At 70.6% G+C, this 40,746-nt stretch carries 29 protein-coding genes (1 of these 29 only partly in view); 13 read left to right on the top strand and 16 right to left on the bottom strand.

Going from position 1 to position 40,746, the window contains the following annotated elements:
- Positions 1-90 precede the first annotated feature (90 nt).
- From ACFY4A_RS20670 to ACFY4A_RS20645, 6 genes are all read right to left on the bottom strand, one after another.
- On the bottom strand, positions 91-1,458 hold the full coding sequence (locus tag ACFY4A_RS20670) for an MFS transporter (protein WP_390830821.1): 1,368 nt from the start codon (positions 1,456-1,458) through the stop codon (positions 91-93).
- 57 nt (positions 1,459-1,515) lie between these two features.
- Positions 1,516-1,752 carry a hypothetical protein gene (locus ACFY4A_RS20665; RefSeq protein WP_390830820.1) on the bottom strand — a complete coding sequence of 79 codons (237 nt, stop codon included), beginning with the start codon at positions 1,750-1,752 and terminating at the stop codon, positions 1,516-1,518.
- A 256-nt stretch (positions 1,753-2,008) separates the two neighbouring features.
- Positions 2,009-3,154, bottom strand: a complete 1,146-nt coding sequence (locus tag ACFY4A_RS20660) for a M20 family metallopeptidase (protein WP_390830819.1) — start codon at positions 3,152-3,154, stop codon at positions 2,009-2,011.
- Positions 3,154-3,828, bottom strand: a complete 675-nt coding sequence (locus tag ACFY4A_RS20655) for a DUF1028 domain-containing protein (RefSeq protein ID WP_390830818.1) — start codon at positions 3,826-3,828, stop codon at positions 3,154-3,156. The genes ACFY4A_RS20660 and ACFY4A_RS20655 overlap by 1 nt, the downstream gene beginning before the upstream one ends.
- On the bottom strand, positions 3,825-4,295 hold the full coding sequence (locus tag ACFY4A_RS20650; protein WP_390830817.1) for a RidA family protein: 471 nt from the start codon (positions 4,293-4,295) through the stop codon (positions 3,825-3,827). Before ACFY4A_RS20650 ends, ACFY4A_RS20655 begins: the two co-directional genes overlap by 4 nt.
- Positions 4,296-4,305: 10 nt before the next feature.
- Positions 4,306-5,592 (bottom strand): flavin-containing monooxygenase, encoded by a 1,287-nt coding sequence (locus tag ACFY4A_RS20645; protein ID WP_390830816.1) that lies wholly within the window; start codon positions 5,590-5,592, stop codon positions 4,306-4,308.
- Between the two features lie 278 nt (positions 5,593-5,870).
- Between ACFY4A_RS20645 and ACFY4A_RS20640 the strand changes: the two genes are divergently transcribed.
- Together ACFY4A_RS20640 and ACFY4A_RS20635 are read left to right on the top strand one after the other, a co-directional pair.
- A complete protein-coding gene (locus ACFY4A_RS20640; protein WP_390830815.1) occupies positions 5,871-6,722 on the top strand; it encodes an NmrA/HSCARG family protein in 852 nt (283 codons plus the stop codon).
- Between the two features lie 121 nt (positions 6,723-6,843).
- Entirely contained in the window at positions 6,844-7,758 is a 915-nt protein-coding gene (locus ACFY4A_RS20635; RefSeq protein WP_390830814.1) for an RNA repair domain-containing protein, read from the top strand.
- 299 nt (positions 7,759-8,057) lie between these two features.
- Here the strand turns inward: ACFY4A_RS20635 and ACFY4A_RS20630 are convergent, their stop codons facing one another.
- Together ACFY4A_RS20630 and ACFY4A_RS20625 are read right to left on the bottom strand one after the other, a co-directional pair.
- Positions 8,058-9,386, bottom strand: a complete 1,329-nt coding sequence (locus ACFY4A_RS20630; RefSeq protein ID WP_390830813.1) for a peptidoglycan DD-metalloendopeptidase family protein — start codon at positions 9,384-9,386, stop codon at positions 8,058-8,060.
- Positions 9,387-9,626: 240 nt separating this feature from the next.
- A complete protein-coding gene (locus ACFY4A_RS20625) occupies positions 9,627-12,548 on the bottom strand; it encodes an AMP-binding protein (RefSeq protein WP_390830812.1) in 2,922 nt (973 codons plus the stop codon).
- 132 nt (positions 12,549-12,680) lie between these two features.
- Between ACFY4A_RS20625 and ACFY4A_RS20620 the strand changes: the two genes are divergently transcribed.
- Both ACFY4A_RS20620 and ACFY4A_RS20615 read left to right on the top strand, forming a co-directional pair.
- Positions 12,681-13,358 (top strand): GntR family transcriptional regulator, encoded by a 678-nt coding sequence (locus ACFY4A_RS20620; RefSeq protein ID WP_390830811.1) that lies wholly within the window; start codon positions 12,681-12,683, stop codon positions 13,356-13,358.
- A gap of 67 nt (positions 13,359-13,425) precedes the next feature.
- Positions 13,426-13,902, top strand: coding sequence for a hypothetical protein (locus ACFY4A_RS20615; RefSeq protein ID WP_390830810.1), 477 nt, complete (start codon positions 13,426-13,428; stop codon positions 13,900-13,902).
- Between the two features lie 161 nt (positions 13,903-14,063).
- Here ACFY4A_RS20615 and ACFY4A_RS20610 read toward each other — a convergent pair whose 3' ends face one another.
- Positions 14,064-14,333, bottom strand: a complete 270-nt coding sequence (locus tag ACFY4A_RS20610) for a hypothetical protein (protein WP_390830809.1) — start codon at positions 14,331-14,333, stop codon at positions 14,064-14,066.
- Between the two features lie 206 nt (positions 14,334-14,539).
- On the opposite strand from ACFY4A_RS20610, the gene ACFY4A_RS20605 reads away from it, so the two are divergent.
- The 4 genes from ACFY4A_RS20605 to ACFY4A_RS20590 all read left to right on the top strand — a co-directional run bounded on the left by ACFY4A_RS20605 (position 14,540) and on the right by ACFY4A_RS20590 (position 23,244).
- Positions 14,540-16,675 (top strand): N-6 DNA methylase, encoded by a 2,136-nt coding sequence (locus ACFY4A_RS20605; protein ID WP_390830808.1) that lies wholly within the window; start codon positions 14,540-14,542, stop codon positions 16,673-16,675.
- 94 nt (positions 16,676-16,769) lie between these two features.
- Positions 16,770-18,761, top strand: coding sequence for an N-6 DNA methylase (locus tag ACFY4A_RS20600; protein WP_390830807.1), 1,992 nt, complete (start codon positions 16,770-16,772; stop codon positions 18,759-18,761).
- Positions 18,758-20,065, top strand: a complete 1,308-nt coding sequence (locus ACFY4A_RS20595) for a restriction endonuclease subunit S (protein WP_390830806.1) — start codon at positions 18,758-18,760, stop codon at positions 20,063-20,065. Before ACFY4A_RS20600 ends, ACFY4A_RS20595 begins: the two co-directional genes overlap by 4 nt.
- Positions 20,062-23,244 carry a type I restriction endonuclease subunit R gene (locus tag ACFY4A_RS20590; protein WP_390830805.1) on the top strand — a complete coding sequence of 1,061 codons (3,183 nt, stop codon included), beginning with the start codon at positions 20,062-20,064 and terminating at the stop codon, positions 23,242-23,244. The genes ACFY4A_RS20595 and ACFY4A_RS20590 overlap by 4 nt, the downstream gene beginning before the upstream one ends.
- A 59-nt stretch (positions 23,245-23,303) precedes the next feature.
- Here ACFY4A_RS20590 and ACFY4A_RS20585 read toward each other — a convergent pair whose 3' ends face one another.
- Both ACFY4A_RS20585 and ACFY4A_RS20580 read right to left on the bottom strand, forming a co-directional pair.
- Entirely contained in the window at positions 23,304-23,510 is a 207-nt protein-coding gene (locus ACFY4A_RS20585) for a DUF397 domain-containing protein (RefSeq protein WP_390830804.1), read from the bottom strand.
- On the bottom strand, positions 23,507-24,334 hold the full coding sequence (locus ACFY4A_RS20580; protein ID WP_390830827.1) for a helix-turn-helix domain-containing protein: 828 nt from the start codon (positions 24,332-24,334) through the stop codon (positions 23,507-23,509). The genes ACFY4A_RS20585 and ACFY4A_RS20580 overlap by 4 nt, the downstream gene beginning before the upstream one ends.
- 162 nt (positions 24,335-24,496) lie before the next feature.
- On the opposite strand from ACFY4A_RS20580, the gene ACFY4A_RS20575 reads away from it, so the two are divergent.
- The 4 genes from ACFY4A_RS20575 to ACFY4A_RS20560 all read left to right on the top strand — a co-directional run bounded on the left by ACFY4A_RS20575 (position 24,497) and on the right by ACFY4A_RS20560 (position 32,587).
- On the top strand, positions 24,497-24,988 hold the full coding sequence (locus ACFY4A_RS20575; RefSeq protein WP_390830803.1) for an ATP-binding protein: 492 nt from the start codon (positions 24,497-24,499) through the stop codon (positions 24,986-24,988).
- A gap of 98 nt (positions 24,989-25,086) precedes the next feature.
- On the top strand, positions 25,087-26,679 hold the full coding sequence (locus tag ACFY4A_RS20570; protein ID WP_390830802.1) for a protein kinase: 1,593 nt from the start codon (positions 25,087-25,089) through the stop codon (positions 26,677-26,679).
- A gap of 80 nt (positions 26,680-26,759) precedes the next feature.
- Positions 26,760-28,901: a UvrD-helicase domain-containing protein gene (locus tag ACFY4A_RS20565; RefSeq protein WP_390830801.1), complete on the top strand. Its 2,142-nt coding sequence runs from the start codon at positions 26,760-26,762 to the stop codon at positions 28,899-28,901.
- A gap of 155 nt (positions 28,902-29,056) precedes the next feature.
- Positions 29,057-32,587 (top strand): ATP-dependent DNA helicase, encoded by a 3,531-nt coding sequence (locus tag ACFY4A_RS20560; protein WP_390830800.1) that lies wholly within the window; start codon positions 29,057-29,059, stop codon positions 32,585-32,587.
- Between the two features lie 113 nt (positions 32,588-32,700).
- On the opposite strand, the gene ACFY4A_RS20555 is transcribed toward ACFY4A_RS20560, so the two are convergent.
- From ACFY4A_RS20555 to ACFY4A_RS20535, 5 genes are read right to left on the bottom strand one after another with little or no spacing between them, the layout of a single operon-like run.
- Complete coding sequence (locus ACFY4A_RS20555; protein ID WP_390830799.1) at positions 32,701-34,956, bottom strand: trehalase family glycosidase; 2,256 nt, start codon at positions 34,954-34,956, stop codon at positions 32,701-32,703.
- Complete coding sequence (locus ACFY4A_RS20550; RefSeq protein ID WP_390830798.1) at positions 34,953-36,992, bottom strand: beta-galactosidase; 2,040 nt, start codon at positions 36,990-36,992, stop codon at positions 34,953-34,955. Before ACFY4A_RS20550 ends, ACFY4A_RS20555 begins: the two co-directional genes overlap by 4 nt.
- Positions 36,989-37,891: a carbohydrate ABC transporter permease gene (locus tag ACFY4A_RS20545; protein WP_390830797.1), complete on the bottom strand. Its 903-nt coding sequence runs from the start codon at positions 37,889-37,891 to the stop codon at positions 36,989-36,991. Before ACFY4A_RS20545 ends, ACFY4A_RS20550 begins: the two co-directional genes overlap by 4 nt.
- Positions 37,888-38,820: a carbohydrate ABC transporter permease gene (locus ACFY4A_RS20540; RefSeq protein ID WP_390830796.1), complete on the bottom strand. Its 933-nt coding sequence runs from the start codon at positions 38,818-38,820 to the stop codon at positions 37,888-37,890. The genes ACFY4A_RS20545 and ACFY4A_RS20540 overlap by 4 nt, the downstream gene beginning before the upstream one ends.
- A gap of 4 nt (positions 38,821-38,824) precedes the next feature.
- Positions 38,825-40,159: an ABC transporter substrate-binding protein gene (locus ACFY4A_RS20535; protein ID WP_390830795.1), complete on the bottom strand. Its 1,335-nt coding sequence runs from the start codon at positions 40,157-40,159 to the stop codon at positions 38,825-38,827.
- Positions 40,160-40,306: 147 nt separating this feature from the next.
- Here ACFY4A_RS20535 and gcvPA point away from each other — a divergent pair, with 147 nt between their 5' ends.
- Positions 40,307-40,746, top strand: the start of a protein-coding gene (gcvPA, locus tag ACFY4A_RS20530) for an aminomethyl-transferring glycine dehydrogenase subunit GcvPA (protein WP_390830794.1). It continues 940 nt past the right edge of the window; the window shows 440 of its 1,380 coding nt (coding positions 1-440); its start codon is at positions 40,307-40,309; its stop codon lies off the right edge, out of view.

The following is a 40,746-nucleotide window of genomic DNA, read 5'->3' as shown; positions in this document are numbered from 1 at the left end:
TACGCGGACGACCCTCCGCCTTGCGATGCACCGCACCAGACGCCGCGGGGCCCGCCCTCCGGGCGGACGGCGCTACTTTCGAAACACGCCCTAGCGGGCCTCGGCGGGCGCCGGTTCGGACACGTCCTCGGGCACGTCCTCGGGGCGCAGCAGGGCGGAACCGGCGGTCTCCCGCAGGGTCAGGGCGGCGACGAGACCGCCGACGGCGAACACCATCAGATACGGGCCGGGCACCAGGGTGCTGCCGGTCACGGAGATGAGCACGGTCATCAGGTACGGCACGGTGCCGGCGAACAGGGCGGCGGTGACGTTGTAGGCGATGGACAGACCGCTCTGACGGGTGCGGGTGGGGAAGGTCTCCGCCGACCACACCGCGTACGTGCCGAGGATGGCCGCCAGGATCACGCCGAGCAGCAGACCGGCGATCCAGGTCCCGGCGAGCCCGGTCCGCATCAGGAGGAAGGCCGGGGTGGAGACGACCAGCAGGGCCGCCGTCGCCCCGACGAACACCGGCTTGCGTCCCACCCGGTCGGACAGCAGGCCGAACAGCGGCACCAGCACCAGCCCCAGCAGCGAGATCACCGTGGACAGCAGTGCGGCGCCGTCGGCCGAGTGCCCCAGGTGGTCGGTCTCGTAGGTGACGAGGTAGGTCAGCACCGCGTAGAAGGGCACGTGCATGGCCGCCATCAGGCCCGCCGCCTGGAGCAGCTGCCGCTTGTGGGAGCGCAGCAGCTCCCGCGCGGGGCTGCGCGGGACGGAGTCGTTGGCCTCGAGCATCCGGTACTCCGGGGTGTCCTCGATCTTGTTGCGGATGACGAAGCCGATGACGCCCAGCGGCGCGGAGACGAGGAAGGGGATGCGCCAGCCCCAGGAGGTCAGCTGGTGGTCGTCGAGTCCCGTGGACAGCAGCAGGAAGACGAACGAGCCGGCGAGGAAGCCGAGCAGGGAGCCGACCTCCAGCCAGCTCACACCGAATCCGCGACGGCGCCGGGGGGCGCTCTCGGCGAGGAAGCTCGCCGCGCTGCCGAACTCGCCGCCCGCGGCGAAGCCCTGGATCAGGCGCAGGACCACCAGGAGCACCGGGGCGGCGATCCCGATCGACGCGTAACCGGGCAGCAGACCGATCGTCAGGGTCGCGCCGGACATCATGAAGATGACCAGCGACAGGGTGCGCTTGCGGCCGATCCGGTCGCCGAGCGGTCCGAACACCAGGGCACCGATCGGCCGAATGCCGAACGACACGGCGAACACACCGAACACGGCGAGCAGTCCGGTCGTGCTGTTCTCGGCCGGGAAGAACACGGTCGCGACGGTACTGGCCAGATAGGCGTAGGCCGCCCAGTCGAACCAGTGCACGAACACGCCGACGGCTCCCGCGGCGACGCTCCTGCGCAGTGCGGCCGCGTCGGTGGCCACCGCGACTTCGGTCGTCGTGGCGCCGCTGTTACAGGTGCGCATACGCGCCTCCTTGTGGGGATGGGTGGAGAAGCCGGAGCTGTGCCGGTGTCCGTGCCCTCAGAGCGCGGGCAGGCCGGTCAGGGAGGCGGGGCTGGTGAGCTCGTCGAGTTCCGCCTCGGTCAGCAGCTCGCGCTCGCGTATGAGGTCGAGCGCGGGCCTGCCGGTGTGGTGCGCCTCCAGCGCGAGGGCGCAGGCGGTCTCGTAGCCGAGTGCGGGGCTGAGCGCGGTGACCAGTCCGGTGGAGGCGGCGACGGTCTCCGCGAGCCGGTTCCGGTTGGCGGTGATGCCCCGCACGACACGCCGAGCGTCGCGGGAAGGCGGTCCGGGGCGAGCAGACCGAGCGGGTCGCGGGCGAAGGTCACCGCACCGGCCGCCACGCCGAGGGCATCGGCGCGGCGCCGGATGACCGCGGGCCGCCGCCGGTGGCCGCGGTGGACCCCGCCGGACCGGCCGATGGCGACCACTGCCGGACCGGATCCGGGCGGAACGTCTCCCAGGGGCTTCCGCAGCACGCGGCCGGTCCGCGCGGCCACGGTCGCGGCCGTCCCCGTCACGCCGCCGCTCCCCCGGTCGGCGCGCTGCGGTCCACGCCGGTCCAGGCCAGCGCGATCGCTCCGTCGAGCAGGGCCCGCTGCGCCGTTCCGCCCACGCAGTACGCGGCGAACTCGTGCTGGTGGTTGGTGGCGGGCAGGGATCCGATGCCGATGTAGGGGTGGATGGCCGGCACCACCTGCGAGACGTTGCCCATGTCGGTGGAGGCGCGGTTCATCCGCGCGGCCTGGCCGGGCGGCGCGAACTCCCGTCCCAGGGCGAGGGCGTTCGCACGGTAGTGCCCGAGGGCGGTCTCGTCCGTACGGAACTCCGCGTACGGCTTGCTCTCCGGCTCGATCTCCAGCTCGCAGCCGGTCGCGAGGGCACCGGCCTCGAAGGCCCGCATGACCCGTGGCTCCAGCTCCGCCAGTTCGGCGAGCGTCTCCGCCCGCACGTACCAACGGCCGGTCGACCGCTCCGGGATGGCGTTCGGGGCGTCCCCGGCGTGGGTCACCACACCGTGCACCCTGGCCGAGGCCGGCAGTTGCTGGCGCAGCAGGCCGATCGCGACCTGGGCCACGGTGAAGGCGTCGGCCGCGTTGACCCCGGCCTCCGGATAGGCCGCGGCGTGCGCGGACTTCCCGGTGTAGGAGATCCTGGAGTGGCTGACCGCGAACGGGCGGGCCTCGGCGACGTCGACCGGCGCCGGGTGCACCATCATCGCGAGGTCCACTCCGGCGAAGGCGCCCCGGTCGAGCATCTCGATCTTGCCGCCGCCGCCTTCCTCGGCCGGGGTTCCGTAGACCTCGACGGTGAGGCCGGCGTCGTCGGCGACGGCGGCCAGGCCGAGCGCGGCCCCCACCGAACCCGCCGCGATGAGGTTGTGCCCGCACGCGTGGCCGAGCCCCGGCAGCGCGTCGTACTCGGCGCACAGCGCGATCCGGACGGGCCCGCCCCCGAACCGGGCGAGGAACGCCGTCTCCAGGCCCAGGTAGGACGAGGTGACGTCGAATCCGGCGCGGTCCAGCAGTTCCGGTACGGCGGCGGCGGCCCGGTGTTCCTCCCAGGCGGTCTCCGGGTCGGCGTGCAGCCGCTCGGAGAGGCCGATCAGCTCCTCGGCCCGACGGTCGACCGCCTGGCGGGCCGCCTCTTTCAGCGCGCTCATCACAGGTCGCCCGGGACGCCGTACGAAGGAGCGGAGGCGGGGTCGAGTCCGCGCCGCACGTAGTCGTCCCGCTGCGGCAGCCAGACGTCGAGGAGTTCGCCGAGCCGGTCCACGGGGTCCTCGGCCCAGTCCACCCGCAGGTCGGTCACCCGCCAGTCCACGTCCGCGACGACCGCCAGGCCCGCGGAGTGCACCGGCCCCTCCTCGCCGCCGGCCGCGACGGCGGCCTTCAGGGCGGTGAGCAGACGCTCCTCGATCTCCCCGGTGGCCGTGGCGTAGGCGTCGAGGAGAACGCCGGGGATGTGCTCGCCGGACAGCATGTTGCCGGCCGCCACCGCGCCGTCCGCGGTGGCCGAGGCGTGCCTGCCGAGCGTCCGCGAGCCGCTGTGGGCGAACCCGGCGCCGGAGCGGCCCAGCACGGTCAACTGCCGGTACTCGATGGACTTCGCGTTCCGCGCCGCTCCGATGACGTCGGCCAGGGCGCGTTCCGCGTCGCCGTGGTCCGCCAGCCCGTCCAGCAGGCTCGTGCCGAGTGTGGGGTCGGTGACGTTCTGCGAAGCCGCCGCGCCGACCCCGGGCCGCAGATGGACGACCCGGGCGGCGACCGCCGGACTCGACGAGCTGGCCGCGATGCCGAACCGCTCACCGTCGCGCACCACCAGGGAGAAGGTCATGCCCGCTCCTCCCCGGGGATCACGGCGATCGCGTCGATCTCGCACAGCCACTCCGGGCGGGCGAGGGCGGAGACCACCAGTCCGGTGGAGATGGGGTGCACGCCCTTGGTCCAGCGGCCCACGGTGCGGTACACCGCCTCGCGGTAGCGCGGGTCGATCAGGTAGATGGTCAGCTTGACCAGGTGCTCCATCCGGCTGCCCGCTTCTTCGAGCAACGTCTTGATGTTGGCCATGGCTCGCTCGGCCTGGGCCTCGGCGTCGCCGATGCCCACGGACTCGCTGGTGCCGAGGTCCTGGCCGATCTGGCCCCGGACGTACACCGTGTTGCCTGCGACGACGGCCTGGCAGAGGTCGTTGTCGAGGTTCTGCTCGGGATAGGTGTCACGCGTGTTGAACGGGCGGATCCGGGTGTGCCCGCCGGCGACGATCGGGGCCTGCGCCTGGCGGCCCCCGCTCGGGGAGGTCATCGTCTACTCCTCAGTTCTTCAGGGTCGCCGGCGCTGCGCCGGGCCGGTCGGTGGTGCCGTACGCGAGGTAGCCCCGCTGGATCGTGATGTGATCGGCGACGTACCTGGCGTCGTGCCATACGCCCCAGATGAAGCTCGAGCCGCGGCGGGACAGCCAGGGCAGGCCCAGGAAGTAGACGCCGGGCTCGCAGGACACTCCTCGTCGCTGGTCCGGCCGACCGTTCTCGTCGAACGCGTCGACCTCGAGCCAGCCGTAGTCGGTGGCGAAGCCCGTCGCCCAGACGATCGAGGTGACGCCGGCCTCGGCCAGGTCGAGTTCCAGGAGCGGACTGGTCACGCAGTCCGGGTCCGGCCCGAGGACGTGGGCCTCCGGCTCCTCGGGGAGGTCGAGCCCATTGCGCTCGACGTACTCGTCGGCATCCCGGAGGAACGCGAGGTACTTGGCGTCGCCGAGCGCGATGCTCGCGGCGAGGTCCGGCGCGAAGCGCAGTACGCCGTCGTCGTAGGACGCGGTCAGGCCGACGAGCTCGATGCCGGCGCCGGCCAGGGCACGGAAGTCCACGGTGTGGCCGCCGTGAGCGCCGCTGACCGCGATGGTGACGTGTTCGGCACCTCGGGGAGGGGTCTCCGCGTCCCAGATCCCGAGCACACCGAGCCACCAGCAGAAGTCACGTCCGCGGTACTCGCGGGGAGGACGGTCGTGCGGACCGACGGAGAGGACGACCCGGCGACCGGACCGGCGCAGCTCGTCGGCGATCTGGACCCCCGAGGAGCCGGCCCCGACCACGAGGACCGCGCCCTCGGGCAGTTGCTCCGGGTTGCGGTACCCGCTGGAGTGGATCTGCACGGGGACGGCGCCGTCCGGGACGATGGGCGGGATCACGGGCCGCTGGAACGGTCCGGTCGCGGCCACGACGAAGCGCGCGTCGATGGAACCCTCCGACGTCTCGACCCGGAAGCCGGGCCGACCGGCGTGCTTCCGCACCGAGGTCACCTCGACACCGCACCGGATCGGGGCACCGATCTTCTCGGCGTAGGTGACGAAGTAGTCCGCGACCTGCTCCTTCGAGGCGAAGGCGTCGGGGCCGACGTCGGAGAACTCCAGCCCGGGGAACCGGTCGTGCCACGCGGGCCCGTTCGCGACCAGGGAGTCCCACCGCTCCGAGCGCCACCGCTCGGCGATCCGGTGCCGCTCCAGGACGATGTGCGGTACGCCGTGGGCGCCCAGGTGCTCGCTCATCGCGACGCCTGCCTGGCCCGCCCCGACGACGACTACTTCAGTCTCTTCACTCGGCATGTCAGCCTCCCCTCAGGCGGTAGTCCATCCCGGTGTCGCGTCGACTGTGCTACCGCTCGAGACATCCTGGGGCGCCTCTGGAGACCTGTCGAACAGATGTTTCCGCTTTAGGTGATCTGATTTTTGGATTCAGACGGGGCACAGGGCGACGGGGTTGTCGGCGCGCAGTCAGATCGAGGGACGCGACGCCGGGCGTGTCGTCAGCGGCGGACGGTTACCTTTGGGGTCGGCGCCGGCGATCCCCTGCCGCGCCCGCCCCCAAGGAAGGAAACTCTTCGATGGTCGATGAGCCGATCCTGGTGCTTGCGGCAACGGGAGGACAGGGCAGGGCGGTGACCGACGCGCTGCTGGACCGCCGGGCCCGGGTCCGCGCACTGGTGCGCGACCCCGCGCGGAAGGCGGCGCGGGAACTGGCCGACCAGGGTGTCGAAGTGACGGCGGGATCCCTGAGCGATCGCGGGTCGCTCGCCGCCGCGATGACCGGGGTGGCCGGGGTCTTCGCGTTCACCACCCCCTTCGAGGCCGGCCTGGAGGCGGAGGTGGAGCAGGGACGGGCGATCCTGACCGCTGCCCAGGAGACGGGTGTGCCGCATCTCGTGTTCAGCTCGGTCGCCGGTGCCGACCAGAGGAGCGGGGTACCGCATTTCGACAGCAAGGCACGCATCGAGGCCGAGCTGGCCTCCGGCGATGTGCCCCATACGATTCTGGGGCCGACGTATTTCTTCGACAACGCACTCGGCGGAGCGGAGCGCGTCCTCAGCGGCGTTCTCGACCTGCCGCTGCCACCCGATCGGCCGCTGCAACAGCTTGCCCGCCCCGACCTGGGCGCGTTCGCTGCGGAAGTGCTGCTGAACCCTGCCCCCTACGTCGGGCAGCGCATTGAACTGGCCGGCGATGCGCCCACTCCCGTTCAGATGGCGGCCGCGCTGGGCGCGGCGCTGGGACGGGAGGTCCGCCATGAGCAAGTGCCTTTGACGGCGGTCACCAACCCGGACATGCATGCGATGTGGACGTTTCTGAACGGACCCGGCTACCGCGTCGACATCCCCGCACTGCATGCCGCGCACCCGGAGATCCACTGGACCAGCTTCGCCGACTGGGCGCACCGCACGTTCGCGACGGCCCGCTGAAGCAGCCGCGCCGATACCGTCACCACCCGCGCCGATGTCTCACGAGAGCCGGACCCGCCAGGCCAGTACGCCGCCGGCACCCTGGAGGAAGACAAGGTGTGAAGGCGGGAGAGGAGGCGTGATGCGAACCAGCGACGAGATCTACAACCGGATCCGCTGGGACCCGCGGTTCGACCCGGCCCGGTTCGTGCTGGGGATCAGCCGGCGCGGGGACGGCCTCGAACGCATCCCGCTGCCCTCCTTCGTGCCCGGGGGCGACATCCCGTGGCACCGGGTGGTGCTCATCGAGGCGGACGGCGAGGTGGTCTGGGACCGGGCCACGGGCATGGACCGCATCGACGCCTCGGGCGCCGGCCGGGTGCGGGACCCGGAAGCGGGCCTGAGCCGCGACACGAGCTCCGGCAGGGGCGAGCCCGACGGCGTCCTCGACGTGTCGCCGACGGCCCGCACGGCGGTGGCCTGGATCCCGCCCGCGGAGCTGTGGCCGCCGATCCAGGACATCCGCCGGGATTACGATCCGCAGATCCACCGTTGGCCGCCGCACGTCAATGTGCTCTTCGGCTTCGTGCCGGAGTCCGACTTCGAGCGGGCCGCCCCGCTGCTCGCCGCGGCGACGGCCGGGACGCCGGTCTTCACCGCCCGGCTGGACGGGGTGCGCACCTTCCGGCACAGGGCGTACTTCACCGTGTGGCTCGACCCGACGGCAGCCGGCGAGGCGCCGTGGGCGGACCTGCACCGCGCACTGCAGGAGCGGTTCCCGCGCTGCAGTGGGCCCGCCAAGAACTTCACCCCACATCTGTCCCTGGGCCGCACCCGGGATCCGCGGCGAGTCACCGCCGACTGCGCCACCCGGCTCGACGCCATGACGGCGACAGTCTGGGAACTCGTCCTGCTCTCACGCAGGGGCGACGGTCCGATGCGGCCACGGGCCACGGTCGCCCTGCGAACGGGCGAGCTCCGCCGGCTGCCCGCGCCCGGCCCCGAAGCGCCGGGCCCGGAGGACACGGCATGGCTCTCCGCGATCACCGACAGGTGAGGCCATGGCGGGCTGGGGCAACGATCACGCAGGTCGCCGACCGGCTCAAGTTCACCGCCCGCGACCGGCACGGACGCGCCCTGCGCGGAGCCATCGTCGACCTGGTGGCCCGCCGGGAGATCAAGCCGAGGACGAAGGAGCCCGCCGATCACGGTCCTCCCAGGCGAGCTTCGGGGTGCCGCTGCCGGCCCAGATCACCTTGCGGGCGCTGTCCGTGGCCGGCTGCCCGGCGTCGAGCGTCCACATGAGGGGCCCGAGCAGCAGGACGGCGGGAGCCCCTCATGCCCGGGGCAGCGGTGTCAGCACCAGCCGTTGATCGGTCCGTTGACCCCGCTCCACATATAGGCGTCACTGATCCATGTGCCGTCGGACAGCTTGTTCCACAGGCTCGTGGTGCCGTAGCGGCCTGTGTGCGAGGTTCCGTTGGCGGAGCAGGACACGGTCACGGTCGCCCCGTCGGCCACCGATCCCGCTATGCCGTAACCGGTGCCTGGTCCCGAGCGCCTGTTGACCGAGCCCCCTCCGTTGGCGTCGACGATGCCCTGGTTGAAGCCGAGCACCCCGTAGTTGTAGAGGGTGCCGCCGGCACCGACCCAGTAGCTGCCGTGCAGGGCGCCGCCCTGGTACGCGGCACCGCCGTTGTAGAGGACCCACTTGCCGATGCCGTGGCCGGCGATCCCGATGTAGGCGCCGTCCTGCCGCAACGCGAAGTGCACGTGGCGGCCGTACGCGGCGCCTCCGCAGGTGACGTCCGTACCCGTGTACCCGAGGTAGTCACCGGTGTTGACCCAGCCGCCGTTGGTGTTGATGTTGCTCCACAGGTGGTAGTAGTCGGTGGCGTACCCGCGGTCGTGGATCACCCGGATCCAGCCCGTGCACATGGTGTAGGCGTTGCCCTGCCGGGCCGCGCGCACGACCTCGTCGCCACCGGCGAGGTCGATCGAGCTCCACGGCGACTCGTAGCCGCCCCAGCCATGAGGGCCGCTGGTCAGGACGGTGTTGGCACCTATGGTCGTGGGGAGCGCCATGCCCGTCCGGTAGTCGCCGCCCGCGGACAGGAGGCCGACCTCGCCTTCGGACTCGGTCTCACCGGACGGCTTGGAGAGGTTCCGGGTCTTGCGGACGTCCGCCGGGCCGCGGACGTCGCCCTTCTCGAGGGCGTCCCTCTGCTTGCCGTCCTGCTGGGCGAACAGGGCCTTCTCTCGCGCTCCGACGACCGGGGAGCGCCGGGAGATGTCGGCGAACCGCTCCTCGCCCTCGAGGGCCGCACGCCACTCGCCGTCCTGGCGCTCGGCGACGAACAGCCAGCCCTGCGGCATCCGTTCCGAGCCCTTCTCGGTGGCCATCACGGCGGTGCCGAACGCCCACCGGCCCGACTTCCGGACGACCCTGACGATGGGCCGGTCCTCGCGGGCCGCGGCGGCTCCCATGGCCTTCTCGGCACGCGCCCGCAGCCGCTCGGTGACCGCGGCCTTCGGATCCGCGGAGGCCACCGCTGCGGTCTCGGAACGGGTACCGGAGCCGTCGGCGGCGACGGCCGGGAAGGCGGGCGACAGTGCGGCGGCGGCCAGCAGCAGAACGCCCGCGACCCTGCTTCGACAAACGCGTGGATCACTTCGTCGGAACATCCATCTCCTTCGAGACCTGCGCTCCGGAAGCCACCGAAGCGCGCGTGGTTGAATGTACGCCGTCAAGCCTCTCGCGTTGCGATGCCGACTGTCAGCACCCCCGGCGAACCTCGCAGGTACTGCCCTCTCGCATGGCCCTGCCACTTTCCTGGGCACACGCGGACAGTTGGGAAACACCGGACTTGCAGGGTGGGACAGGGGTGGGCCGGCCGCCGCCGTTGTCCACGGCCGGCCGGTGGATCAGGCGTCCGCGCCGGTGAACAGGTCGGCGTAGCGCCGGCGCAGTTCGGCCTTCTGCACCTTCCCCATCACATTGCGGGGCAGGGCGTCGACGACGCGCACCGCGCGCGGGTGCTTGAACCGGGCGAGGTCCTTGGCGACGAAGTCCAGCAGTTCCGCCTCTTGGGGCTGCTGGTCCGGGGCGGGTACGACGACGGCCACCACCGTCTCGCCGAAGTCCGGATGGGGGACGCCGATCACGGCGGACTCCCGCACCGTGGGGTGGGCGTCGAGAAGTTCCTCGATCTCCTTGGGGTAGATGTTGTAGCCCCCGGAGATCACGAGGTCCTTGCCCCGGCCGACGATGCACAGATAGCCGTCCTCGTCGATCCGGCCCAGGTCGCCGGTGATGAAGAAGCCGTCCTCGCGGAACTCCGCGGCGGTCTTCTCGGGCAACTGCCAGTAGCCGGTGAAGACGTTCGGGCCGCGGACCTCGATGCTGCCGACCTCGCCGTCGGGCAGCGGCCGGCCGGTCTTGCCGTCCACCACCCGGATCTCGGTCCCGGCGAGCGGCATGCCGACAGTGCCGGGCTTGCGCGGTCCGCCCGTGTACGGGTTGGTGGTGTTCATGCCGGTCTCGGTCATCCCGTAGCGCTCCAGGATGGCGTGGCCCGTGCGGGCCTCGAAGGCCTGGTGGTCGCTCGCGAGCAGCGGAGCCGAGCCGGAGACGAAAAGCCGCATCGATGCGCAGGCCCCGGGAGTGAGCCGGCTGTTCTTCAGCAGCCGGGTGTAGAAGGTGGGGACGCCCATGAGTACCGTGGCCCGGGGCAGCAGGTCGACGATCGTCTCGGCGTCGAACTTCGGCAGGTAGTACATGGAGGCGCCCGCCGTCAGGGTCATGTTCGCGGCGACGAAGAGCCCGTGGATGTGGAAGATCGGCAGGGCGTGGATCAGCCGGTCCTCGGCGGTGTACTGCCAGGCGTCCAGCAGCGCCCGGCAGTTGGAGGCGAGGTTGCCGTGGGAGAGCACGGCGCCCTTGGAACGCCCGGTGGTGCCGGACGTGTAGAGGATCGCCGCCGGGTCGTCGGCCGATGCGTCGAAGACGTCCTCGTGCCGGCCGTCGCCGTCGAGGAGGGTGCCGTCGCCGGCGGTGCCGAGGGTCTCGACGACGAGCCCTTGCTCCGCGCGGTGCGCGTGGTCGGCCAGGCGGTCGGGGGAACAGACGAGGACGCGGGGCTGAGCGTCGCCGATGAAGTACTCCATCTCCGCGCCGGTGTAGGCGGTGTTGAGCGGCAGGAAGACGCCGCCGATCTGCAGGGTCGCCAGGTACAGTGCGACGGCCTCGGGGGATTTCTCCACCTGCATGGCGATCCGGTCACCGGGGGTGACGCCGTCGGCGACGAGTCGGGCGGCGATCCGCTGCACGGTCTGCGCGGTCTCGCGGTAGGTGATCCTCCGCCCGTCGGGCAGTTCGAAGAGCGCCTTGTCCGGCCGTCGTTCCGCCTGCTGGATGAAGGACCGGTGGATGGTCGTGAAGGGCGCCATCGAGGGTGTTCCTCTCTCGTCGTCCGCGGTGGTGGACGTGTCTCGGGTGCGGGGATCCGTCGGGGCGTCGCGCAGGATCTGCTGCAGCGGCCCGCCGGCGGCCACGGTGCGGTGGCGGACGAAGTTCTCGTGCCGGCGCTCCAGCTGCTCCGGCTCGTAGCGGTAGTTGATCATCGCGCCGTAGGACTGTCGCCAGGCCTCCGGTGAGTTGTTCGCCGGCCAGTTCAGCCGCCAGGCGGTGGCCCCGTTGCCCAGGTGGAAGCGGGCGACCGGGTCGAGGGGGCGCCCGTCGTCGCGCCGTTCGACCGCGATGTACCGGGCCAGGGCGGGAAAGAGCCGGGGACGGATCTGCTCGACGTCCTCCGCGCTGAGGTCCGCCGGCTCCTCCACGGCGTCCAACTGCCGGACGAGCGGCCGTAGATCGGCGTCCCGCTCGGCCTGCTCGCCGAGCCAGCGCCGGAATCCGGGGATGGGCGAGAGCGTGACGAAGTGTGTGAGGTGCGGCAGCTGCTCCCCCACCTGTTCGATGACCTGCTTGATGAGGAAGCTGCCGAAGGAGACGCCGGCCAGGCCGTCCAGGGCGTTGTTGATCGAGTAGAGCGCTGCCGTATCCGCTCTGGAGGGGCTCAGTGCCGGGCCGTTCTCCAGCAAGGGGGCGATGCTGTCCGGCATGCCGCGCACCAGCGCGACCTCCACGAAGATCAGCGGCACGTTCGCGGTGGCCGGGTGGAAGAAGGCGTAGACACAGCGGTCCTCGGGCTGCAGACGGCGGCGGAGCTCGGCCCTGCCCGCCATCGGGTGGACCTTCTCGTACCGCAGCAGATGGTCGTGCAGCTCCTTCGGTGATTCCCAGGTGATCTCCTCCATGCGCAGGAAGCCGCGGTTGAACCAGGAGGTGAGCAGATGGTGGAAGTCATGGTCGAGGGACAGCAGCTCGGGGTGACGGCGCATCAGCCGACGCAGGTCCGCGCGCATCCGGACCAGGGCGAGCGTGGCGTCCGGTGCGTGGTTCATCCGGCGGAGCAGCTGCTGGCGGGCCGGCTCGACCACGTCGAAGAGCCGCACCAGCTCCTCCTCGCCCTGGGATCCGGAGTTCCTGGCGTCCTCCCACCGGTGGAAGGCGGTGCGGACCCGCTCGGCGTCGACGTCGTAGGTCTTGGTGACGTGGGTGAAGAAGGCGAGCCTTCCGGTGTCGTCGAGTTCGTCGTAGGCGGTCAGGGCCCGAGCCGCGACCGCGCGCATCGAGGCTTCGCCCACGTCGCTCATCAGGACTTCGCAGGCGGCGAGCAGCTGGTCCAGCGGGGGGTCGTGCGGTTCTCCGGCCGCAGGGTCGCCGCCGCGCCGTCGCCCGAGCGCCTGGAACAGCTCGGTCAGCAGCCAGCCGTCATGGCGTCCCATCGCCACTCCTTCCCCGTGCCTCTGGTTTCTTGCGCATTTCATATACGTGAAGGCGCCTGATGTATATAACAGCTCGCATGTGAGATGCGCCATCCCTTGGACAGGCCGGATAATGTGGGCTCGGAGGTGTCCATGGCCCGAGTCCCGGAATCCCAGCGCGTACGGGACGCGCTCGAGACGGCCGTCATCGACGGCCGCTACCGACCCGGTGAACGCCTGGATCCAGCACAGCTCGAGCGCGAGTTCGGATGCTCCCGCACGCCGATCCGAGAAGCCCTCCAGGCCCTGGAGCGCTCCGGGCTGGTGCGGATCCGCCCCAAACGCGGCACCTACGTCACCGAGTTGAGCATCTCGGAGCTGGCCGAACGCTTCGAGGTCATGGCCGAACTCGAGGGAATGGCGGCACGGCTCTCCGCCCGCCGCATCGAGCGGGAGTCACTGGACGAGCTCGAACGCGCCCTGCGGGAATGCGAGAAGCACGCGACGACCGGCGACGCCGACAGCTACTACTACGCCAATGCCTGGTTCCACGGCATCATCTACGACTCCTGCGGCAACGAGTACCTGAGGCAGCAGGCCCATGCGCTCAAGCGAGCCCTGCAGCCGTACCGCCGACTGCAGCTGCGCGTGCCGGATCGCATGCGGCGCTCGCTGGCCGAGCACCGCGGGATCGCCGACGCCATCGCCGGCGGCGACACCGAGACCGCGGAGAACGCCGCCCGCGACCACGTGCTCGTCCAGGTCAAGGAGTTCAGCCAGCTGGTGCGTACTTGGAGGCAGGTGACGGAGCCGACACCCGATGCCGGGTGAACCGCGAGCGGAGCCCACAGGATCCGATGCGGCGCATGGTGCTCCTCGCAGTGACAGGATCGGTGCTGTGGGCACCGAGACGGACTGGGCATACCGGGTGTTCGAGCCGCACGGCTCGGAGGGATGGCGCCCCTACGGCAGCGACCCCGAACGGTGGCGGGGCACGATCACCGCCGACGATTCGAGCGAGGGCCCCCAGTACGCCCTCTCCCTCGTCATCGCCGACCTGATGACCGAGTGGAAGGCGTGCGGCCTCCACCGGGCGAAGCACGTGCGGGTCTACCTCTGGCGCGACGAGGAGGGCGACCGGGAGGACGCCGACGCCATCGTGGAGGTCCGGCCGAGCATCCACGCTGAGTTACCGGCGAGCGACCGGATCACGCACCGGCGGGGTACCGGCCCGGGAGCGAGCGACAGATGGATCAACCGGCATGCGTGCCACCACGGGCGGCGCTCCACAGCGATCCGCGGTCACTCACGGTCGATCGGCGGCCGAACGCCAACCGGACGTCAGCAGGCAATCATGCAAGGTGGCCCAGGCTGACAGCCCTCGAACACCAGCGACACGATCACCGGGACCGCGTCCCAGCCACCACCCGCAACCCAGAGACACCACTGCTCACCTGCAGCGATGACCTTACGAGCCCCACGGGTCGCGGAACCCTCTCCGGCGACGCAGCCACCTCGGGGCGGTCGGCGCGCCGGTCAGGTCTCCATCACGGCGTCGCAGTCGGGGCAGACCGCGGTTGCGTACTCCGCGGGGTACCACGGTGCCTCAGAGTGCTCGGAGGGCTTCCAGCAGGTCGTCTCCATGGCGAAGGTGTCCTTGCCGCAGAGGGTTCGTGGTCCAGTCGTGTCGGGGGACCCTGGCGCGGCAGGCGCCGCGTGCACCCGGCGGACGAGCCATTCCTCACCACGCGGTGGGCGTGTGGCCACCGCCCTGTCGACCTCGTACACGACGACGATCTCGCCCATGCCCCTACCATAGGCGGCCGCACGGCCCGACCCGCCCGCAGCGGCCGGCCGGGCGGCCACACGGAGCCGGGCACCGGTGGGAGACGCTCACCACCGGAAGCGATTACATGTAATAACTACCGTGAAAACATTGTCCAACGGCTTCCCGGAGGTGACTCGTGCTGTAGAGTGTAACCACGCCGCCCATCGGAGCCAGGACCACACCCATGTCGCAGCCATCCGCACCATCCGCCCAGGTGACAGCCGCCGAGATCTCCCGCATCGCGGGCGTCACGCGCGCCACCGTCAGCAACTGGCGACGCCGGCACGACGACTTCCCCGCGCCCTCGGGCGGCACGGACAGCAGCCCGCTGTACGACCTGGAGGAGGTCCGCGCCTGGCTCGCCTCACGCGGACAGCACACGGCGGCCACACCCAGCGGGGAGCTGCGCACCACCCTGCGCCTCCGCGAGCGGCCCGGCGCCGGTGCGTCCGACCTGCTCCTGCTGGTGCTAGCGGCGGCCCGCCGCCCCGCCCACGACCTCACTGGTCTGCACGCGCTGTCCGACGCCGATCTGGTGAAGCAAGCGAACGACGCGGCGGCCGAGGTCGCGGACGTGGTGCCGGACACGGAGCCCGTCCAGTTCACCGATGCCGACACCGCGGTCCTGCGCGCCCTGCTGCTCTGCGTCCGCGACGAAAGCGCGCAGACGGCGCTGGGCGTACTGGCGGAGAGGGAGCTGGAGGACAGCGCCGCCAGCGGCGCCTACCGGACGCCGGCCCCGCTCGCCGACCTGCTGGCCCGCCTGATTCCGGGCTCTGTGGCCCGGGTTCTCGACCCCGCGTGTGGCAGCGGCACCTTGCTGTCGGCCGTCGCAGCGCGCGGCGCTCGCGAGCTGTACGGGCAGGACAGCCTTCCCGTCCAGGCACGGCGCACCGCGGTCGGCCTGACCCTGATGGCTGAGGAGGGTGTGGACGTCACCGTGCGCACGGGCGACAGCCTGCGCGCCGACGCCTTCCCGGACCTCACCGTCGACGCCGTGCTGTGCAACCCGCCCTATGGCGGCCGGGACTGGGGCCACGACGAGCTCGCCTACGACCCACGCTGGGCGTACGGTTTCCCGCCCCGCGCCGAGTCCGAACTGGCCTGGGTCCAGCACGCGCTGGCCCACCTCGAACCGGGCGGCCACGCCGCGCTGCTTCTTCCGCCGGCCACGGCGTCCCGCTCCTCCGGCCGTCGCATCCGCGCCGAGCTGATCCGCAGCGGCGCACTGCGGGCGGTGGCGGCCCTGCCGCCGGGGGCGGCGATTCCGCTGCACATCGGCCTGCAGGTGTGGGTGCTGCAGCGTCCGGAGCCGACCCGGCCGGCGTACCAGACGGTGCTCTTCATCGACACCGCGGGGGAGCCCACGGCTCCGGGGCGCGGCGGGAGCCGTGCCGGTGCGGTGGACTGGGCGCGGGTGACCGAGCAGATCGTCTCCGCGTGGACGGCGTACGCCGAGGACCCGGACGGGTTCGAGGCGCAGGCCGGTGTGGCGCGGGCGGTGAGCGTGGTCGACCTGCTCGACGAGGTGGTCGACGTGACCCCGGCCCGGCAGGTACGTGCATCCCAGGCGGATATGGAGCCGCGGCAGCTGGCCGACCAGGCCGTCGTGGCACGGGATGCGTTGACGGGTGCGGCGCGGTCGGTCGCGCTGTTGGCCGCCACGGAACTGTGGGACGCTGCGGGCGACAAGGCCCGCCAGTGGCGTTCGGCCACGGTGTCCGACCTGACCCGGGGCGGCGCGCTGAAGGTCCTGCGGACAGCCCCCGCGTCGCCGAGGCAGGCGGACGGCGAGGGTCATCCAGAGACGGGTGTGGCTAGCCGGCCTACCCTCACCGGCGACGACATCGCTCGCGGAAGCGGGCCGACGGGGCGGATCGAGGACGCACAGGCCGCCGAGCAGGCGCCGGAGATCGCTGTCGGCGACGTGCTGGTGCGTGGCCTGATCGGCGGCGGGGGGCCCGTCGCGCGGGTCGCTGGAGAGGACGAGGCGGGTGTGCTGCTCGGCCCGGGCGTGCACCTCTTCCGGCCCGACCCGGCGCGGCTCGACTCCTGGTTCCTCCACGGCTTCCTCGGTTCAGAGGCCAACCTGGCCGGCGCCTCCACCGGGAGCTCCACACTGCACCTCAGCCCGGGCCGGCTGCGCGTCCCACTGCTGCCGCTGGAGGAACAGCGGCGGTACGGGGAGGCGTTCCGGCACGTTGCCGCACTGCGCGAACAGGCTCGCAGGACAGAGGAGTTGGCCGAGGAGACGGCGCGACTCGTGGCCGACGGCCTCACGGGCGGGCAGCTGGTTCCTCGCAAACCCGAGACTCTTTGAACTCCCCCACTCATGATGCGGACGGACGAGGACCCCACCCTCCCGCCGCGCTCCACGTCATCCGTACGGTCCTGGAAGGGAAGCGGAAGAAGTCTTGAACAGCAGCAAGCACACGGAGTTGGCGAACCACGCGTGGTCCGTCGCCGACCTCCTGCGGGGGGACTACAAGCAGTCCGACTACGGCAAGGTCATCCTGCCGTTCACGGTGCTGCGGCGACTGGAGTGCGTGCTGGAACCGACCCGCGAGAAGGTCGCGGAGACCGTGACGAAGTTCGAGGGCCAGGACATCATCGCGGACAAGTTCCTCCGCAAGGCTTCCGGCCACGCCTTCTACAACACGTCCACGCTCACCCTGAAGAAGATCGCGGCGGACCCGCAGAACGCGGCGAAGAACCTCGCGGTGTACGTCGGGGCGTTCTCCGACAACGCCCGCGGCGTGCTGGACCGCTTCGAGTTCGCCCAGCAGATCAAGCGGCTGGACGGCGCGGGGCTGCTCTACCAGGTCATCGGCAAGTTCACCGACCTGGACCTGCGTCCCGAGGTCGTGCCCAACCACAACATGGGCTACATCTTCGAGGAGCTGATCCGCCGCTTCGCCGAGCAGTCCAACGAGACGGCCGGTGAGCACTTCACGCCACGTGAGGTCATCCAGCTCATGGTGCGGCTGCTCGTCGCCCCGGACGGCGACGCGCTGCAGCTTCCGGGCGCGGTGCGCACGGTCCTCGACCCGGCGTGCGGCACGGGCGGCATGCTCTCCGCGATGGACGACCTGATCACGGAGCTGAACCCGGACGCCACGGTGGAGGTGTACGGGCAGGAGCTCAACCCGGAGTCGTGGGCGATCTGCCGGTCCGACCTGATGATCAAGGGCCAGGACCCGGAGAACATCGCCTTCGGCAACTCCTTCTCCGACGACGGCCACAAGCGCAAGACCTTCGACTACATGCTGGCCAACCCGCCGTTCGGCGTGGAGTGGAAGAAGGTCAAGGACGAGGTCGAGACCGAGCACAAAGAGCTCGGCGAGGCCGGCCGCTTCGGCGCGGGCCTGCCGCGCATCAACGACGGCTCGCTGCTCTTCCTCCAGCACATGATCGACAAGATGAAGCCGGTCGACGTGGACGGCGGGGGCGGCTCGCGCCTCGCGATCGTCTTCAACGGCTCGCCGCTCTTCACTGGCGGGGCCGGCTCGGGCGAGTCGGAGATCCGCCGCTGGATCCTGGAGAACGACTGGCTCGAGGGCATCGTCGCCCTGCCGGACCAGCTCTTCTACAACACCGGCATCTCGACCTACTTCTGGATCCTGACCAACCGCAAGAGCCCGGACCACAAGGGCAAGGTCGTCCTGCTGGACGCCCGCGACCAGTGGCAGAAGATGCGCAAGTCTCTGGGTGACAAGCGCAAGGAGCTGGGCAAGGAGCACATCGCCACGGTGGTCAAGCTGTACGGCGAGGCCCTGGCGGTGGCGGGCGACCCGGAGCACCCGTTGCACGGCAAGGTGAAGGTCTTCTGCAACGAGGACTTCGGCTACCAGCGGATCACGGTGGAACGCCCGCTGAAGCTGCGGTTCGAGATCACGGAGGAGACACTGGCGGCGCTGGAGACGTCCAAGGCGATCCAGAAGTTTCCGCAGGCCCCGGCCCTGGCGGACGCCTTCAAGTCCCTGATGGGTGCGAGCTGGGCCACGAAGCAGGAGGCCTGGCTCGCCCTGAAGGACGCGGTGGTCCAGGCCGGCGGAACGTGGCCCACGGGGGCGCCGTTCAACAAGGCGCTGCGCGAGGTGATCGGCGTCCGGGACCCGAAGGGCGAGGTCCAGCTCGTCAAGGGCCAGCCCGAGCCGGACGCGGAGCTGCGGGGCTACGAGAACGTTCCGCTGGGCGAGAACGTCGAAGAGCATCTGGCACGGGAGGTCCACCCGCACGTGCCGGATGCGTGGATCGACCACAGCAAGACGAAGATTGGGTACGAGATTCCCTTCACGCGGCACTTCTATGTGTACGAGCCGCCGCGGCCGTTGGCAGAAATCGACGCGGAGCTGAAAGCGCTGGAAGCGGAGATCCAGGAACTCCTCACGGAGGTCACGGAATGAGCCACCCCCATTCTGCCCTGCCCTACGGCCCCACCCCACCTGAGTCTTGGAAGGTGATGCCGTTCAAGTATCTGGCGTCTCTCACCAACGGCTACGTGTTCAACTCCGACAAGCACGCGGATTCCGGAACGCCGATCATCCGGATCGAGAACCTGAACGGCTCCGAGAACTTCAATCACTCGACCCTGGTCCTCGATGACAAGTTCCGTGTCATGCCAGGGGATCTGCTGTTCTCCTGGTCCGGGAACCCGGGGACGTCCTTCGGACCCTTCAGGTGGCGCAGGCCGGGCGTCCACTATTTGAACCAGCACATCTTCAACGTGTCCGTAAGGGGCTGCGACCGGCATTGGCTGTATTGGTCGCTGAAGGCCGCAACGCATTGGATCGAGCGCGAGCTGACGAGCGGCATGATCGGCATGGTGCACGTCACGAAGGACGAACTCGGTAACGTCCCCATCCCGATCCCGCCCGTGGAGGTCCAGCACCGTGTCGCACGGTATCTCGACGCCGAGACCAAGCGCATTGATACGTTGATATGCCTGCGCGAACAGCAGAAGCGGCTATGGGGCGACCGCGCCCGCGCCTACCTATACGAGCGGCTCGCGAGCAGCTCGCCTCGGCCCGGCCGGAGCACGTACATCGACTGGCTGGGATATACCGACGATGACTGGAAGTCGGCCACTATCGGGCACATGGCCCGGTTCTTCATGGGCACTACGTTCCCGCACGCGTATCAGGGCCTGCGGAATGGGGACTACCCGTTCATCAAGGTCAGTGACTTCCAGTATGCCGACGAGATAGGGCGGATGGAGACCGCCGAGAACTGGATCTCGAAGAGCACAGAAAGGGAACTCAGGGCACAGATCGTGCCGGCTGGCGCAGTCCTTTACGCGCGCGTCGGCGCCGCCCTCCTGCTGAACCGCAGGCGTATCACCACGCGCACCTCGGTGATCGACGATAATGTCAGGGCCATTTCGTTCACCCACGGTGATCCCCGCTTCTGGGCGAGTGTACTGTCGCTCCTCGACATGGGGCAGTTGGTCAATCCCGGTCCAGTGCCGTCACTGAGCGAAGGACAGGTGGCCTCGGTACGTGTGCCGGTCCCTCCCGCGCACGAGCAGACCGCCATCGCCGATCGGATGGAGCACGACTCCCGGCACTGGAAGCGGTCGCAAGAGGTGCTCGACCAGCAGCTCGCCCTGCTCGCGGAGCGACGCCAGTCACTGATTACCGCCGCCGTAACCGGTCAGTTCGACGTATCCACCGCCAGCGGCCGCAACGTAACCGAAGGAGTCGCCGTATGAGCCCCGTGCACGAAGAGTCGTCCTTCGGGTCTGCCATCGTCGCCGCCCTCTGCGAGCGCGGCTGGCGGGAGGCGAACCCGGAGGATTACCAGGCCGACCTCGGCCTCGACACCAACGAGCTGTTCACCTTCATCGGCGCAACCCAACCCGACGAGTGGGACGAGCTCCTCACCGTCTATGGCGGCAACCCCAACGAGGCGCAGCGCGGTTTCGCTCAGCGCCTCGACCGGGCCATCGCCGATGACGGGCTGCTCCACGTCCTCCGCAACGGCGTCAAGGATCGCGGAGTTCGGCTTCGCGTCGCCTACTTCAAGCCCAACCTCATCTCCGCCGACTCCGTTCTCGACGGCTATCGGGCCAACCGCCTCACCGTCGTCCGAGAGCTCCCCTACGCCACCAAGCAGGCCGACTGGGGCCACCGTCTCGACCTGACCCTGTTCCTCAACGGCATCCCCGTCGCCACCGCCGAGCTGAAGAACCCGCTCACCGGTCAGGGCGTCGAGCAGGCCAAGGAGCAGTACCGGACCGACCGGGACCCGACCGAGCTGATCTTCACGCGTCGCGTGATCGCCAACTTCGCCGTCGACCCGGACCTGGTCTTCGTCACCACCCAGCTGCGCGGAAAGAGCACCCGGTTCCTGCCGTTCAACACCGGTTCGAACGGTCCCGGTCAGCCCGGCGGGGCCAGCAACCCGGCGCCCACGGCTCACGGCAAGTACGCCACGTCCTACCTCTGGGAAGAGGTCTGGCAGCGAGACAACTGGCTCGACCTCCTCCAACGTTTCGTGCACCAGCAGAAGCACAAGACGCCCGGCGGCGGCACCACCAAGTCGACGATCTTCCCCCGCTTCCACCAGTGGGACGTGGTCCGCAAGCTCACCGCGCACGCGTCCGTGCACGGCGCCGGCCAGAACTACCTGGTCATGGCCTCCGCCGGCTCCGGCAAGTCGAACACCATCGGCTGGCTGGCCCACCGCCTCAGCGACCTGCACGCCCGTCGCGATCCGCACGTCCTCCGGCCCGACGCCCTCGCCGACGGCCGCATCAAGCCCGGCGAGCCCGTCTTCGACAAGGTCATCGTCATCACCGACCGCCGCGCCCTGGACGCCCAGCTCTCGGCGACCGTCGGCAGCTTCTCGCAGACCGACGGCCTGGTCGTGAAGATCGACGAGAAGCACGGGGCGAAGAGCGAGCAGCTGGCCCGCGCCCTCTCCCGGGACACCGGGAAGATCGTCACGGTCACCCTGCACTCGTTCCCGGCTCTGCTGGACTACATCAAGCGCAACCCGACCGAGATCAAGGGCACCCGCTTCGCGATCATCGTCGACGAGGCGCACTCCTCCCAGTCCGGTGACGCGGCCACCGCCGTGAAGTCCGCCCTGCGCGACCTCGGCCTGGACGCCGACTCGGACGACGAGGGCGCGACCACGGTCACCGTGGACGACAAGCTGAAGGCAAAGGCGGTCGAGCGCTCCCGCGCCGCCAACCTCTCCTACTTCGCCTTCACCGCGACCCCCAAGTCCAAGACGCTCGAGCTCTTCGGCACGGAAGGCGTAGAGAACGGCAAGACCGTCTACCGCCCCTTCCACACCTACTCCATGCGCCAGGCCATCGAAGAGGGCTTCATCCTCGACCCCCTGCGCAACTACGTCACCTACAACACCTACTGGAAGCTCGCGAACCTCAACCGCGACGAGAAGGAGGTCGACCCCTCCAAGGCCAACAGCCTGCTCGCCCGGTTCGCGCTCATGCACGAGCACACGGTGTCCCAGCACGCCCAGGTGATCGTGGAGCACTTCGTCGCCCACACCCGCGGCCGGCTCGGCGGACGTGCCAAGGCCATGGTGGTCACGTCGTCCCGCCACTCCGCCGTGCAGATGGCCCGCGCCGTCCGCAGCTACATCGCCGACCGTGACTACGACACGAAGTACCCGGACCTCGGCGTGCTGGTCGCCTTCTCCGGCTCCCTCACCATCGACGGCGAGGAGACCACCGAGAGCAAGGAGAACGGCGGTCTGTCGGAGAGCGCACTGCCGAAGGCGTTCGGCTATACCCGCGCCGACGACAAGGCCGCGAAGGCCGGCGGCAAGGGACAGCAGGAGTACCGGATCCTCGTCGTCGCCGAGAAGTACCAGACCGGCTTCGACCAGCCGCTCCTCACGACGATGTACGTCAACAAGACGCTGACCGGCATCGCCGCCGTGCAGACGCTCTCGCGCCTCAACCGCACCGCCGACCGCAAGTCGCAGGCCGACCTGGCCGTCCTGGACTTCGTCAACGAGGCCGAGGACATCCAGGACGCCTTCCGCCCGTACTTCGAGGAGGCGCACACCCTGCCCTCCGACCCGAACCTCCTGTACACGGCTCAGAGCCGCGTCATGTCCGCGCCGATCATCTCGGAGCAGGACATGGACGCGTTCGTCGCCGCGTACTTCGAGGCGCAGGAGAAGGCCGGCGGCTCCCAGGCCAAGTGGGAGAAGCTGCACGCCGAGTTGTACCGGCTCCTCTCCCCCGCCGTCACCCGCTTCGGCACCCTCCTGAAGAGCGAGGAGGAGGACGACGTCGAGGCCGCCGAGGAGTTCCGGGCCAACCTCAACGACTACGTCCGCAAGTACGGCTTCCTCGCACAGATCGTCCCCTACCAGGACGCCGACCTGGAGCGGCTGTACCTGTACGGGCGTTATCTGCTCAACCGGCTGCCCCGTCTCGCGGACGGCGGAGTCGACATAGGCGAGGTCGACCTCAGCCACCTGCGCGTCGAGAAGACCGGCGAGCACGACAAGTCCCTGCTTCCCGAAGGCGCTGCGGAACTCAAGGGGTTCGGCGATGGGGTCGGCGGCGGGAAGGACTCCGAGAAGTCGCTGCTGTCCGAGCTGATCGAGAAGTTCAACGCGAAGTTCGGCACGGAGTTCACCGAGGAGGACGTCCTCCCGGCCTTCAACGCGACGAAGAAGGACCCGAAGGTCCGGGCCGCCGCCCTCGTCAACGACGAGGAGAACTTCGGCGTCGTCTTCGACAAGAAGTTCGAGGAGAACATGATGGACCATGTCTCCACGATCGACACGCTCGGCAAGCGGTACTTCGGGACGGACCGGGACTTCAAGTCCAACCTGGACCGCAGTGCGCGCCGCGCGGCCTGGCGGATGATCCGCCGCGAGGAGGGGCTGGACGACTTCTGAGAGCGGCTGGGGCATCGGCACCCACTCGGTGCCGGTGCCCCAGGACGCGTCTACCTGCCTCAGCCGCGCGCGGCCTGCTCCACGAACTCGGCCCAGGCCTTCGGCCCGAGCGACAGGACGGGCCCGGCAGAGTCTTTCGAGTCCCGGACCAGCACAGCGTTGGGAGCGGCAGCGACCTCGACGCACTGGCCACCCTCGGCTCCGCTGTAGCTGCTCTTGAACCAGGCGAGTCCGGCCCTTGAAGATGCGTTCTCTGCCGTCTTCATAGCTCCCTCAGCAACTCCTCGATGAATTCCAGGCTCTGCTGCGGAGTAAGAGCCTGGCTTCTGATGATCCCATAGCGGGCAGCGGCCAGAGCCGTCTCGTCGTTGTCCGTCACCAGGGTGCTGCGTCCCTGCACCTCCGCATAGACCACCTGCTCTCCACCTTTGCGTCTGACCACTGTGAAGGGTCCATCGATCCCTGCGTTGTCCTCGCGGTCCAGTGGCATCACTTGGATCTCTACGTTCCGCCGACGGCCGACGAGCAGGAGATGCTCAAGCTGTCCTCGCAGCACCACCTTGCCGCCCAGAGGCTTACGCAGTACTGACTCCTCCATCACCATGCTGAGCAACGGAGCCGGCCAGCGGTTGAAGATTTCCTGCCGATCCAGCCGAGCGGATACACGCAGTTCCATGGTTGCCTCGTCCAGCAATGGCCGACGCATGGCCAGCACTGCCCGCATGTACTCTTCGGTCTGCAAGAGGCCATTGATCACCACCGTGTCGTAGGCACACAGCTCCACGGCTTCGGACTCAAGTTGAGCCATGTCCCGGAAGAAGGCCGGATACCGCGCCCGACCGACCTCCCCCTTCATGGCCACCAACAAACCGCCCGCGTCCAGTTCTTCGTCCGCCTGCTCGATGAACCGAGGCTGCGGAACCCGCCGCCCCTGCTCGTACGAGGCGATGGTGTCCGCCGAGTATCCGACCCGCTTGCCGAGTTCGGCCCGTTCCATGCCCGCCCGTGTCCGCAGCAGCTTCAACTGCCGCCCGAACGCGCCGATCAGCCCCTTGGCGGATTCCTCCTCGGTGCGCCGTTGCCCCGGCACCTCGGCGTCGCCGCCACTCCCACCGTCGTCCAACACCGCACACCCCACTTCCCGCTCACGCGGCCGTACCGTCCCGTACACGGTGAGCGCCCGCGGGTACTCCCCACCGCGTCCGCGCGTCACCCCTGGTCACGCTATGCCACGGCCCGAGACGCTGCGTACGTGAATCGCACAGAACAACCCGCACCGGCGACCCCCGTCCACTCCTGCTTCACCCTCCGCTTCAGCTCGACGCCCCGAGGCGCGCGCCTGGCCCGTCGGCTCTGCGCCGTACGGCTCGACTCCTGGGGCGTGCCGTACGGCAGCGACGCCCACGATGTGCTGAGCCTGCTCGTCTCCGAGCTCGCCACCAACGCCGTCACCCACGGCCATGTGACCGGCCGCGACTTCCGCGTCCACCTCCTCGCCCTCTCTGCGCCCGCCGCCCAATCCCTCACCGTCCGCGTGGAGGTCACCGACACGCGGGGCGACAAACTCCCCGCGCACGCTCCCTCTTCTGCCCCCGGCCCCGCCCGTACCGGCGGACGCGGTCTGCTCCTGGTCGAGGCCCTCGCCGATCGCTGGGGCTGCGAACCCCGCCCGGACGGCCCCGGCAAGACGGTCTGGGCCGAGTACACGGTGGCGCGATACGGCCCGTCCGCCGCGCCCTCGTAGGACCCGGCTGGACGCACAGATCGTTTCCCGGGGAAACTGGCCGCGACGGGGCTCGGGGGAACGAGCGAGCGCGAGTGCAGGACGCGGGGCGGGGACAGGTGCCGGACAAACCGATCGCGGGCCGCTACGAGTTGCTGGAGCGACTCGGCAACGGCGGCATGGGCGATGTGTGGCGGGGCTATGACGCGGTGCTGGACCGGCCGGTCGCCGTGAAGCGGATCCGGCCGCAGGCCGTCGCCGCCACGCCCCAACTGGCCGAGGAGCTCGAGCGGCGCTTCCGACGCGAGGCACGGATCACCGCCCGCATCCAGCACCCGGGCGTGCCGCAGGTGTACGACGCCGTCCTCGACAGCACTTACGAGCACCTGTTCCTCGTCATGGAGCTGGTGGAGGGCGTCCCCCTCACCCGGTACGTCCACGAGGAGCGGCCCCTCCCGGTCAGCTGGGCGGTGGCGGTCGCCGCGCAGGTCGCCACCGTGCTGTCGTACGCGCACGACGTGCCCGTGGTGCACCGCGACCTCAAGCCGTCCAACATCCTGGTCGCGCGGGATGGCACGGTGAAGGTCCTCGACTTCGGCGTCGCGGCGATCCTGCAGACCGACGTCACCAGGCTGACGGCCTCCGGCCGGCCCCTCGGCACGCACCAGTACATGTCGCCCGAGCAGGTGCGCGGCACCCGGGTCACCCCGCGCACCGACCTCTACGCCCTCGGCTGCGTGCTCCACGAGCTCCTCTGCGGCAAGCCGCTGTTCAGCGCGCGCAGCGACTTCGAGCTGATGGACCGGCACGTCCGGGCCGCGCCCATCCCGCTGCGGCGGCTGCGCGCCGACGTGCCGGAGGAGCTGGAGGCGCTGGTCCTGCACCTGCTGCGCAAGACCCCGGAGAGCCGGCCGGTGGACGTGCAGGAGGTGTACGAGCGGCTGATGCCCTTCCTGCCCGCGCCCGGGGAGTCCTCCGCCCTCGGGGAGGCCGGGCCGCCCGGGGCGCCGGATCCGACCGGGCTCTACCGCCGTCCCTACGCGCCCCGTGCCCGGGCCGAGAGCGGTCCCCGTGTCGCCCCGGACACGGCGGCGCCGGGCCAGGTCGCCGAGTACGTGGTCTCGCCGCCCGAGCGGGAGCTGCTGCGGGCCCAACTGCGGGAGGTCGACGAGCACTACATCGCCCTCATGGAGGAGGAGCGCTACACGCAGGCCGCCGAGGTCGCGGGCGAGATGATCGAGCCGCTGGCGCGGGCCCTGGGCGCCGAGAACAAGGCCGTCCTCCGGCTGCGGCAGCGCCGGGCGGTCAGCCGGCAGCTGGCGGGCGACCACCGGGCGGCCCTGCCCGAGTTCGAGGCGCTGGCCGAGGCGTTCGCCCGTATCAACGGACCGACCAGCGAGGCCGCCCGCTACTGCCGCGCCCAGGCCGCCCGCTGCCGCGGCGAACTCGGCCAGGTGACCGAGGCGCTGGCGGAGCTCCAGGGCGTCCTCGAGGTGGAGCGGGCCGTCGAGAGCGACGTCAGCGACGCGGCTGTGGAGCTGCGCCGTGACATCGGCATGCTGCTGCTCAGCCAGGGCGACCCGGAGGAGGCCCGGGCATGTCTGGAGGCCCTGTACGAGGACGTCGTGCTCGTCCACGGCCCGCGCCACGAAGTGGCCGTCGAGGCTGCGGAGATCCTGGCCATGCTCCGCCGGGAACTCGACGGCGAGTGACCGGCGGAGTCCGGCCGGAAAGCCGGTGAACGAACGTCCAAACGGCCTGCGGCCACGCGGTCACGGCCTAAAATCCCGTCATGCCGCACCTAGCCTTCGACATAGCCTTCTGCCAGCAGCTGGAGAAGCTCGAGAAGCATGTCAGGAACGGCGTGTTCGACGCCTGGGAGAAGTTCGAGCGGCTCACTCTCGACCAGCTCTTCAAGGACCCGGGCCTGAAGCTGGAATCACTCAAGGGCGCCAAGGACCGGCAGATCCGGACCATCCGGATCACCCAGGGATACCGCGGTGTGGTCCTCGCCCCCGAGACGGGGGACACCTTCGTGCTGCTCCGGGTCGGCCCGCACGACGAGGCCACCGAGTGGGCGGTGAGGCAGAAGGCGACCATCAACGCCGTCACCGGCGCCGTGGAGCTCCGTGAGATCGCCACCCTGGAGGAGCTGACCCCCACCTACCAGCGCATCGCGCCCGCCGAGGAGCAGCGGCTCTTCGCGAAGATCTCCGACGGGGAGATGGCCGCGCTCGGCATCGACGCCACCACCCTCGCGCAGGCACGCGTGCTGACCAGCCTGGAACAGCTCGACGTCTTCGGGCGGTTCTTCCCGCCGGACCAGTACAGGGTGCTGGAGCACCTGGCCCTCGGCGCGAGTGTCGAGCAGACGTGGCAGGAGGTCGTCGTGCCGGCGCTGGCCGACGCGGCTTCGCAGGAGCCCGTCGACACCACCGACTACGCGACCGCCATCGCGCACACCCGCACCCGGATCGCCGTCGTCGCGGACGCCGACGAACTGCGCGACATCCTCGACAAGCCGTTCGCCGCCTGGCGGATCTTCCTGCACCCCGCCCAGCACAAGGTCGCCTACCGTCCGTCGTACTCCGGCCCCGCACAGGTGACCGGCGGGCCCGGCACCGGGAAGTCCGTCGTCGCCCTCCACCGGGTGCGGCACCTGCTGCGGCACCTGCGCGACGGCGACCGCATCCTCCTCACCACCTTCACCAACGCCCTGGTGGACTCCCTCAACGAGGGGCTCTCCCTGCTCGTCGACGACCCGGACCTGCGCGACCGGGTCGACGTCATGACCGTCGACGCCTTCGCCGGACGCGTGGTCAACACCTCGCGTCGGCCGCTCACCGGGTACGAGGAGACCGCCCGGTGGGAGCAGGCCGCGGCAGCCACCGGCTTCACCGGCACCCCGCAGTTCCTCGCCCAGGAGTACAGGCACGTCGTCCTCGCCCAGGACATCCGCGGCCCGGAGGAGTACGAGAGCTGCGAGCGCCGGGGCCGCGGCAGCGCGCTGCCGTCCTCCGCCCGGCCGCTGGTGTGGCGGACCGTGGAGGAGTTCACCCGGCGGCTGGCCGAGGACGGGCTGCGCACCTACCTCGGCACCTGCGTGGAGGCCACCGACCTGCTGACCGAGCAGGGTCCGTGCTACCGGCACGTCGTCATCGACGAGGCCCAGGACCTCCACCCGGCCCAGTGGCGGATGCTCCGCGCGGCCGCCCCGCGGCGCCCCGACGACCTGTTCATCGCGGGCGACCCGCACCAGCGGATCTACGACAACCGGGTGTCGCTGAAGTCCCTCGGCATCAACGTCGCCGGCCGTTCGACCAAGCTGCGCAAGAACTACCGCTCCACCCAGGAGATCCTCAGCTGGGCGACGGGACTCCTGCTCGGCCGCCCCTACGCCGAACTGGCCGACAGCGGACGGCACGACACCCTGATCGGGTACAGCTCGGCCCTGCACGGTTCCGGGCCGCGCGTCCACGCGGCTCAGACGGAGGAGGCCGAACTCGACGCCCTGCTCGAGCGGGTGCGTGAGTGGGTGGACGGCGGTGCCACGTACGGGGAGATCGGGATCTGCGCGCGGTTCAACAAGACCTGCGAGAAGGCAAAGGACCGCCTGATCGCGGCCGGCGTCCCCGCCAGCCGGGTCCGCGCGGGAGCCGCCCGCACCGACGACGCGGTCAACGTGGGCACCATGCACACCTTCAAGGGGCTCGAGTACCGCTACACCGCCGTCGTCGGCGTCAACGACCGTGCGCTGCCGAACCCTTCGGCCATCACCCCGGAGGAGGTCGACCGGCTCCAGCACGAGGCGGACCTCGCCGCGGAACGCTGCCTGCTGTTCGTCGCCTGCACCCGCGCTCGGGACGGCCTGTACGTCTCGTGGACCGGGCAGCCGAGCCCGTTCCTGGTGGAGGCCGGCTGCGGGGTGGGGTAGTCGCCATAGTCTGCTCCTCACCCTTGAATCAAGCGCACGCCAGCCACCCGAGGTGGTTTGACAACGCTTTCGCTTGCATGGGAAGGTGTAGCTGCTTCTGGGTACGGGCGTTTCGCCCGTAGCGGTGCCGGGGAGCGCCGCGGGGAAGGACGCACATGAGCACCACCACAGGTGAGGAAGTCATCGCCCTCGAGCAGCAGGCGGTGGACCACGCGTACGACTGCTACGAGGCTCGGTTGGCCGAGATGAGCGGGAGCTCCGCCGCCATGGCCTCGGCGAGCGGCAAGGACAGCATCGCCGTCCGCAAGGCGGCGGAGGCGCGTGCCGAGGCGTACGGGGGACTCGGCAACGAGGCGCTGGTCTTCGCGCGGGTTGACGCTCCGGAGGAGCCGGGACAGGAGCCCCGCCCCTGGTACGTCGGCCGCCGCAGTGTGCTGGACTCGGAGCGGGAGCCGGTGGTGCTGCTGTGGACCAGCCCGCTGGCGGACAGATGGACCAAGGCGCTGCCCGAGAAGCCGGGGGATGTGGTCCTGCGCCGACGGCTGCAGTGCGCACGGCGTGTTGTCGAGGGCTACGTCGACGAGATCGCCGTCACCCGGCCCGCCCTCGGCCGTCCCTCCACCTCTCCAGATCCCGTCCGCACTCCCACGCGGATTCCGAAGCCGCGGCCGGCGGCCGACGACCGGGCCGAGGTGGAAAGGCCGCAGGAGTCGGACGTGGCCGACCCGTCGGCACCGGCCCCCGAATCTGCCTCGGAATCGGTTCCGGAAGAGGTCGCCGAACCCGGTGGCTCGCGGCCCGGGCGGCGCACGCCGGCCCTCACGCCGGGTGACGTGGCGCGTATCCGGCGGCGCAAGCCGCTCCAGCCGGACGAGTTGCTGCTGCGCGAGCTGCAGCGTTCGCGCAGCGGCCGGATGCGGGACATCGTCGAGACGATCCGCCGCGACCAGATGGACCTGGTGACGGGTTCCCCGACCGACATTCTCGTCGTGCAGGGCGGCCCGGGCACCGGCAAGTCCGCGGTCGGTCTGCACCGGGTCACCTGGCTGGTCAACAACGAGCACTTCAAGGCTCAGGACATCCTCGTCATCGGCCCTCACCAGCGGTTCCTGGACTATGTCGGCCAGGTGCTGCCCACCCTCGGCACAAGGGACGTCAACGCCGTCCAGCTGTCCCGTCTCTGGGACGCCGACACGCCTGGCACCGATACCGCGCAGGCGCGCCGGGTGAAGTCGGACGAGCGAATGGCGGCCGTGCTGCGCAACCGCGTCGAGAGCGACTTCCGCCCCGCGGCCCTCGACGACCTCACCGCTGCCCCCGCCTTCGAGGGTGACGAGCCCGCCGTCACGGTCACCGCCGCCGGCACGACCTTGCGCGTCCCGCGCTCCCAGGTCCTCGACCTCCTCACCGTCGCCCAGGACGGCGGCGGCCCGTACCGGCAGCGCCGGGACCGCTTCCGCACCCTGTTCGTCGACCTCCTCCTGCGCGAGCTCACGGACATCGCTCCGCGCCGCGGCCAGTCGCCCACCATCCGCAGGGAGTTCGAGCGCAACCGCCGGGTGGAACGGCTCGTCGAACGGATCTGGCCGTCCCCGAGCGCCAGGGAGGCCCTGCGCAGCCTGTACGACTCTCCCGACCTGCTCCGGTCCTGCGCCGACGGCATCCTCGACGAGAACGAACAGGCCGTCCTGCACCGGCCCCGCGCCGCCACCGCCGATGCCGAGCCCTGGACCCTCGACGACCACGTCTGCCTCGAGGAGCTTGAATTCCTCATCAGCGGCGAAGTCCCGCCGCGCTACGGGCACATCGTCGTCGACGAGGCCCAGGACCTCACGCCCATGCAGGCACGCGCCCTGCGCCGCCGCTGTGCGGCCGGGGGCTCGATGACCGTTCTCGGCGACCTCGCCCAAGCCACCGGCCCGCACACCCACACGAGCTGGGAACGCCTCGGCACGCTCCTGTCCGACCACGGCGACTGGCGCGTCGCCGAGCTCACCACCAGTTACCGCGTACCCGCGGAGATCATGGAGTTCGTCGCCCCGCTCGCCCGCGCGGTCGCCCCCGATCTGCCCTACCCGCAGGCGGTGCGCGAGGCGGGCGAGGACGCGGTACGGACCGTGGCGACCGAGCCGTGGAAGCTCCTCGAGGACACCGTCACCCACGTGACGCGCCTCGTCGGTTCGAGCGACGACGGGAACAACCTGCGCTCCATCGCCGTCATCGTCCCCGACGACTCCACCTGGCTGGACGAGATCACCCGCCTCCTCGACCAGAGCGACGACCTCACCGGCCCCCGTCGCGAGGCGGTCTCGGTGCTGGCCGCCGCGCAGGCCAAGGGCATGGAGTACGACCACGTCCTGGTCCTGGAGCCGGCCACCATCGCCGCCCGCGGTCCGGCCGGCCTGCGCCAGCTCTACATCGCCCTCACCCGCAGCACACAGACCCTCACCGTGCTGCATACCGCACCGCTCCCGGAGGCCCTCGCGAACACCGTCCACTCCCCTGCCCCCGCCGGCATCCACAGCTCCTCTCCCGCCGTGGCCCGGCCGGACGACGGGGCCGCCGTCCCGGAGATCGGCACGGACGTCCGGGTGAAGGTCGTCGGTCCCGGCCCGAGCGGCCGCTACAAGGTGACCGCCCTGGCCCCGGCCCTCGACCGCCCGATGATGCTCACGGTCCGGCACGGCTCCACCCCGCCCCGCACCGGCGACGAGCTGGACTGCTGGGTGTTCGCCAACGAGACCAACCAGACCGTGCTCACCACCGACCAGCGTGGCCGTCTGCCGATCTCGCCCACCATGGCACCCCGGTATGTCGCGGCCCTGGGCATACTCGACGAGTTGGTGTCGGTCACAGGCGGCGAGCCGCAGGACGCCCGCGCCCGCCTGTCCGAGCTGAAGGGCATGGCCAACCGCGTCCTCCGCCGCGACCAGGCGGACTGGGTGGACGTACGACACGTCCTCGGATCGCCCGACAGGCACCGGTTGAGTCTCCTGCGCGATCTCGCCGCCGGCACCCACCGAGCGCTCAAGGACGGCGCTCTGGACATCGCCGCCCTCCGCGACCGGCTCACCGGCTCCGGCTGGGCCGACGCCCTCCTCGAGGCACGCGATACCCTCCGCGCCCGCATGGACGACGCCACACCCACCGCCCCGGAAAAGGCACCCAGCACCGCTACCGCTCCCGAGCGGCAGCCCGAGCAGAAGGAAACCGAACCCGTGCCCACCTCCGGAACAGCGGCCGCGGCGCCCGCCACCTCTTCCCAAACCGGCGAGCAGTCCGCCCTCCTCCAGACGTTGGAGGCCTGGGCCGCGGCCGATCGCACCTGCAAGAGGCACGAGGCGGTCCGCTACGCCCTGAAGTCGGACCTGTTGTGGGCGGACCTCGAGCCGGTGGACTCCCCCGTCGTCGACGTCAGTTGCGTCACCGACCAGGGCCTGCGCCTGTACGAGGTCCTCGGCGCCGGCCGTTCGGCCTACCAGGACCTGCGCGAGGGAGCGACCCGCCTCCTCGAGATCAACCACACGCTGCCGGCCTCGGCCACCGGCCTCTACCTCGTCCTGTGCGAACCCCCGACCGAGGACTGGGCCGCCGACGCCGTCCGCGACATCTTCACCGTGCACGTCCTGTGGCGCACCCCGGACGGCTGGGGCGGCGAGGTCGTCGGCACGGCGCTCGGAGGGTGATCCGCTCCGTCTTCCCCTTCCGACAGCGCCGACATGCCGGGGAGCATCGGCGCATGAAGTGGCGCGGGTGAGTCAGGCCGTGGCGTACGAACAGCCGTCACCCGTCGCCGGCACTAACCTCCGGGCGCTTCGGCGCCGTTACTCAGGAGACACAAGCCCCGTACGGAGTACCGGCGGGCCGACACCCCCTGGTCACCGTCCTTCAGCAACGGCAGCAACAGGGCCGCCGACCAACTGAAGTTGGGTGAGTTGAGCGGGGACCCCGTGGTCGGGTCGTAGTTCTCCATGATCGGGCCGTTGCCCGTGAGCCCTGACGCGTGGGTGAGGAGCCGGTCGGTCAGGGTGTCGGCGTCCTTGCCGTAGCCGTAGTGGCGCAGGCCGGTGAGCGCGAAGTAGGCCTGGTCGAGCCAGACGGGGCCGCGCCAGTACGCGGTCGGTGAGAAGTACGGAGAACTCTTCGCGACCGTCGGGAAGGGCACCTCGGTCGCGAACTCCGCGGGGTCCGTCAGCCTGGCGCGCACCGCGCGGGCCTGCGCGGCGGTCGCGGTGCCGGTCCACAGCGGGACGGCGCCCTCGATCCCGCGCCCGCGGGCACTGAGGGGTTCGCCGGCGCCGAGGGCGGTGTCGTGGAACCAGCCGTCGGCCGGGTCGTACATAGTCTTGCGTACGAGGGCGTGGGTGGTGGCGGACTTCCGCGCCCAGCGGCGGGCGTCGTCGTCACGCCCCAGGGCGGTGGCGATCTGCGCCAGGTAGCCCTGGTCGGCCGCGAGATAGGCGTTCAGGTCGACGGACTCCTGGTTCAGGGAGTAGCCGAGCAGTGCGCCCTCCTTGTCGCGGTTGGCCACGACGGAGGTACCGAGCGCAGCGTCGAAGCGCGGCGCGTTGTCCATGCCGCTCTCCCAGGCGGCGGCGAGTCTGCGCTCCTCGGGCGAGTCGTTGGCGACGTCGACGGTTGCCCCGTACTCGGCAAGACCGTTGTGGTCGTGGTCCCGGTTGCGGTACCACCACGCCTGGTAGGCGGCGAGTTTCGGGTACATCTCGCGCAGGAACGCCTTGTCGCCGCTTCGGTGGTAGACCTCCCACACGGCCCAGGCGGCAAGCGGGGGCTTGGAGTTGCGTTCGTTCCAGTTGCCGCCGCCGTGCGCGGGGTCGTTGTAGAAGATGACGTCCGGGATCATTCCGGCGTCCTGCGGCCGGGTCGCGGAGTCCGCGCGGACCTGGTGGTCGAACATGGCGCGGATCTGGGACTGCGCGAGGGCGGGATCGAAGCGCGCGGTGCCGACTGCCTGTTTCCAGGTGTCCCAGGCCCAGATGCCTCCGGTGAACCACTTGTAGGAGATCGACGGTGTGATCCCGTCGTGCGCGATCTCGCCCGCCGCGCTGCGCCAGTTGGTGACCAGGGTCTCCAGCGCCTTCACCGCCGTGCGCCGGCGCTCCGCCGGAACGCCGCGGGTCACGCTGCGGACGTAGCCGTTCCAGCGGGCGTCGTCGGCCGCGGCCGCGGCCGACGGATCGGCGAGGACATCGCGCGTCCGGTGCGCCTCGCGGGTGCGTTCGGCGGTGGTGAAGGTGTAGGACTCGGTCCAGTCGAAGCGTCGGGAGGTTCCCGGTGCGAGCGTGACGGGTGCGGTGAGGTCGGTCCGGTAGGTGTCGCCCTCGACGGTGGTGCGGACCGGGTCGCCGTGGGTGACCTCGAAGCGTTCGGTGCCGTCCGTGAGGTAGTCCCACGTCTCGCGGACCTTGGCGAAGTCGACGGCGACGCCCGTGCGGGTGGCGGTGAGCGAGGGCGCGTCGTGCATCGGGCGCCGGGCCGGGCGCAGCAGGCTGCCGGTCCAGTCGGCGTGCAGGGTGCGCGTGGCGGGGCCGGTGTTGCTGACCTTCGCCCGGACGAGGGCGCTGCGGTCGGTGACGAAGCGCAGTTCCAGGGTGAGGCGCAGGCCCTCGCCGAGGTCGTAGGTCTGGCGCAGCTGTCCGGGCAGGGAGGTGAAGCGCGGCGCTCCGCCGGCTGCCAGGTCCAGGGTGCGACCGCCCTCGCTGAGGCGGATGCGACTGAAGGCGCTACTCAGCCACCATGGGTATTCCTGGGTGATGTAGAGGGGGCCGGTGAAGCCGCCGTAGGCGCTGCGGTCGCCGGTTGCGGGCAGGGCGTAGGCGTGCCAGGCGCCGCGGTCGGCGAGCACGTTGACGGCGTTGTTGTCCTGGTCGTCGCCCGGCAGCGCGGCGGTGGGCGTGCCGCGCAGGTCGAGGACGTCGGCGTAGGGATGGGGCGTGTCGGGGCGGTCGGCGGCGGAGGCGGACTGCGGGACGACTGGGGCGCCCGGGACGAGCAGCAGCGCCGCGAGGGCGCCGAGGCAGCGGTGTCTTGTCACGTGCGTTCTCCCTGGGGGTCGGGGTGGACACGGACGACGGCGGCGCCGAGCGGTTCGAGGTGGACGTGGCCGTGGACCGGCTGCCCGGTGAGCAGGTCGGTTCCGCCGGCGCCGTACGCCCCGGTGAGCGGGGTGCGGGTGGGCCGGTCGCCGTGGTTGAGGAGGAAGAGGTAGGTGCCGTGCGCGCCGGTGCGGACGGTCGCCTCGACGCCCTCGGGGGCGTCCAGGAGGGGCCGTACGCCCGCTGCCGTGAGCGCGCGGTCGAGTATGGCGCCGATGTCGTGGCCGAGGTGGCAGCTCACGTACCAGGCCGTGCCCGAGCCGTGGGTGTTCCGGGTGACGGCGGGCCGGCCGGCCAGGGGGCCCGAGGCGTAGGTGTCGACGGTCTCGGCGCCCTCGGGCACGATCCACTCGGTCCACAGCGTGGCCTCGGCCCCCGAGGTGAGGCGCACGGTCTCCGCGTCGGGGACGGGCCAGAACTCGTCGACGGACAGGCCCAGTGCCGTGCGCAGCGGGCCGGGCGCGCCCCCGTCGTGGATGTGGTCGTGTCCGTCGACGACACCGCTGAACGGGCCGCACACGAGGTGTCCGCCGCCGTGCACGTACGCGGTGATGCGCCGGGCGTGTTCGGGGCGCAGCAGGTGCAGGTTGGGCGCGAGGACGGCACGGTGGCCGTCGAGGTCGGCGTCGGGCGGGACGAAGGTGATGGCGGTGCGGCGTGCGTGCAGGGCCGTGTACCAGGGGCGCAGCAGGTCGGGCCAGCGCATCCGGGCCGAGGGGTGGTCGTCGGCCTCCAGGGCCCACCAGGAGTGCCAGTCCAGCACGATCGCGACGTCGGCGGTGATGCGGCTGCCGGCGAGTTCGCCGAGGCGGGCGAGGTCGGCGCCGAAGCGCACCGTCTCGTGCCAGCCGCGCGCCCGGGTGCCGCGGTGCGGCAGCAGGGCGCTGTGGTACTTCTCGGCTCCGGCGCGGGAGGCGCGCCACTGGAAGTACATGATGCCGTCGGCGCCGCGGGCGAGGGCCTGGAGGGACCAAAGGCGTCGCAGACCCGGCTTCTTGGGGACGTTCACGGGGCGCCAGCTGACGGCGGAGGGCGCCTGTTCCAGGAGCAGCCACGGCTTGCCGCCCTTGAGGGAGCGCATCAGGTCGTAGTTGAGGGAGGCGGTCACATGGGCGTGCGGGTCGGCGGGGTCGGGGTAGGCGTCGTCGGAGACGAGGTCCTCGTGCTGGGCCCATGCCCAGTAGTCAAGGGGCTTGAACATCGACATGAAGTTGGTCGTCGCGGGGGTGTCCGGACTGAGCCGTGCCAGGACGTCGCGTTCGGCGCGGTGCAGGGCGAGGAGCGCGTCGCTGCAGAAGCGCCGCCAGTCGAGAAGCTGGGTCGGGTTGACCGGTCCGGGCGCGGTGCGCGGCGGTTCGATCTCGTCGAGGGTTCCGTAGTGCTGCGACCAGAAGGCCGTGCCCCAAGCGTGGTTGAGGGCGTCGACGGTGCCGTGGCGGTCGCGGAGCCAGTCCCTGAAGTGGGCGGCCGAGCGGGGGCAGAAGCACTCGGTGACGTGGTCGCCGTACTCGTTGTGGATGTGCCAGAGGGCGAGTGCGGGGTGGTCGGCGTACCGTTCCGCGAGGGCCTGGGTCAGCCGCAGTGCTGCCGAACGGTAGTGGGGTGAGGAGGGGCAGTAGTGCTGCCGGGAGCCGAATTCGAGGCGTACGCCGTCGGCGGTGACCGGGAGGATGTCCGGGTGGGCGCGCACCAGCCAGGCGGGGGGTGAGGCGGTCGCGGTGGCCAGGTCGACGGCCACGCCGTGGGCGTGCAGCAGGTCGAGGAGCCGGTCGAGCCAGCCGAAGTCCCAGGTGTCCGGACCGGGTTGGAGACGGGCCCAGGAGAACACCCCGACGGTCACCATGGTGACGCCGGCCTCCCGCATCAGCTTGGCGTCCTCGGCCCAGACCTCCTCGGGCCACTGTTCGGGGTTGTAGTCGCCGCCGTACAGGATGCCGGGGACCCGGGTGAGGTGGGGCGGGGCGGGGTGGTTCATCCCTTCACCGCCCCGCCGAGCAGTCCGGCGACGAACTGTCGCTGGAAGAGCAGGAAGATCGCCATGAGCGGCAGTGTCGCGAGCAGTGAGCCGAGCATCAGTCCGGAGTAGTCGACGTGGGAGAGGCCGGTGAGGGTGTTGAGTGCGACGGGCACGGTGTATCTGTCCTCCGTGTTGAGCATGAGCAGCGGCCAGATGAAGCTGTTCCACTGGCTCATGAAGGTGAAGATCACCAGGGCGCCCAGCTGGGGGCGTACGCAAGGCAGTACGACCTGGTAGAAGGTGCGCAGTTCGCCGGCGCCGTCGACGCGGGCGGAGTCGAGGAGTTCGTCGGGGAAGTCGACGAAGCCCTGGCGCATGAGCAGGATGCCGAAGGAGTTGGCGAGGAAGGGCAGGACGACGGCCTGGTAGGAGTCGATCCAGCCGAGGCTCGCCATCATCTGGAACAGCGGTACCAGCAGCACCTGGAACGGGATCATCATCGTCGCGAGGACGGCGCCGAGCAGCAGTCCGCGCCCGCGGAACCGGTACTTGGCCAGCCCGTAGCCGCACATGGCGGACAGCAGCGAGCTGACGGCGGTGTGCACGACGGCGATGCCGACGCTGTTGAGGAGCACGCGGCCGAATCCGATGGTGTCCTGCAGCCGCCGAAGGTTGTCGAGCAGGCGCCCGCCGGGCAGGAACGGCGGCGGCGACCGGAACAGTTCGGGCGTGGAGTGGGTGGCGGCGATCGCCATCCACAGGAAGGGCACGAGGCTGACGGCGGCTCCGAGGGCGAGCAGCGCGCGCAGCAGCCAGCGGCCGGCGCGGTGGAGCGGGTGGCTGCGCGCGGGGCTCGGGGCGATGCGTCGTTCCTGGGTGCGCTGGGTCCGCGACGGGGCCGGGGCGAGGTGGGTCACCGGCGGCGCTCCCTTCCGAACACGAGGTACTGGAGGGCGGAGATCGCGGCGATGATGGCGACGACAACCCAGGCGATGGCTGCGGCGTAGCCGAAGTCGAGCTGCTGGAAGCCGACTTTGTAGAGGTAGACGACGGGGGTGAGGGTCGCGTCGTCGGGTCCGCCGCGGGTGAGGACGTAGTTCTCGTCGAAGAGCTGGAGGGTGCCGATGGTGGAGGTGATGGTGCAGAAGAGGATCACGGGCCGCAGTTGCGGGAGGATCACACGGGCGTAGGTGGTCAGGGTCGTGGCACCGTCAATGGCGGCGGCCTCGTACTGTTCCTTGCCGATGGCCTGCAGTCCGGCGAGCAGGATGACGGCGTTGTAGCCGGTCCAGCGCCAGGTCAGGGACGCGATGAGGGAGATCCGGGCCCAGGTGGGGCTGTTGAGCCAGTCGACGGGACCGAGGCCGGCCGCCCCGAGGATCTGGTTGACGAGGCCGCCGTCGGTCTTGAGCAGGACCTGGAAGACGACGGCGTACGCGACGAGGGTGGTCACGGCCGGGAGGAAGTAGAGCGCGCGCCAGGTGCCGCGGAAGCGGAGCCACGACTGGTTGAGCAGGACGGCGATGACCAGGGCGAGGCCGATCATCACCGGCACCTGGACGACGAGGATGAGTCCGGTGTTGAACAGCGACTCCAGGAACGCCGGGTCGTCGAGCATCCGCCGGTACTGGCCGAGCCCGGCCCAGCGGGTGGTGCCCGCGTCCTCGGCGGTGAAGCTCTGCAGCAGGCTCGCGCCCAGCGGGTAGGCGAAGAAGACCGCGAAGAGGACGGCGGCCGGGCCCGCGAACATCCATCCGGTCGGCCGCGGGCGCCGCCGCCTGCCGGGCGCGGGCGGCGGCGGGGCCGTGCGCGCCGGGGGCCGGGCCGTGGTGGTGGGGTGGGCCATCGTGCTAGGCCGCCCTCTCGCGGCCGGTTGCCCGGGCGAGTTGCTCGGCGGCCGAGTTCAGCGCGCGGCGCGGGTCCTGGCCGCGCAGCATGACTGCGCTGACGGCGGAGGTCATGATGTCGGACGCCTTGGCGTCGTCCTTGTTGTTCTCCACCGGAGGGATGTTCCGGGCGAGGCGGGCGAAGATCTCCAGGGGGCGGTCACCGCTGAAGTAGTCCTGCGAGCGCGTCAGATACGGGTCGTCGAGCGCGGGCAGGTAGGCGGGGAACAGGCCCTCGTGTTCGAGCATGGAGACCTGGTTGGCCTTGCCGGTGAGTAGGTACTCGATGAACGCCCAGGCCAGGCGTGGGTTCTTGCTCTGGGCGGGGACGCACAGGGTGGAGCCGCCGATGTTGGACGTGCGGATGCCGTCGGCGGTGAAGCCTGGCAGCGGGATCACCCCGAACTTCCCTTTCAGTTCGGGCATTTCGGAGGTGAGGGTGCCGGTCCACCAGGCCGCGGTGGGCGTGGTGGAGGCCTTGCCCTCCTTGGTGCCGGTGACGAGTCCGTCCCAGCGCTTCTCGTAGACGACGAGGCCCGCGTCGCCGAGGTTCTTCATCAGGGTGAGGGCCTTCACCGCCTCCGGGGTGTCGACGGCGACGCGGCCGCCCTTGAAGTAGGACTGGCCCTGCTGCTGGAGCAGCATGGGGAGGATGCCGGCGTCCGTGGAGTCCTGGATCAGCAGTTTGTGGCCTGTGGCCTTGTTGATCCGGATGCCGGCCTTGACGTAGTCGTCCCAGGTGAGCAGGGATTTGGGATCGACGCCCGCGGTGCGGAAGTGGTCGGTGCGGTAGTAGAGCGCACAGGGGCCGATGTCCCAGGGCAGGGCGTACACCTTGCCGCCGGGGCCGGTGACCGTGCGCCAGGCGGCGCGGTCGAAGTCGCCGCCGTAGCGGCCGCCGAGGCTCGTCAGGTCGTAGAAGCCGCTGGGGAAGTTGCCGATGTAGCGCGGCATGTAGCTGCCCTCGATGGTGAGGACGTCGGCGAGGCCGGTGCCACCGCGCAGGCCCACGGTGATCTTGTCGTAGGCGTTGTCGTACCCGATGTCGACGACGTCGACGGTGGTACCGGGGTGGTGCTGCTCGAAGCCGCGGGCGAGGCGCTTCATGGCCTGGGCGGCGACGTCCCAGGACCAGACGGTGATCCGGCCGCCGAGCTTCCCGCCCTTGCCGTCCTTGCCCGCGATGTCGCGGGCCTTTCCGCCGCCCGTGCCGCCCATGGCACAGCCGCCGAGCAGGGCCGCACTCGCCGCCGCGAAGCCTGTGGCCACAACGTCCCGCCGGGTGGGTCTCGTTGACACTCTTGCCTCCAGACGCCTGAATGCCTAATTCTGTATTCAGAACACTGAATAACGAGCCTCGCCGTCAAGAGGCGTACACCCCAAGACTTCTGACACCGGCCGCTCCCCCGGCCGGGCAGCTGACCTTGCCCAGGCGAAAGGCACGGCATGACGTCGTCCGAGAACGTGGTCCACCCCTACATCCCGAACTCCGTACCGTCCGTGCGGCAGGCGATGCTCGACGAGATCGGCGCCGCGAGCGTCGAGGACTTCTACGCCGACATCCCGGACCGAATCCGGCTGCACCGCCGCCTCAACCTGCCGGCTCCGCTGCGCTCCGAAGCGGAACTCACCCGGCACATGGACGGGCTCCTCTCCCGCAACACCTCGACGCGGCAGGTCCTCAGCTTCCTCGGCTCGGGCTGCTACCAGCACCATGTGCCCGCGGTCGTGGACGAGGTGGTCAACCGCAGCGAGTTCCTCACCGCGTACGCCGGCGAACCCTACGAGGACCACGGCCGCTTCCAGGCCCTGTGGGAGTACCAGTCGATGATGGCCGAGCTCCTCGACGTCGACGTGGTCAACGTGCCGGTGTACGACGGCTTCCA

Source organism: Streptomyces sp. NPDC001292 (assembly GCF_042896465.1).
GTDB lineage: Bacteria > Actinomycetota > Actinomycetes > Streptomycetales > Streptomycetaceae > Streptomyces.
The sequence above is the reverse complement of the archived record's forward strand: the minus strand, read 5'-3'. Positions and strand labels throughout refer to the sequence as shown.

Excerpts from the sequence above, each read along its gene's own strand:
- ACFY4A_RS20650 (WP_390830817.1), bottom strand. The coding sequence starts at position 4,295 with ATGACCTCCCCGAGCGGGGGCCGCCAGGCGCAGGCCCCGATCGTCGCC.
- ACFY4A_RS20540 (WP_390830796.1), bottom strand. The coding sequence starts at position 38,820 with ATGGCCCACCCCACCACCACGGCCCGGCCCCCGGCGCGCACGGCCCCG.
- ACFY4A_RS20625 (WP_390830812.1), bottom strand. The coding sequence starts at position 12,548 with ATGGGACGCCATGACGGCTGGCTGCTGACCGAGCTGTTCCAGGCGCTC.
- ACFY4A_RS20605 (WP_390830808.1), top strand. The coding sequence starts at position 14,540 with ATGTCGCAGCCATCCGCACCATCCGCCCAGGTGACAGCCGCCGAGATC.
- ACFY4A_RS20640 (WP_390830815.1), top strand. The coding sequence starts at position 5,871 with ATGGTCGATGAGCCGATCCTGGTGCTTGCGGCAACGGGAGGACAGGGC.
- ACFY4A_RS20660 (WP_390830819.1), bottom strand. The coding sequence starts at position 3,154 with ATGAGCGCGCTGAAAGAGGCGGCCCGCCAGGCGGTCGACCGTCGGGCC.
- ACFY4A_RS20585 (WP_390830804.1), bottom strand. The coding sequence starts at position 23,510 with ATGAAGACGGCAGAGAACGCATCTTCAAGGGCCGGACTCGCCTGGTTC.
- ACFY4A_RS20670 (WP_390830821.1), bottom strand. The coding sequence starts at position 1,458 with ATGCGCACCTGTAACAGCGGCGCCACGACGACCGAAGTCGCGGTGGCC.
- ACFY4A_RS20655 (WP_390830818.1), bottom strand. The coding sequence starts at position 3,828 with ATGACCTTCTCCCTGGTGGTGCGCGACGGTGAGCGGTTCGGCATCGCG.
- ACFY4A_RS20550 (WP_390830798.1), bottom strand. The coding sequence starts at position 36,992 with ATGAACCACCCCGCCCCGCCCCACCTCACCCGGGTCCCCGGCATCCTG.
- ACFY4A_RS20595 (WP_390830806.1), top strand. The coding sequence starts at position 18,758 with ATGAGCCACCCCCATTCTGCCCTGCCCTACGGCCCCACCCCACCTGAG.
- ACFY4A_RS20630 (WP_390830813.1), bottom strand. The coding sequence starts at position 9,386 with ATGTTCCGACGAAGTGATCCACGCGTTTGTCGAAGCAGGGTCGCGGGC.
- ACFY4A_RS20560 (WP_390830800.1), top strand. The coding sequence starts at position 29,057 with ATGAGCACCACCACAGGTGAGGAAGTCATCGCCCTCGAGCAGCAGGCG.
- ACFY4A_RS20635 (WP_390830814.1), top strand. The coding sequence starts at position 6,844 with ATGCGAACCAGCGACGAGATCTACAACCGGATCCGCTGGGACCCGCGG.
- ACFY4A_RS20620 (WP_390830811.1), top strand. The coding sequence starts at position 12,681 with ATGGCCCGAGTCCCGGAATCCCAGCGCGTACGGGACGCGCTCGAGACG.
- ACFY4A_RS20565 (WP_390830801.1), top strand. The coding sequence starts at position 26,760 with ATGCCGCACCTAGCCTTCGACATAGCCTTCTGCCAGCAGCTGGAGAAG.
- ACFY4A_RS20590 (WP_390830805.1), top strand. The coding sequence starts at position 20,062 with ATGAGCCCCGTGCACGAAGAGTCGTCCTTCGGGTCTGCCATCGTCGCC.
- ACFY4A_RS20610 (WP_390830809.1), bottom strand. The coding sequence starts at position 14,333 with ATGGGCGAGATCGTCGTCGTGTACGAGGTCGACAGGGCGGTGGCCACA.
- ACFY4A_RS20645 (WP_390830816.1), bottom strand. The coding sequence starts at position 5,592 with ATGCCGAGTGAAGAGACTGAAGTAGTCGTCGTCGGGGCGGGCCAGGCA.